Below are 46,520 nucleotides of genomic sequence, written 5' to 3'. Positions count from 1 at the left end.
CGACCATTTACGTCTGAGGAGTAAGCAGACTTTGGCAAACAGGGCCCCAGTGCGGACAAGTTTAGGTGCTGGACGCGACAGCCTGCGTCTACGGGTACAACGCTTCTGGGCAAAGGTGCCGCTGTAGACGGCCACTGGCGCATTGCGCTCAATCTCGCGGCTGACGGTAGAGGGCGAACGGTGCAGCAAGCGGGCAATGGCGCGGATACCAAAGCCTTGCTCTCGGTACTGCCCCAGCGCGATGCGTTCGTCTGACTGGAGTTGCTGGTAATGGAGGACTTTTGTCATTTCTGCACCTTAGTTGAATAAGGTGTTGCACTTCAGATTTGAGTCCGCCCAGCGCTAAGGTGTGGTTTTGCATAAAAAAAGACCTGGTACCGGTAGGGCCAGCTACCGGTACCAGGTCTTCACATGGCGACCGTGGATTCCCTTTCAGGACAGCAAAATTTGCTGGTGAATGGATAGGGCGCTTGGCCTACTCCATCATCTCCAGGTACTGCGCAGTTTTATTGCAAAGGTGGGAGCCGAGAAATCAGCCCGCACAGCTTTTGAGCGTGGCGGCGGGGCTAGCCCACGCAGACTTGTAGCACCGCTTCGCCATAGGCTTCGAGCTTCTTGGTGCCGATACCGCTCACGCCTTCCAGGTCGCGCAGCGACTGCGGTGCCAGCGCGGCGATGGCCGCCAAAGTCGCGTCGTGGAAGATCACATAGGCTGGCAGATTGTGTTCGCGTGCCACTTCGGCGCGCCAGGTTTTCAGCGCGGCGAAGCGGGTTTGCGCGCTGTCGTCCAGCGCGGCCACCACCGCGGATTTGGCCGCGGATTTCTCGCGCTTGGGCTTGCGCTCGGCCGGGCCGGAGAGAGACGCGCGCAGCATCAGCGGCACCTCGCCTTTGAGCACGGCGCGCGAGCCTTCCGTCAGGCATAGCGTGCTGTATTCGCCCTCGACCGCTACCCCGCCAATCGCAATCAGCTGGCGCAGCACGCCGCGCAGCTGCTGTTCGCTGTACTCCGCGCCCAGGCCGAAGGTGCTGAGCGTGCTGTGGTTGAACTGGTTCACTTTGTCGGTGGTCTTGCCGCGCAAGATGTCCATGATGTGGCCGGTGCCGAAGCTGATGCCGCTCATCTGCTGGATGCGGTAAATCGTGGACAGCAGCTTGCGCGCGGCCTCGGTGCCGTCCCACACCTGCGGCGGCTCCAGGCAGTTGTCGCAGTTGCCACAGGGCGCAGACTTTTCGCCGAAGTAGGCCAGCAGCCGCACGCGGCGGCAGTCGGTGGCCTCGGCCAGGCCCAGCAATGCGTCCAGCTTGCCGCGCATCACCTGCTTGAATTCCTCGCCGGCCGGGCTTTCGTCGATCATGCGGCGCTGGTTCACCACGTCCTGCAGGCCGTAGACCATCCAGGCATCGGCGGGTAGTCCGTCGCGGCCCGCGCGGCCGGTTTCCTGGTAGTAGCCCTCGATGTTCTTCGGCATGTCCAGATGCGCGACAAAGCGCACGTCGGGCTTGTCAATGCCCATGCCGAAGGCGATGGTCGCCACCATCACGATGCCTTCTTCGCGCAGAAAGCGGTCCTGGTGGGTTTGGCGCAGCTTGGCGTCCAGCCCGGCGTGGTAGGGCAGGGCGTTGATGCCGTGCTCGCACAGCGTCTGCGCCACTTCTTCGACCCGCTTGCGCGACTGGCAATAGACCACGCCCGCGTCCTCGTCGTGCTCGCGCTCGATGAAGCGCAGCAGCTGCGTGGTGGCGTCCTTCTTCTCGACGATGGTGTAGCGGATGTTCGGCCGGTCAAAGCTGCTGACGAAATGCTGTGCCTCTTCCAGCTGCAGCCGCTCCACGATGTCGGCCCGGGTCAGCGCGTCGGCCGTGGCCGTCAGCGCAATCCGCGGCACGCTGGCGTAGCGTTGGTGCAGCACCGTCAGCGCGCGGTATTCGGGGCGGAAGTCGTGGCCCCACTGGCTCACGCAATGCACTTCGTCAATCGCAAACAGGCTCAGCTGCCGGCGCGCCAGCAGGTCGTCCAGCAGGTCCAAGAAGCGCGGCGTGGTGATGCGCTCGGGCGCCGCGTACAGCATGGTGATGTCGCCGCGCATCAGGCGCCGCTCCACGTCCAGCGCCTCGTCGAACGACAGCGTGGAGTTCAAAAACGCCGCCTTGACACCCGCCTCGTGCAGCGCCCCCACTTGGTCGTGCATCAGCGCGATCAGGGGCGAGATGACGATGGTGATGCCGTGCCCGTCCAGCTGCCGCGCAATCGCCGGGATCTGGTAACACAGCGACTTGCCGCCGCCGGTAGGCATCAGCACCAGCGCGTCGCCGCCCGCGACTACATGCTCAACGATGGCCTGCTGCGGCCCCCGAAACTGCTCATAGCCAAAGGTTTCATGCAGGATGGCGAGAGGGGACGAGGACAATGCGATGCTCTGGAATGTATAGCTGCTGGCACAGGTGGTGATTGCGCTAGAGGCTGATTTCGTATGTAAACCAGCGCGGGGCTGGTGGGAAGACGCTATTGTGCCCGGGCCTGAGTGACGCTTTTTGCCCATGTTCTGGCGACAAATTGAGCGCCTGCGTGGCTACTTGGTAGACTTTAATCATGGCTCTTACACAAATGCAGATCATTCAATCGCTTGGTGAAGCTATGTCCTGGTTTGAACGCGAACTTAGCTGGGGTGTTCCTCCGACCGAACTACGTCATCTATGTGGGCGGATTGGTGAGCTGTACGCTGCGTTAATTACTAATGGCCAAATGGCGACTGAGGTTAATCAGAAGGGCTATGACGTCGTAAGCGAAACGGGTGAGCGCATATCGGTCAAAACAACTGCAATGATGGGCATGACCGGGCATGTTGCATTTAATTCAAGATCGCTTGAGTTTGTGGACAGAGTGATCGTTCTGCGTATGAATACAGAGGAGATGCAGGTTGAAACCTTGCTCAACGCTCCGATTTCAGACGTACTTCCCCTGCTATCCGGGCCTTCAGAGGGAAAGCGAATCCTGACTCTAGGTCGCATTGTCGATAGGCGAAAAGTGAGGAGCGATATTGCTCCTGTCAACGAAGTATCTATTGATCGCTACACCCTTCGTGAACTAGAAACCGGAACGATTGAAGTGCAGCAGGATGGAGTTTTGCTCACTCCCGTGAAGCCGGTGCTGCGGGAGCTTGCAATTCGTTTCAATGTGAGCCTCATTAACGGAAAGGGAAACGAGTTCAATACTCGCCAACTCGGCACGCAAGTGATTCGGGCTGTAGCAGCGCTGACCGGAGAAAGGATAGTTCCAGACTACGCTGCCGGGTTAGATAGCGAAGACGAGTCCTAATACTGGCTGGAAGCCGTTAAAACTCCCCGTCTGTCGTCACTGACAAGGCTTGCCAAGCCTCCAACTCCCCCCGCAGCGCCTCAATCTTCGCCCCAATGATCTCCACCGCATCGCTACCCGCAGCAAAGCGCAGCGGCGGCTTCGGGTGCGCCGCCAGCTGCAGCAGCACGGCAGCCAGCCGTGCCGGGTCGCCGGGCTGCATGTGGTTGCGGGCACCAAAGCCTGCGTTGATCTGGGCCGACTGCGCGGCGTAGTCGGCGATGGGCTGGCTGCCAAAGCGCATCGACTGGCCGTCCAGAAAGTCGGTGCGGAACGCGCCGGGCTCCACGATGGTGACGCGGATGCCGAACGGGGCCAGCTCCTGCGCCAGTCCTTCGGAAAAGCCCTCCACCGCAAACTTGCTGGCACTGTAGAGCGCAGTGCCCGCGCGGCCACGTATGCCGGCCATGGACGAGATGTTCAGCACATGGCCGGCGCGTTGCTGGCGCATCACCGGCAGTACGGCCCGGGTGACGTGGAACAGGCCGAACACATTGGTGGCGAACTGCGCTTGCGCATCGGCCACCGTGCTTTCCTCGAACAGGCCGAGCTGGCCATAGCCGGCGTTGTTGACCAGTACGTCGATGCGGCCAAAGTGGGCCACGGCGGATTGCACGGCGGCCTGGGCCTGGGCCGCGTCGGTGACGTCTAGGTCCAGCGCCAGCAGGCGGTCGTCGGTCAGGGTGATGTTCTCGCGCTTGCGGGCCGTGGCGACCACGTTGTGGCCTGCGGCCAGCGCGGCCTGCACGGTGTGTGCGCCGATGCCGCGCGCTGCGCCGGTGATGAACCAGGTGTGGGGTTGGAAAGACATGGCGTGGCTCCTGAATGGTGAAGAGCTTGACTATCCGCGTGTCGGCCTGTGCAGCGGTAGCCTGATACTGCGCAGCTCTTGCATAATCCTCGCATGCTGCCATCGCCTACGCCAGAATCGCTCAAAGAGCTGTGTGCCTTGATTGCACAACACTGCCATGAGCGCCGCACCGCCACCGCCATCCCCGGCGTTGGCCTGGTGCGTTCCGACACGCCAACCCTGCCCATGGGCGTGGTCTACCAGCCCATGCTGTACATCGTGGCGCAAGGGGCCAAGCGCACACTGCTGGGTGACAGCATCGTGGAATACGCTGCCGGCCAGTATTTGGTGGTGTCGGTGGACCTGCCCATCACCGGCTCCGTGATCCAGGCCAGCCCGGAGGCGCCGTATCTGGCGTTGTCGCTGGAACTGGACCCGGCCGTGCTGGCCGACATGCTGCTGACCTTACCCGGTGCAGCCAAGGACGCCCCCTTGCCCGGCCTGGCGGTCAGCCCGGTGACGCCCGACCTGTTGGACGCCGCCGTGCGTCTGCTGCGGCTGCTGGACCGGCCGGCCGACATCCCCATGCTGGCGCCGCTGGCCGAGCGCGAAATCCTGTACCGCCTGCTGACCGGCGCCCAGGCGCCCATGCTGCGCCAGATCGCGCTGGCCCACAGCCGCATGGCCCAGGTGGGCCAGGCCATAGGCTGGATACGCAGCCACTTTGCCGAGCCGCTGCGGATTGACGCGGTGGCGCAGCGGGCGAACATGAGCGCCTCCACCTTCCACCGGCATTTCAAGGCCGTCACCGCGATGAGCCCGCTGCAGTACCAGAAGCAGATCCGCCTGCAGGAAGCCCGGCGCCTGCTGCTGGCCGGTCAGGCGGACGCGGCCAGCATCGGCTTCACCGTGGGCTATGAAAGCCCGTCGCAGTTCAGCCGCGAATACGCCCGCATGTACGGCCAGCCTCCGCTGCGCGACGCCGTACGCCTACGCGGACTGGGGCCACTGGTGGCGGTGTAGCGGACGCCGCGCCGGGGTTTCCTACAATCGAGCCCTCATGAAAACGCCCACCTACACCCGCGCCCAGCAACTCCCCGCCATCCTGGCGCAACGCATTGCCATCCTCGACGGCGCGATGGGCACCATGATCCAGCGCTTCAAGCTGACCGAGGAGCAATACCGCGGCGAGCGCTTCAAGGACTTCCACAAGGATGTGAAGGGCAACAACGAGCTGTTGAGCCTGACCCGGCCCGACGTGATCCGCGACATCCACGAAGGCTATCTGGCCGCCGGTGCCGACCTGATCGAGACCAACACCTTCGGCGCCACCACCGTGGCCCAGGAGGACTACGACATGGCCGACCTGGCGATCGAGATGAACTTCGAGTCCGCCCGCATCGCCCGCGCTGCTTGCGACAAATACAGTACGCCAGACAAGCCGCGCTTCGTCGCTGGCGCCCTCGGCCCCACGCCCAAGACCGCCAGCATCAGCCCTGACGTGAACGACCCCGGCGCGCGCAACGTCAACTTCGAGCAGCTGCGCAAAGCCTATTACGAGCAAACCAAGGCCCTGGTCGAAGGCGGTGCGGACGTGATCCTGGTCGAGACGATTTTCGACACGCTGAACGCCAAGGCCGCGCTGTTCGCGGTGGACGAGTATTTCGAAGACTCGGGCCAGCGCCTGCCGCTGATCATCAGCGGCACGGTGACCGATGCCTCGGGCCGCATCCTCAGCGGCCAGACCGTTACCGCCTTCTGGCACAGCGTGCGCCACGCCCAGCCGCTGGCCGTGGGCCTGAACTGCGCACTCGGCGCCGCGCTGATGCGCCCCTACATCCAGGAGCTGCACAAGGTGGCGCCCGATACCTTCATCAGCTGCTATCCGAATGCCGGCCTGCCCAACCCGATGAGCGACACCGGCTTTGACGAAACCCCGGACGTCACCTCGGCCCTGGTGCGCGAGTTCGCCGCCGAAGGCCTGGTCAACATCGTGGGCGGCTGCTGCGGCACCACGCCCGACCACATTGCCGCCATCCACAACGCAGTGAACCCGCTGCCCGGCCGCGTGCTGCGCCCGTTCTTCTACAAAGAGGCTGCCTGATATGCAAAAAGTGCGCTGGGGTGTGTTGAGTACCGCCAAGATTGGCATGGAAAAGGTCACCCCGGCGCTGCTGCGCAGCCAGTGGTGCGATGTGCAGGCGATTGCTTCGCGGTCCTTGCCGTCGGCCCGTGCGGCGGCCGACAAGCTGGGCATTCCCACCGCCTACGGCTCCTACGAAGAGCTGCTGGCCGACCCGAGCATCGAGGCCATCTACAACCCGCTGCCCAACGACTTGCATGTGCCGCTGACCCTGGCCGCGGCGCGCGCCGGCAAGCATGTGCTGTGTGAAAAGCCGATCGCGCTGAACGCGAATGAAGCGGCCCAGCTGCGTGAAGTGGCTGGCAAGGTCCACATCATGGAAGCCTTCATGGTGCGCTTCCACCCGCAGTGGCTGCGCACGCGCGAGCTGGTGCAGAGCGGCGCCCTGGGCGAGCTGCGCACGGTGCAGGCCTGGTTCTCGTACTTCAACCGCAACCCGGACAACATCCGTAACGATGCGAGCAAGGGCGGCGGCGCGCTGTTCGACATCGGCTGCTACCCCATCGTGGCCGGGCGTTTCCTGTTCGGCGCCGAGCCGCTGCGTGTGATGGCGTTGGCCGATATCGACCCCGAATTCAATGTCGACCGCACTTTCAGCGCGCTGCTGGACTTTGGCGGCGGCCGGCACCTGGACTTCACCGTGTCCACCCAGTCCACGCCCTACCAGCGCGTGCAGGTGGTAGGCACGCAGCAGCGGGTGGAAATCGAGATCCCGTTCAACGCGCCGCCGTTTGATCCCACGCGCATCTTCATCGACAACGGCAAGCAGCTGGGCGGCGCCAGCGCCACGGTGGAGAGCTTTGCGCCCTGCGACCAGTACAGCCTGGAAGGCGATGCGTTCTCGCTGGCGATCCGTGGCGAAGCCCCGCTGCAGTACGGCGTGGAAGATGCAATCCAGAACATGCGCATCATCGACGCGCTGTTTGCCTCGCAGCGCAGCGGGCGCTGGGAAACGCTGGCTGCTATTTAATTGCTAGCTGCTTGCGCAGTTAATATCTGCGCTAGAGGCCAATTTCTTATGAATCCTTGGCGGCCGTCGCCAGCAGCTTGCCGGCCTCGCGGCTGGCGCTGACCAGGGCGATGAAGCGCCGCGCCGCCAGGCCCAGCGGCCGCTCTTTGGACCAGACCACGTCCACCCACAGCTCCATGCGGTTGGTCAGGTTGTCGAAAGGTATCTCCACCAGGCTTCCGGCGGCGATCTGGCTGCGCACAAACGACAGCGGCAGCCAGCCCCAGCCTATGCCGGCCTCGATCAGGCCCAGCGCGGCAATGTGGTTGTCGGTGCGCCAGCAGTGCCGGGCGTAGGCGAAGCGCCGGTCTATGGTGGCCAGGTCGCGGCTGGCCACCACGATCTGGCGGGTGTTGGTTAAATGTTCTTCGCGCAGGCCTGTCGCGCTGGGCAGGGTGCGCGCCAGCAGCGCGGGCGCCATCACCGCCACCAGGGTTTCACAGCTGACCTCTTGAAAGCCCTCGCGGCCGTCCAGGCTGGGCCGCTCGAACACCAGGGCCAGATTGGCCCGGCCCGCGTGCAGCATGCTGAGTGCATCGGCCTGGGGCGCGGCCAGCACTTCCACCTCCAGCAGCGGGTATTCCTGCGCCAAGGTCGCCAGCGGGCTGCGCCACTGGGCTGCGAGTAGTTCGGGGGCGATGGCCAGGGTCAGGCGGCTCTCCAAGCCCTGGGTCAGACCCAGGGCCTGGGCTTTCAGCTGCTGCAGCTGGCTGGCCAGCAGCCGGGCCTGCGGCTCCAGCGACAGGGCGGCGGCGGTGGGCCGGGGTTCGCGGCCGCTGCGGTCGAACAGCGGCAGGTCCAACTCGGCCTCTAGCTGCGCCACCGCCATGCTGACCGCCGACGGCACCCGCCCCAGCGCCCGCGCGGCGGCCGAGAACGAGCCGCGGTCCAGCACGGCTAGAAACACCTGCACGCTCTCCGAAGTGAATGCCATGGCTGCAACCTATCAATAAAATTGAAATAACCTGACTTTATGTATCAGAGTCTAAGACATACAGTTGCGGCATTCTTATTCAATAGCTGCCCAGCCCAGAGATCCGACATGCAAGGTATCAAGCGCAAATTGGTTTATGTAAGCCTGTTCGAAGGCATCGCCATCCTGGCGACCACCCTCGGTTTGTCCGGCATGACGGGCCACGGCATGCAGGATTCGAGCGTGGTGGCGGTCGCGGCTTCGAGCATCGCCATCGCCTGGAACCTGCTGTTCAACACCTTGTTCGAGCGCTGGGAGGCGCGCCAGGCGGTGCGCGGCCGCAGTGTGGGCCGGCGCATTGCGCACGCCATCGGTTTCGAGGGCGGGCTGACGGTGTTTCTGGTGCCGCTGATGGCCTGGTGGTTTGACGCCTCGCTGCTGCAGGCGCTGGCGATGGACTTTGGCCTGCTGCTGTTCTTTCTGGTCTATGCCTTCATCTTCAACTGGATTTTTGACCGGGTGTTTGGCCTGCCCGCGTCGGCACTGCGGGTGCAGCCGGCCTGAGCTGTTTGCTATTGAATATATAGCTGTCTGCGCAGGCAAGACATGCGCTGGAGGCCTCTTTCTTTTGAATTCCGGCCGGCCCTTAAAATAATCGCCTCCCAAGGAGCGTTGCAGCGGGCTTGCCCCCGTCAGGCTTGGGAACCTCGCCATCCTGAGATTGCAACGACGCTCACCTGAACCATGCCCCTCCACAGGTGAGTCGAATGTCCGAATCCGTTGCAAATTCCGTCCCCCCCATGCTGTTGTCCGGCCTGGAGCCCGTGCTCATCGGCCCCGGCACGCTGTTCGTCAACATTGGCGAACGCACCAACGTCACAGGCTCCAAGGCCTTCGCCCGCATGATCCTGAACGGCGAGTTCGACCAGGCCTTGTCGGTGGCGCGCCAGCAGGTGGAAAACGGCGCCCAGGTGATCGACATCAACATGGACGAAGCCATGCTGGACAGCAAGGCGGCCATGGTGCGCTTCCTGAACCTGATCGCCAGTGAGCCCGACATTGCCCGCGTGCCGATCATGATCGATAGCAGCAAGTGGGAGGTGATCGAAGCCGGCCTGCGCTGCATCCAGGGCAAGGGCATCGTCAACTCGATCAGCATGAAGGAAGGCGTGGAGCAGTTCAAGCACCACGCCAAGCTGCTGCGGCGCTACGGTGCGGCCGCGGTGGTGATGGCCTTTGACGAAAAAGGCCAGGCCGATACTTACGAGCGCAAGGTCGAAATCTGCGAACGCGCCTACCGCATCCTGGTGGACGAGGTGGGCTACCCGCCCGAAGACATCATCTTCGACCCGAACATCTTCGCCGTGGCCACGGGTATCGAGGAACACAACAACTACGCGGTGGACTTCATTGAAGCCACGCGCTGGATCAAGCAAAACCTGCCGGGCGCCAAGGTGTCGGGCGGGGTGTCGAACGTATCTTTCAGCTTCCGCGGCAACGACCCGGTGCGCGAGGCCATCCACACCGTGTTTCTGTACCACGCGATCCAGGCGGGTATGGACATGGGCATCGTCAACGCCGGCATGGTCGGCGTGTACGACGACCTGGAGCCCATCCTGCGCGAGCGCGTGGAAGACGTGGTGCTGAACCGCCGGCCCGACGCCGGTGAGCGCCTGGTGGAGATCGCCGAAACTGCCAAGAGCGGCGCCAAGGACGAGAGCAAGCGCCTGGACTGGCGCGGCACGCCCGACCACCCGGTGACGGTGGAGCAGCGCCTGTCGCACGCTATGGTGCATGGCATCACCGACTTCATCGTGCCCGATACCGAAGAGGCCTACCAGGCCGTGCTGGCCAAGGGCGGCCGGCCGCTGCACGTGATTGAAGGCCCGCTGATGGCCGGCATGAACATCGTCGGCGACCTGTTCGGCCAGGGCAAGATGTTCCTGCCCCAGGTGGTGAAGTCGGCGCGGGTGATGAAGTCCGCGGTGGCGCACCTGATTCCCTACATCGAAGAAGAAAAGCGCCTCGACGAAGCCGCTGGCCGCGACGTGCGTACCAAGGGCAAGATCATCATCGCTACGGTGAAGGGCGATGTGCACGACATCGGCAAGAACATCGTCACCGTGGTCTTGCAGTGCAATAACTTCGAGGTGGTGAACATGGGTGTGATGGTGCCCTGCCACGAAATCCTGGCGCGCGCCAAGGTCGAGGGCGCCGACATCGTCGGCCTGTCCGGCCTGATCACCCCGAGCCTGGAAGAGATGCAGTACGTGGCCGGCGAGATGCAGAAGGATGACCACTTCCGCATCAAGAAGATCCCGCTGATGATCGGCGGCGCCACCACCAGCCGTGTGCATACCGCCGTGAAGATCGCCCACCACTACGACGGCCCCGTGGTCTACGTGCCCGATGCATCGCGCAGCGTGGGTGTAGCGCAGAGTCTGCTTGGGGATGGCGCTGCAAATTTCATAGCGGAGCTGAATGCGGACTACGACAAGGTGCGCCAGCAGCACGCGAATAAGAAGCAGACCCCGCTGTGGCCGCTGGCCAAATGCCGGGCCAACAAGACGCCGATCGACTGGACCGGTTACACACCGAAAACCCCCAAGTTCATCGGCCGCCGTGTGTTCAAGAATTTTGACCTGGGCGAGCTGGCCAAGTACATCGACTGGGGCCCGTTCTTCCAGACCTGGGACCTGGCCGGACCCTACCCGGCGATCCTGACCGACGAAGTGGTCGGCATTGAGGCCACCCGGGTCCACAAGGACGCGCAGGCCATGCTGAAGCGCGTGGTCGAGGGCCGCTGGCTCACCGCCAACGGCGTGATCGCCCTGTACCCGGCGAACACGGTGAACGACGACGACATCGCCTTCTACACCGACGATTCGCGGACTGAAGTCGCCATGACCTGGTACGGCCTGCGCCAGCAGACCGAGAAGCAGGCCATCGACGGGGTCATGCGCCCCAGCCGCTGCCTGGCCGACTTCGTGGCGCCCAAGAGCAGCGGCGTGGCCGATTACGCGGGCATGTTCGCCGTCACCGCCGGCCTAGGCGCCGAGAAGAAGGAAGCCCAGTTCATGGCCGCGCTGGACGACTATTCCAGCATCATGTTCAAGGCCATCGCCGACCGTCTGGCCGAAGCCTTTGCCGAATGCCTGCACCAGCGCGTGCGTACCGACCTCTGGGGCACGGCGCCGCAGGAGGCGCTGAGCGTCGAGGACATGATCGGAGAAAAGTACACCGGCATCCGCCCCGCGCCCGGCTACCCCGCCTGCCCCGACCACAGCGCCAAACAGGACATGTTTGCCCTGCTGCAATGCCATGAGATCGGCATGGAACTGACCGAGAGCCTGGCCATGCTGCCGGCGGCCAGCGTTAGCGGCTTCTACCTGGGGCATCCGGACAGCGTGTACTTCAACGTCGGCAAGATAGCCGAAGACCAGCTGAAAGACCTGGCCCAGCGCCGGGGCCTGAACGAGAAAGACTTGCAGCGTCTGCTGGCCCCGAACTTATAAGCGTTGTAGCGACCCTATTAAGGGCTATTGCGGGCTTGTTACATCCTGGGGTTTGTAAGAAACTTAGGTTCTACAGGACTTACGCAAGGCCCTCTGTGCGCCCAGAGGGCGACACAGAGGGCCTTGCGTAAGTCCTATTCTATTTATTGAGGTGCGCTTGTCGCTGGACCACTGATGGATGAAGATCTTCTAGAGTTCCTGGACGCCGCACCGGCCGCCGTGCCTGGCGCCGCTGCGCCCGAGCCGTGGCGCATTCTGATCGTCGACGACGATCCCGATGTGCATGAGAGCACGGCCTATGGTTTGCGGGGGCTGGAAATCGAAGGCCGCGGCTTGCTGCTGCTGCATGCACATACCGCAACCCAGGCCCTGGACACCCTGCGCCGCGAACCCGACATCGCGGTGATCCTGCTGGATGTGGTGATGGAGACCGACGACGCTGGCCTGGCCACGGTCGGCGCGATCCGCGACACCCTGGGCCTGGCGAATGTGCGCATCATCCTGCGCACCGGCCAGCCTGGCCAGGCGCCCGAGATGGACACCATCCGCCGCTACGACATCAACGACTACAAGACCAAGAGCGAGCTCACCCGCACCAAGCTGTATACCGCGCTGACCACCGCCATCCGCTCCTATGACCAGCTGCGCCGACTGGACGCCAGCCGCCGCGGGCTGCAGAAGATAGTTGCCGCCAGCAACCAGTTCATTGCCGAGCAAGGCTTGCAGACCTTTGCCGAAGGCGTGATCACCCAAATGGCCGGCCTGGTGGGCATTGCGCCCGAGGGCCTGGTCTGCGCCTGCACCGGCAGCCGCACCGCGGGCGACGGCCTGCAGTGCCGGGTGATTGCCGCCGCCGGGCAATTCGCCCACCTGATCCAGCATGCGATTGGCGAGATCGGCAATCCGCACATCGTGGCCAGCCTGCGCCAGTGCCTGACCGAGCGCCGCAACCTGCTGGGCGAGCGCAGCGTGACCCTGTTCTTCCAGGGCCGCGAGGGCGGCGACTTTGCGGCCTTTGTCTACAGTGCAGCGCCGCTGCGCGAGGTGGATATGCACTTGCTGCAGGTGTTCTGCACCAATATCGCCTTGTGCGCCGCCAATGTGGAGCTGGTGGCGCGGCTGCGCGACCACGCGTTTGTGGACCGCCTGCTGGGCCTGCCGAACCGCACGGCCTTTGTCCAGCACCTGGACGATGCGGCCCGCAGCGGCAGCCTGGGCGGCTGTGCAATTGGCCTGATGGATGTGGACCAGTTCGCCGAGACCAACGACATGTTCGGCCATGTGTATGGCGACCTGCTGCTGGCCGCGATTGCCCGGCGCCTGGGCGAGGTGCACGGCGGCGACGGCCTGCTGGCGCGGGTAGCCGGCGATACCTTTGGCCTGTTTGGCCTGGAGTCGGTGGTTAACCCCGAGGTGCTGCGGGCGGTGTTCGTCCAGCCCTTCGAGATCGAGGGCGTGCAGCGGCCAGTGTCCATCTGCATGGGCTTTGCGCGCTGCGGCGAGGCCAGCAGCAACGGCCTGGAGCTGCTGAAAGACGCGTCGATCGCACTCAAGCGTGCCAAGGAACTCGGCCAGGGCCGCAGCGCCTATTACTCGGCCGAAGTCGGCGTGGTCACGCGCGAGCGCACCCGCTTGCTGCACGGCTTGCAGCGTGCCTTCGACCACGAGCGCCTGTTCGTGGTCTACCAGCCGCAGATCAGCCTGCTGACCGGCCAGACGATCGGGGTCGAGGCCTTGCTGCGCTGGCGCACCGAAGAAGGCCAATTCGTGCCGCCCGACCGTTTCATTCCTGTGGCCGAGCAGTCGGGGCTGATCGTGGCGATTGGCGCCTGGGTGCTGCGCACCGCCTTGCATGCGCTGGGGCGGCTGCGGGCCGCGGGCGCGGGCGATCTGCGCATGGCGGTCAACGTCTCGTCGGTGCAGCTGGCGCAGCCGCAGTTCCTGCAGATCGTCGACCAGGCTCTGCGGGACACCGGCATGCCGGCTGACTGCCTGGAGCTGGAGATCACCGAATCGGTGGCGGTGATGGGCATGGAGCGCGTGGCCACGCTGCTGCGCGATATCAAGTCGCGCGGGATTGCGGTGGCGATCGACGATTTCGGCACCGGCTTCTCATCGCTGTCCTACCTGGACCGCCTGCCCGCCGACCGGCTGAAGATCGACCGCGCGTTCGTGATGTCGCTGGACTCGGGCCGGTTGGGCGCGCGCATCGCCGAAATGATCGTGCCGCTGGGCCACCAGCTGGGCATGAAGGTGTTGGCCGAGGGCGTGGAAAACGAAACCCAGGCCAGCCTGCTGCGCAGCCTGGGCTGCGACGAAGCCCAGGGCTATCTATATGCCAAACCCATGCCGCTGGAAGAGCTCGGCCCCTGGCTGGCGCAGCGCCGCGGACGGGCGCCATGAGCTTGAGGCCCTGGCTGGCGGGGCTGGCCTTGCTGTTGCTGCTGGGCTGCAGTCCCGACAAGCCGATCCGCATTGGCCTGCTGACCGGCCTGTCGGACCGGGTGTCGGACACCGGAGAGGCCGGGCGCAACGGCACCATCCTGGCGGTGGAGCAGCGCAACCAGGCCGGCGGCATCCATGGCCGCAACATCGAGATCGTGGTGCAGGACGACGGCCAGGACCCGGCCAAGGCGGTGGTGGCGGTCCAGGCGCTGGTGGATGCGCGGGTCGATGCCGTGATCGGCCCGTTTACCAGTGCCATGGCCGAGGTCACGGTGCCGGTGGCCAACCAGGCGCGTTTGCTGATGATCAGCCCCACGGTCACCTCCAGGGACTTTTTTGGCCTGGACGACTACTTCATCCGCATCAACCGCACCACCAGCGAGAACGCGCGGGAATACGCGCAGCGTCTCTACCAGCGTGGCCAGCGGCGGGTGGCGGTGGCTTACGACACGCGCAACAGCAACTTCACCCTGTCGTGGCTGAAGGAGTTCAAGGCTGCCTATGCGGCACTGGGCGGCCAGCTCGGCGTCGCCGTGCCGTTTGCCTCGCAGGCCGAAATCGGCTTGGGCGACGTGGTGCGCAAGATGCTGGCCGCGCAGCCCGACGGCTTGCTGCTGATCGCCAGCGCCATCGATGCCGCGCGGTTGGCCCAGCAGGCCGAAAAGCTCGCGCCCCAGCTGCCCAAGACCGCAGCCGAATGGGCGGCCAGCGAGACCCTGCTGGAGCTGGGCGGGCAGGGCGTCGAAGGCCTGCTGATTGCCCAGGCCTACGACCGGGACGACCGTTCCGAGCGCTTCCGCCAGTTTGTCGACGCCTATGTGGCCCGCTTCGCCCGCGAGCCGGGCTTTGCCTCGGTGCTGGCCTACGACGCGACCACGGTGCTGCTGCAGGCGCTGGAGCGCCAGCAGCGCGGCGAATCCGCCAAGGACGCGGTGCTGAAGTACGGCCCGTTCGAGGGCTTGCAGCAAAGCATCCAGTTCGACCGCAATGGGGACACGCTGCACAAGGTGTATTTCACCGAGGTGCGCGGCGGCCGTTTCGTGCTGGTCAAGTGATATGGTGAATTTGCGGGTCTGGCGCTTGCGCAGCTATATGACGGCCTTGCTGCTGATCACCATGCTGGTGACCTTCGGCATCGTTGGCAGCGCGATTTTGCTGATCAGCATTCCGTATATCGAGCAGAACAACAAGGAAGAGGTGGCGCGCGAGACCGAGGAGCTGCAGGAGCGGGTCGAGGTGCTGCTGCGTTCGCTGGAAGCGCGCATGGAGCTGCTCAGCGAAGCCCTGGAGCACATGGACCCGGCGCTGGCCAGCGGCATGCTGGAGCGCGCCGCCTGGGATGGCGAGTCGATCCGGGCCATCTACCTGGCCTCCAACGAGGGCACGGTGCTGGCTGCCGGCGTGGTACCGGCGCTGCGGGTGCGGCGTACCGACCTGCTGGGCAGCGACCTGTCGACCACCCCCTTGTTCCGCCGGGTGGTGGATTCGCGCCAGATGGTCTGGGGCGATAAATACCTGTCCTCGCTGTCGGGTGCGGTCACGGTGGGCCTGGCCTATCCGGTGGGCCGCCAGCACATCCTGCTGGCCGAGGTGCCGATGCGCTATCTGCTGGACACCTTCCAGATCGCCGCCGGCAAGCGCACCTCGTCCATCTGGCTGGTCGACCGCAGCGGCGAGATCGTGGCCGACACCAATGGCGGGCGGCAGGTGGGCACGGCCAATGTGCTGAACTGGCCGCTGATGCAGGCGGTGAAAAATTACCAGTTGCTGCCGGAGGTGTTTGCCTTCGACGGGCACCGCTTCCACCCGGCGGTATCGCATTCCAACGACCTGGACTGGTATTTCATAGGCGGCATGCCGGCCGGCCTGGAGAACGAGAGCATTCGTGCCACCGTGCTGTTTGTGCTGGCCGGCTTCACCGGCTCCTTGCTGGTCGGCCTGCTGATGGCGCCGTTCTGGGCCTCCTGGCTGACCCGGCCCTTGCGCGGCATTGTGGCGCGGGCCGCGCAGATCACCCAGGGCGCGCCCGCCGGGCCCTGGCCGCGGGGCGCGGTGGCCGAGTTCAACAACCTGTCGGCCGACCTGGAAGCCATGGCCTCCGCCTTGCAGGAGCGTGAGCAGAAGTCGCTGGCGGTGTTCAACGCCTCGCCGGTGCCGATGTCGGTCACCGACATGGAGCGCTTTGCGCTGCTGGATGTCAACGACGCCTGGTGCAAGACCTTTATCCGCCGCCGCGAGGATGTGCTGGGTCGCACCTCGGTCGAGCTGAACTTCTGGCGCTCGGATGCCGAACGCGATGCCATGCGCGCCCAGCTGCTGGCCACCGGTTCGGCCGAGGCCTGGATGCTGCGCGGCGACGGCCAGGAGGTGCTGCTGCAATTCAGTCGCCAGCAGGCCCAGATCGGCAACACCCGGCTGCTGGTCTGGGCGGCGGTGGAGGTGACCCAGACCCGGCGCATCGAGCAGCAGCTGCGTGAGCTCAACGCCGAGCTGGAAGAGCGCGTCGACCGCCGCACCCAGGCCCTGGCGCAGGCCAACGAGGAGCTGTCCGGAGCGCTCAGCAACCTGCAGCAAACCCAGGGCGAGCTGGTCCAGTCCGAGAAAATGGCGGCTCTGGGCAGCCTGGTGGCCGGCGTGGCGCACGAGCTCAACACCCCCTTGGGCAACGGCCTGATGGCGGTCAGCGCGCTGAGCGACGATGTGCGCCAGTTCCGCCTGTCCATGCAAGACGGTGTGCGCCGCTCCGCACTCGACGCCTTGCTGGTGAGCGCCGAGCAGGCCACCAGCATCGCGGTGCGCAACCTGCACCGCGCGGCCGACCTGGTCACCAGCTTCAAGCAGGTGGCGGTGGACCAGACCAGCGCCCAGCGGCGCCGCTTTGAGCTGGCCGAGGTGGTGGATGAAATGGTCGCCAGCCTGCGCCCGTCTTTCGCCCGCTCGGCCTACAAGATCGAGGTCGATGTGCCGTCCGGCTTGCCGCTGGACAGCTACCCCGGCGCGCTGGGCCAGGTCATCGCCAACCTGGTGAACAACGCCGTGCTGCACGGCTTCGACGACCGCAGCTGGGGCACGATACGCATCAGCGGCGAACGCGCCGACGACGGCTGCATCGTGCTGCGCGTGGCCGACGATGGGCACGGCGTGCCAGCGGCCCTGCTGGAGCGGATATTCGACCCCTTCGTCACCACCAAGATGGGCCGTGGCGGTACCGGCCTGGGCCTGCACATCGTCTACAACGCGGTCACCAATGTGCTGGGCGGCAGCCTCACGGTGGCCAGCGTGGTGGGCGAGGGCACGGTGTTCGAGCTGCGCCTGCCCGACTCTGCGCCGCGTGCCAGCACCGCCGCGCCTGCGGCGTAATCCCGCGCCAGATTTAGAAGAAATGTGGCCCTGGCGCAGCTTGTATCTGCGCTACCAGCTACTAAATATGTAGCATGGCCTAGGCCGTGGCCCGCAGCGCGCGCCGGTACTGCATGGCCTCGGCCACATGCGCGACCTGGGTGCTGGCCGCGCCGTCCAGGTCGGCAATCGTGCGCGCCACCTTCAGGGCACGGTGGATGCCGCGCGCCGACCAGCCGAGCCGGGCGGCCGTCAGGTTCAGGAACTTGGCGGCAGCGGCGTCCAGCGCCACATGCTGGTCGATGTCCTGCCCTTGCAGCGCCTGGTTGGTCATGCCCTGGCGATCCATGGCGCGCTGGCGGGCCGCACTGCTGCGGCTGCGAATGGCCTGGGTGGATTCACCGGCCGGGGCGTGCAGCAAGTCGGCGGCGGGCAGGGCCGGCACCTCGATGTGCAGGTCGATCCGGTCGATCAGCGGGCCGCTGAGCTTGCTCTGGTAGCGCAGCACCTGGTCGGGGCTGCAGCGGCAGGCCTGCTGGCGCGAGCCCAGGTAGCCGCAAGGGCAGGGGTTCATGGCGGCAATCATCTGGAAGCGCGCCGGAAACTGGGCCCGGCGGGCGGCCCGGGAGATGGTGATGTGGCCGGTTTCCAGCGGTTCGCGCAGGGCTTCCAGGGCGGCCCTGGGAAATTCGGGTATTAGGTGGCATATTTTGTATGTATGTTTACTGTTAGGTAGCTTAAAAATACATTCACTAAGTCCACTTCAATCTTCATAGTGCTTATGTGTGACCTAAAGCATAGATACGTATTAGTTGCACCTCGCCAGAGCTTTCTCTCTGAAGGTGAAGTGTGGGAATGCGCAGGGGTGAGCAACACTGCGAAGCAAAAGCTACATCTGTTCGATACCCATTTGGTTGCAGTCGTTATTTCTCCGGACGGAACGCCGCATGAGTCGGCAAACGGTTACCTGACAGAAATTGCAACACGCAGCCGTAGTGCTACCGGTGACACCGTTCGTAGCTATGCCGAAGCATTGGTAACCTGGTTGGACTTTCTGGCGCGGCAAAGACTGGCTCTCAACGAAGTGACTGAGGAGCAGCTAGCGCACTTTAGAAATTACCTGCAAACAGACACGGCAGGACAGCTAGCTAAGTCCAATAACACTACTCGTCACCGACTTGCCGTAGCGTGTGGATTTTGTAAGTGGGCTCAGCTGCGTGGCCGCTTTGAGTCGCCCTTGGGCCAGTATCTCCTTCTGATTGCTAGGGATGGTTCGGGCCACGGAAACTGGAGGGGCCGAGGTGATCTGCGCAAAGGGGGCATGTCAATTGCTCCGCGCAAGGAAGGGCGGTTACCACGTGTTCTTAATCAAGAAGAAATAGCCCACCTGTTCATGTTATCACCCCCACTTTACGCACTGATTTTCCGATGGTGTATCGCGACTGGTATGCGTCGCTTCGAAGTGTGCAGCTTAAAGGTTAGTGATCTACCTTCTCCAGATGCAATCGATCGGGTACAGGGAGGATTGTTGAGCATTAACGTCCTGCGTAAAGGATCACGTGAGCAAACAGTACAGGTACCGGCAGCGCTTCTCCATGAAACGGCGTGGTATGTACGGACTGAACGTGAGTTGCCGAGTAATGATTTATATGCAGATTTTATTTTCTTAAACAGTCGCGGTCGCCCAGTCAATAGAGCTTCAGTATCAAAGGTCTTTCGGAAATGCGCGAACAGGATTAACAGCGACGCCACGCTCCATCATCTTCGCCACACTTTTTCAGTACATGTTTTATCGCTGCTGGATTCCTTGGAAAGTGATCGGCCAATTAATTCGCTGAAGGTGTTGCAAGTGCTGTTAGGTCATGCAAATGTCCAGTCCACAGAAATTTACTTGCAGGCCATGGAAGTAACAAGTGACGCGGTTATAAAAGCCTTAGACTTTTTGTACGGAGCAACACTATGAAAACTGCTTTGCAGCATGAGATAAAGGGCAAGACGCTCATTATTTGGAGTGTTGGATTTCGTGCATCGAAGATCACTTGCGACTTTATGGCAGCTGGATTTCATCCGCAGGTTTCATACGGCTTGATTCGAGGCGTGGTGGCTCAACAGATGGGAAACAGTATTGCTAGCGTCAGGATTTTATGGCGTAGTTTGAAATTTCTAGCTGTAGCCCTACAGATTCAAGAGCCAGTACCCAGCGCCTGTATCAACGCAAAAGCATTACTCCTTTTGAAAGATTACCTTGAAAAATATGGCATTGGTCACCGTACGTGTCAAGCTTATGTAAATCTCGTTGCTTCCATACTTAAATGGTGCCAACGTAACATAACTGGCAACACATTTCAGAATATTGAATTTCAACTAAGCGACTTTAGAGTCATAAAAGAGGCGCTTACAGGCGCGCCGCCTAATGAAGAAGTTATTAAAAATATTCTCTCGATTTGCTACAAAAAAATAGAGGAAGCAGAAAAACGTATAGCGGATGGTATTCAAATACTAAACGATACCTCTGCAGATGCACCTCCATTAAGCAGCATCTTGCGGAGACTTCTCACTATCGGTGACGGGAGGGTGCCAACTCAGAAGATGCCCGGAGTGCCGGCCATTCTTTCGAAAGAAAATGTTCCAGGAATTAGAAAGCTTCGGGCGATGCTGGATCCGATGCAAGAAGACGTATTTTATTTCTATTTGGCTATACTTGTTCAAACCAGCGGAAATCCTCAAAGCATCTTGGAAATGAAGATTGATGCAGTTACTCAACATCCGGTTAGATCGGATATTGAGCGCATTGTGTGGTTCAAACCGCGTTCTGGACGTGACCAGTACGCCGATTTTCCAGCATCTAAAGAGTGGAGTGCTCCGAATTTAGTTCGACGTTTATTGCGCTTGAATTTAAACTGCCGATCTTGTGCTTCGGAGCATTTACGAAATCACTTGTTTTTGAGCGCCAATCAAAGTCCGACTGTTTCCGTTGTCTCTTGGCAGGGTCTTCATGACCTATTCGATGCATTTTTGAAAGAGCATGGACTACCAGAATTCAATTTGAAAGACTTGAGAGCAGCAGGAGCTGTTCTTCACCACCATGCTGCGAAAAATCAAATTGCCGCACAACGCCGACTAAATCACGTGGAAATTGGCATAACTGACACTTACTCACCCAGAGAAGGACAGAAACGTCACCACGATGCAACTGTAATGAGATTTCAGGGTGAGCTGGTCAGAATGGGCGAGGAATTTTCCGCATCAAAGCTGGCAAAGCAGCAGTCTGATCAGAAGAATACGGTTTTTGGATTTTCGTGTCGCGACCCATTAAGCGGCGTTGCTGCCAATTCAACTGTCGGGAGCCAGTGTTTGGAGTTCCTTAAGTGTGCGGGTTGTCGCAACGCGCTTATACCTATTGATGACGTTTCTGTTATAGGCCGTTTGCTAGCTACGCTCGATGCTCTAAATGAGGCTAGAACAAGGGCAATCAGTGGTGGTTGGAGTAAGAGGTACGACAGCCTCTATGGACCGGTGCGGGCCATTATCATGAATGACATAATTCCTCGAGTTACTGATGGTGTCAGACTGAAGGCATTAGCGTATGCAAAGCATGAAGTTATTCCATTCTTGGACTGATAATGCAAGTTCAATTAATAAAGAGTAGTGCCTATCAATGGCATTTGGAAACTGGTCAGCTTTATGAAGGCCAGCTGTTGGTTATTAATTGGCTTGTATTTTTGCCTGAGAAAATGGGTACCAAGCATCAGCGTGAGTACCTGCTCAAAAGTGCAAAAGGTTTACTTTCGGCAATGGTTGACCATTCCGTAGGTAGGGCTAGATTTAATTTATCGTCGGGTACTGTACAAAACTGGTGGAGGCAGCTGGGAGCCCTTACGCGTTGGATGGTTCATAACGATATTTGGACGTATGCTGAATTGACGTTAGAGGACTGTAGAACATTTATTAAATGCCGTCGTCCAAAAAAGAGAACATCGGATGTAGTTACCATTAATACGGTGACGCAATATGCATTGCATTTTCGCCGTATGTGGGAGCTTCGCTCAAAGTATGTATCCCCACTGGCGTTTAATCCGGATGCAGTAAACAACTCGATTTTTGATAATAGTTTCAATAAATTGGTTCCATTCAAATCTATCCCTGAGGAGGCTGTAATACCATTGATCGCCGATGCTTTGGATTGGGTGTCGACATACGGTGAGTACCTGGAGAAAACAGTCGAGAAACTTTGGCTGAATCGGTCAAAGCTAGTTGGTTATACGAAACTCGAAAAGATAAAGATTGTTCGTAAGCTGTTTCAGGATCTCGGGCGCGATGAGGTATTTCTCTCAATTACCGCTAAGCTTGACATGAAGGATGCGAACGAGGCAAATATATTTGCCAGAGCCATGACCGTAACTGAAGGAGCTGTCATTATTGCGATACTTTTCCTTGTGGGAATGCGCGCTCAGGAACTGATTAGGCTTGATGTAGGGTGTGTACGGGTTGATCGAGAAAATGACGAAGAGCTGCCATATTTAGATGGAATTGCAGCAAAGGCAGGTGGCCTCGCTCGAAGCTGGATTGCGGGCAAACCGCTACCAGAGGTGGTTGCTTTTTTGGTCCGCCTATTCGCATTACCGCGACGTGCATCCGGATGTATGGCATTGTTTATTGGACGACCTTCCGGATCGGGCATGCCTATTCCTGGACGGAAGGTGGCGCGTATGACTGCTGCGTGCTTGACTTCAAAAATGGTGGCGTTTGCACATGCTCATTTCCGCAAAGACCGACCGGAGATAGGGTCGATACATCCGCACATGGCGCGGAAGACCTTTGCTAAATTTGTTGTTTTGCGCGACAAAACTGCATTGGAAGCATTATCACTCCACTTCGGTCATGCATATAAATACTTCACTGACGGAGCATACATAGGTGCCGATTTTCAATTGGCGCAGCTTATCGACGAGGAAGATCGAAAGGAGCTTGCGCGCGGGCTAGAGGATATGCTGACTAGTAAGTGGAGCGCTGGTAAAGCTCGAAACAAGATTGCGGATGCCATCGCAATCGCAAATGATGAAAAGTTCAAGGGCCGGTTAACGTTGAAAACGAAAATTGACGCACTAATCGCTCGTGGTGTGCAGTTGGGGCCATGCGATTGGGGGTACTGTATTTATAGTGAGTCACTATCTGCCTGTCACGGTGATGCTTCTGGTCCAAATCCTATCGAACGTGCGCCCGATGTTTGTGCTAATTGTGCTAACTTGCTTATTACTGAGAAACATGCATTTTGGTGGAATCAAAGGTTGGCCCGGGAGGAGAAATTTTTGAAGCGCGAAGACTTACCATTTCAGACGCGTCTTGTGGTTGAGAAGCGCATTTCGATAACACGTAAACTACTGGCTACCGCAATTTCAACTTCAGCACAAATTTAGACGGGATTTTCCGATGTCGCTTGTGAGCTTAAGCATTGCTGAACGACTCGATGCCGCATTGAAATTTTACGACCAGGAAAATCCTGGTGGATGCCCTTCTCTAAGCAAAATATGTAAGCTGGCAGGCGTGAATAGGTCGAATATTTATACCTCGCATCCCGAGTTTTTATCTCGGTTGCGTAATAGAAAAATATTGCCGGATAAAAAAGCTACCCTCGTTGAAAAAGTATTAAAAAATAACAATATTGAGTTATTGGCGTCGTACGAACGACGTAACAAAGCGCTATTGCTTTTGGTTATAGAGTTGCAGGAGGAAGTCTTGCGGTTAGAACAGCGGCTCATTGAGGCGAAGAGACACGCAGAAAATCGGAGAAGGTGAGAAGCATTATGCAGTCGGGTACGTTGAAAACTTCGTCTACTAAAGTCCCGGATCCTCTAGGGAGGGATTAGTCGGCTGCGCAAATGCCTCATCCGGCATGAGCACGGGGTTCTACCCATCTTTGCGTGGTGTCAGACCTTCCGAGAATCGCATCCGAGTGCCGCAAGAGGGTCAATTTCTATCGCCCACGTCTGGCCGAGACGATAGATTTTTTGCCACTCATGGTTGCCTTGGGCGCAGATTGAGGCGGCGCCGGCACCGAGCCGACTAGGTGCGGGAGGGGTGTACGGTTGCGCAAGGTGACCTGTTCGGCCCGTCCGTACAGATGGCCGCTTTCGAGCGGCTATCGACGAGGCCGGAGTAGAGGACCTGCTCATGAGCACCATTAACAGCGCGGTGGTCTCTTATGCGATCAAGTCGGCCCAATTTGAGCACTTGATCGCGGGCACCACGGTGCAAGATTCCATTGGTCATCTGGTGGCAACCGTCACGCATGCGGGCATTGCGCCGAAGCAGACCTTTGTCAAAGACGGCAAGAGGCGGCGGCGCAAGGCTGGCGGCTACCTACTTTGGTTTAGCCGAAGTTCGGCGACTTTTCCTCCGAATGGAATCTTCGACTCGGCTTACTATGGCCCCACTGTCGCTACCGAGTGCCGAAGAAATTTTCAGCACGACAAACAGAGTCGGCTGACTTTCCCCACGTTCGATGCGACCGAAATACGAGCGCTCGACGTTCGCCATGTGCGCCAACGTCTCCTGCGATAGGCCTGCAGCGACACGACCTTCTCGCACAATTGCGCCGAAAGCAAGAGCTACATCGGCATCGAAACTCTTAGCTCCGGGCGGCCGCCCGCGGGCAGGAGGAGAATTAGGACGGGAAGGCATCCGCCCAAGGGTCTCGTTTCTGTCCCTTTAAGGCCACGTTATTTAAAACGCAGAATTGCCTTTCGCCGAGTGCCAAAAGGCGGAAATCGGAACATTTTCTAGCGGTCCGTGTTCCGCCTTTTCCTGTGCGTTACGGGTGCAATCCGATGGCTGCCCGCTCTGAACCTCGCCTCCGGCACGGCGTGCAGTTTCAGTCGTTGGTCTAGCTCCCGGACAAACTCGACGAAGTCTATGTCCATGGCGTTCAGCCATGCCCACAGCTCCACCACGTCCAGCCGACGTGCGCCACGCTCCACCTTGCTGACGGTCGCCTGGCCTCGACCAAGGCGGGTCGCCAGATCCAACTGGCGCAGACGTAGCAATTCACGTCTGCTTCGCAGCAGGCCCAGGAAAACGTCGTTGTGTCGACTGTGTAGAGACTTAAGCATTGGGCACCATGGGCAGACACCGTAGCGCAGATTGGCCCGTATTCCGAAAGCGAATCTATCCACAGGCCTCGGGGTCGTGTATCCCCAATCTCGGAGCACTTATGAGGATGCGCTTGCATAATTTACGCGTTTTATATAACGCAGCCATATTCTTTGCATCGAAGCCCATTTTTGCGAGTCCGATCCCATGTTTGAAACCGTTCCCGAGCTCGCATTTCCATTTCCGAAAGCCCTAGTGACGCCCGGTGCCCAACATTGGCTCGCCTTCCGTTTGACCTATTCCCATCCCTGGTTCGTGGCGACTTTCCTCGTTGGATCCGGCGATGCCGCACGACACACAACCTGGGGCGTATCGTCAGATCGTGATCTTGTAGATCGGCTCGAACACGCTGAGGGCGAAACACTGGTTGGATTACTTTGTATCGTGCCGCCGTGGAGTTCCGCCACGGGCAGGTGGTCAAGCCGCGAGGTCGGTTCGATCTGGCGGGTGCGGGATCCGATCGATGGAACGGAGGGGCTGGTGTTCCAAGATCTCGATGGTGCCGACTTCGTTGCAGGATTACACAGTGCGGAAGTTCTGGACTTTGGCGATCGGCAACTCATCATGAAGATCGCGATGAAGAGCACGCTTCAAGCGATCGCAGCTGGTACACATACCAACGATCGAAGGGGCCAGGCGCACACATGACACTGTTTTTGGATTTCGACGGCGTGTTGCACCCCGATGCGGCATATTTGATTAATGGTCGCCCCAAGCTAAAGGGGGACGGTGAGTTGTTCATGTGGGCGCCGTTGCTGACTGAAGTCCTGGCTGACTTCCCCGAGGTGAAGATCGTTCTCAGCACGAGTTGGACGCGAGAGCTGTCGTACAGCCGCGCCCGTGACTGGTTGCCGCTTGCGCTGCGCGCGCGCGTCGTCGGTGCGACTTGGCCCAGCGCCATGGCCGCACCGCTGGCAGGATTCCGTATGCCGCTCACCTGGTGGGATCAGGCAATGCGCTACCAGCAGATCAAGCGATACGTCGGGCGCGCAGGTTTGACGCGTTGGGTCGCTGTGGACGATCAGCCCGAAGGCTGGACTGTCGAAGACCAGGACAAGCTGGTACACACAGACGGCAATTTAGGACTGTCGGACCCTGCCGCACTGGCGCTGCTGGTCTCGAAGCTGGAAAACCTAAGGATATTCGACGCATGCTGATTTTTTTGGACACCGAATTCACGCGGCTAACGTATCCCGACCTCATCAGCCTCGGGATGGTGACCGAGGACGGCCGCGAGTTCTATTGCGAGCGAAACGATTTCCACGCAAAGGACTGCAGCCCTTTTGTGCAAGAAACGGTATTACCCCTTCTGGGCAGAGTCCCTGGGGCACCCTGCAGCCGCATGGATCTGACCCATCGGGTGCGAGAGTGGCTGACGCAGTTTCCTGAGCCACCGACATTCGTCTTCGATTCGCACCACGACTGGCATTTGTTGGCCGTAGCTATGCTGGGGCGGCCCAAGAAAGACCCACCTGGCGCTTTCGGGAAGCAACTGTCTGTGGACAGTTCGGTTTTCGCACATCCGGCCTTTGAGGCGGCTGCGTATGCGGCCTATACGGCAGAACTTCCGATTCACCATGCCCTGGCCGATGCCCGTGCGTTGAAGGCCGGCTATCGCGCCTGGAGCGACTTAACTGGCGTGACACACGCTTGAACAAATGAGACCGTCAGAAGTAGTGAAAATTTACCGTGGCCACATTCACCGCATTGTGAGGTTGCACCACGCCTCCAATCCTCGCGTGTTTGGTTGTGTTCTTCTCGGCGAAGATGGCGAGGAATCTGATCTGGAAATCTTGATAGATCCGACGGCGAAGACAACATTGTTTAGCATATTTGCGATCCGCCATGAGCTGCGAAAACTCCTGGGTTTGCGCGTCCACGTGCTGACACCACGAACGTTGCCGGCAAGGTTTCCCGCTTCAGTCTTGACGGAAGCAAGGCCCATATGAGTCCAGAGAACAAGATTCCGGTCGATCTGACTACATATACCCCACCACATCCAGCCAACATGAAAAAGACATATGGCTTAGTTCTTAAAGAACAACGGGAACGGGTACGCCCCGTGCAGATGGACCTGACCGGCAAATAGGAATCCAGGGTGGTAATGGCCGCCGCGAAGCGCGTGATGGCAACGCATGCCAAAGTCATCAAAGCACTGGCAAATCGGTAGCCACCGTTTACATGGCATCTTTAGGTCTAAATATGCGCCGACGTCAAAAACCACATCTTTAGAATTTTTGCCATCCGCCATGAGCTTCGACAAACCTTCGCACCGGTCATTCAATCTGGAAGTTCCCCCAGTTGCCTATTGGATAGGAGCTTCAGATTTTGAAAATTGAGGGTCGCAACTAATTAGTAAGCTATTGTGGCGAGAAGTTTTTGGATTTTATTTACTTGAATGCTGCAACCAACTGCGCAACTAGTGCCACAGTAGAGCCAGTTGCACCAAAAAGAGTTGCAAATGGAGGTTTTTCTGATTCAATAAATCTCGCTAATATTAAAGAAAATGGTTTTCGAAAGATCCACCTGAAGAGAAGGGATAGAAAGAAAGTACTAATGATGAACAACCTAAAGATATGACCAGAGTAGAACAAGGTCTGGTCTGCTGCTTCTATGCAACCGCTACCATGAGACCAAGTATTGCCACATTCATGGTAAAAACTTTGTAGCATCAGAAAAGGGTAAAGCGGATTCCAATATTCGGAATTGGAAATATCATCAATTATATGATGAAAAGTGGCTTGGACTGGATATATATAACCTTCAATCCTGCTAATCCATCCGGACTGGATTTGAATCATAATGGTATCTGATATTAGGTAAATAATATTAAAAATCACCTTTGTGGTTAATGTGGAGGTTGCCAACGTAATGAAAAATACGGAAATAAACGAAAAAATATTTCCCAAAAAACTAATGCCTATTATTTTCTTGAGTTTGCTAGAAGCCCATCTCGTAAAAGAAATAGAAAGAGCAAAAGCCGCACAGTAGGAAAGCATGGTTACGCTAATTTTCAACCATCTATAGTGGCCAATTTCTATAAAATCGCCAACAAAATCAGAGAAATAGAATTTTAAGAGAGGAATCAGTGTGGTAATGACAAGCACAGTCAATACTGAAAAAAATCTGCGTTTCGAAAATAATTTAATGCCAAAAAGCCTGTCACTAAGATTTATATATCCTTCGATCTCTCTCTTGGAGAAATTGTGCCAATCTATATTTTCAAACCGATACCAGCTCTCTTCGAGCCACGAATTAATTTTTTTTTGCTTAGATTTTCCAATGAGGAAATCGATGGCCCCACCAACTACGGTGGATGTCATGATCACGCCCATGGCGTGAAAGAACCCCTCTGTTGCTGCCGCGGCATCCATTGAATTCCCTCTTTGTATTGGCGGTATTCTTGCCCAGATGAAGCAGCTTGTGTTTTTAATCTGGGGAATTAATCAAGGGTCAAGGAAGTCTCAATTTTTTGTGAGGGTCGTAGGCTCATGAGCCCGGATCAATGAAAAAGATTGGCAGGGGCAATCAAGTCGGCATTGGCGATAACGAGGAGCATTGATCGACACGAAAGTCTGGCAACCAAGGGTAGTTACGTTTCAGGTGGTGTTCAACAACAACATGGAAGACCAGGGGCCGCGGAACGCACGGACCTTGATGCGGATATTGGGAGCGCTCGCTGGGCATTCGGAAAGCCCACCGCCATCGTTCCTCGATTGAAATCTGCGGATCAGAAAGTGGCCGCCACTAACGGAGAGCGGCCCCCGGCAGCCATTCCATGCCCGTGCGCTGCTCCAGCTCGCCATAAGTGATAGGTGGCCCCGGACGGGCTTCTGCGGAGTTCTGCTGCCAATGTGCCCAGGCTCTCTTTGTGGTGGCGTCGTAGACGAGCTTGAATAAATGCGTGGGCACGCGTACCTGGTTGGCACCTATGACAGGACTTCCCGGGGCGAACACGGGGCCTGTGATGACATACACATCACCTTGGGCGCGCATGACATAGGCACGTGTGTCTTCTTCGATCTTTGCCCAGGCGCCGGCATTCTGTTGTGGGTTCTGCGGAACGACGTTGGCTAGGCTGAACGACTGTTCCATAGCCGTCGTATTGAACATATCGGCTGCCGGCGCCATGTGCCCTCGGGAATAGCCCGAGCCCTTGTAATCGCTGAGTTCGGCGCGCTCGGCCTGGGGCAGGCGTGCATCCGCAAAGAACTTGTCAGTCCGCTTCTGCGTGCGGGCTTGCAGCACGAGCTGGCGGTTCAAGCGCTCTGCAACAAAGGCAGGAGTTCGTGTGCTGCCGTTGTGCAGCACCGCGAAACCCTCGTAGCACAGCTCGCGCTGCTGAGGGATACCGGGAACCATGGGCGCGATCCCGTTGGTGAAGAACTGCGGACAGGCAGCAAACCGAGAGGATGCTGTGGTTTTTCCGAGTTCAGTGCGGGAACCCGAGACGGTGGGCTGCAAGCCGCAGCTGGTGGTCTGTATGGCCACGATTCCGGCGGTGATCAGCGCGATGCCGAAGCGGCGTACGGTGGCGGAAGGGAGATGCTGGCTGTGGCGAGGATTGGCGCCGGCGCTGCGACGTTTACGAGACTTCTTCTTGATCATGCGGCGACGAGTTTACGCGCGTGTGCTGGGTACAACTGGTCATTGCGATGCGCCCATTTGATCGATCCGTGGGTAGTGCGAAGTAGGTTAAAGGGCTTGGGTGATCAAAACGGGGGCGCATGCGGCAAAACGCGGAGAAGGGTGGTCTGTGGCGACGGTCGGCCATGTGACTGCTTCAGGCTGATCTGAGACATCGGGTTGCTCCCGTCAGCCGCCGCCCAAGCTATCGAAGCGTAACTGGTTCGGCGTCGGTGTCTTGGGCTGGTGAGCCAAATGGTTATTCAGCGCGGGGGCAGACTTGTCGATCTTTAGGTTGTCTGTAAAGAAGGTCTTGCCGGATGGCGCCTTGAGGTCCTCGAGGAGCTTCGCCTTGTCCGCCTCCGACCGGACCGACCCGGTGAGCACCACTTGACCTGGATTTTTCCAGTCCGGATCCGCTGTTACATCAGAGAGCGTGGCTGCGAACTTCTCGCGTAACTGCTTTACCCTGGCGTAATTACGGTCTGCGGCCTGCACACCGGCGTACACGTCGAGGTTGACGGCCTGAATGGCTCGAAGCGTCTCCGCTTTGCGTTCAGGCGGGAGAGACAACAACGGTTCCAGCTGTGGTGGCGTTACTGCCACGTTTGCAACGCTGTTCTTCACCGTCGCGTCCGCCAACGCTTTGTAGTAGTTGCTATTGCCCTTCAGGTCCGCAAGCAGAATGTCGATCTGCGGGCTTTTGGATAGGTTGGCGACCAGCTCGCGGGGGTCTGGTCCCCAGCCGGTTTTGGAGAACTTCACCTTTAGATTTAGAGGAGGGGATATGAGCGCATTGATAGCAAGGTTGTACTTGCCGTCCGCGTTGGTTGTCGTGCTCGCCGGCGGCTGCGGTGACCGGGGGTCTATCACACTAACGACGACGCCTTCCAGCGGTGCGCCCGTGCCTGCGTCGACGACCCTGCCCGTGATCCGCAGGTCGGTGAAACTGAATTTACCTGTTGTCTGGGCCAGTGCATGTAGGCAAAGGAAGGCGATGCATGCTGCAACAAATTGGCGAATACTCATGCGTTGCCCTCCTTTGCGATGCAGCGCATTTGCGCCGTGCGGGCCAACTCCTTCATCTCTTCGAGCGGCACTCCCTTGAAACTCCACTCTGCCATCGGTGTTGTTCGGCCGGAGAGCTTGGCCCAAGTCCACTTGACCACGACTACTTCCACCCCATAGGCATTGAAGTCAACGGCCTGCGGACGGGCAAGCGACCAATCCATCACCAGTCCCTCGGGTCTGGTGGTTTTGAATGTCGCCGAGCAGACCACGCCGGCCGTAGCGTCGCGGCCAACCTCCACCTGGGACAGAATGATCGGGAACGCCGGTTGCGAGGCGACGCGTAGCGGAAAGGGCTCCGGCTCGTCCGCCCAGGCGCGGAGCGGCGTCGTGGCCTTGAAGAGCGCGCTGCCACTGAACAGTCCGGCCTTTGCGCTCGCCACCACCTCTAGGTTGTAAATGCCGCGGCTGGGAACCTTGCCCACAATAGTGACGGTATGGCTTTTGCCCGCGCCTAGTCCTGCGAGCGGGCTGTCCGGAACGTTAAGTGGAATGGCCGGCCCGCTGGCCGGCCGCAGCGCGGCCTCCACCGTGATGTGCCGATGGTTCACCGAAGAAAGGAAATTTTCCAGCGTCGCCTTTGCGGTGAACTGCTCGCCCTCGACTTCGTGCTGGCCATCCGCTTTCTCCAGGGTCACGGATAATTCAGGGGGAGTGGCGACTTTCTCGTATGTGCTGACGAGCACCTGAACGGCGCCGGCGATGCCGGACAGGGACAACAAGATCTGCAGCGGTGTGTAACGTTTCCACCACGGCTTCTTCGGCGTGGCTAGGGCGCCAAGACCGCCTGAGAATGCCACCGGGGCGCCCAGCTTGTCAGACAGCGCAGCACGGTTCATCTCGAAATGATCCACACTCGACCAATAGGTTATCAGCGTGTCCCCGAGGCTCGGGTGGCGCACCCGCTGTACTGCCTGGAGACCCGGAAACTCGGTGAACGGCGTGTCGGGCACCACAAGGGCTTGCGTGGACGACATGGCGGCCAGGTAAGGCAAGGGCTTGGCCTGCGCGCCAATCTCATCATGCGCCGTCCGCAGCGCTTCCTGGGTGGGTGGCGACGCGTCCATTGTCAGCGCTCCAAGAATTGCTGCGTAAGCACACCGGAGATTTGATGGCTGGACAACAAAGTGTCCCCTCCCTCATCGCTCGTGGGATGTATGTCACGGAAGTCGCTGGCCGGGCGCAATGGCTGGTGTGCGTCGCCATACAAGTGCAGCAGCCAGCACACAGCTATCGCACACCGTCCCCAATGCAAATCGCTACGCTGGAACAAGGACAGCGGCAGCAACCTGTTCGAAATCCAGCACAGGGTTGCTCGGCCGCTGCGCCGGGTAGACAGTGACCATCGGCGAGAGCCCATTTCCGTAGAGAACGGCACGGTGTCAGCCAAGTTCCAAAGCTCGCTCAGTTTGATTCCCATTGGGCGCTCCTGTGATGCGCACTATTTACCATATCGAGGTGACGGACGCATCCTCTTCTTTTAGGACGGCTGCCCCCCGAGGACACGCTTACCATAAGCCGCGGCGGTGATGAGTCCCGTGCAGTTGGCTGAGTGTTGGTGCCACTCCAGAACTGACCAGCTGGTGGTCAGGATTGGATCGGCTCTAACAATCCGCCATTGGGAAGGCCGCGGACGCGCAATCGCAGCAGCTCACCTTCCCAATACGGTTTCATAAGTAGGGCAATCGGCCTGTCGGCGGCGCAACTCGCCAAGGGCGAAGAGACGCGGTGCCCGGTCACGCACCATGATGAGGCGGTGCCGATGCGTGACGCGCGGCTATCAAGGCGGAGGGAGTGTCGGCAGCACTTCAGCCTGCCGTGGCGCTGCGTTAGGCCGCGGAGCCGGGCATGCCCGCGTGGACCACCTCGTAGGCATCGCTGGGGAACAGCGTCACTGAAATCTCGCCCTGGTTGCCCTGGTTTCCGCCGAGCACCACCCAGCCGCTAGCGGTCTTGCCAACAAGAAAGGCCACGTGGTTCTGAGGTGCCGCGTTGGCGCGGACCCGTGTCTCACGGATGAGCACCACGGCACCGTAGCAATTCTGCGATGCGTCGATGTCGACACTGCGGCCCCAGTCGACCCAGTTTTTGGCGCCCTCGGGCGTGTTGGTTGGCGGCGGCGGGCCGACGTCCTGAATCGTCCAGGCGACAAAGCACGCGCACCAGGCCGTGGTGGCCGGGTCGAGTTGGCCGAGGTTCAGCGCGGCGAGGAACTGGCGCACTTTGTCCTTGTCGCGGGTCTCGTCGAGGCCGAGCTGTGAGATGGCGCGCGACATCCACGCGTCTGCGGTGCAGGCGGTGCCATTGCCGGCGTCGATCACGCGCCAGGTCTGCTCACCGACGACGCCGTCGGGCACCAGCCCGGCGCGGCCTTGCAACAGCCGCACGGCGGCGCGCAGGTCCGAGTCGTAGACCTCGCCGCTGCCCTGTGCGCGGGCGGGGATGCCCAGCATTTGCGTCAGTCGCTCGCGCAGGTCCGACACCAGTGGATCGCTGGCGCCCGGGTTGAGCACCGGCCGCGGCTTCACCGACGGCGAGCGGCGCTCGACGATCGCCTCGTAGAGCGTGCCGTCGAGCTCGGCGCCGGGCGGCATGTCGAGCTTCGCGCGCCGCGCCGCGATGGCCGTGCGGGTCGCGTCGTCGAAGACACCGGTGGCGGGAGTTTGCAGCTTGCGCTGGACATTACGAATCTCCTCCTCGCTGAGCGAAGCCTCGATCTTGGACGTGGTGTCGGTCGTGCCAGTCGAGGGTAAGGTCCCTGAAGGCGGTGGCGGCGGTGGTGCGTTGCCGCCTGGCAGCGGGTCACCCTTGCCGCCGGAGCGCTTGTCGTCGTCCTTGTCCGACGTCGGCGTGCCGGATGCCCGCAGCTTGACCAGCCGACCCAGCGTGTCGAACCAAAACGGCGCACCAAGGCTTAGTGCGACCGCGGTCATCAACCAGCCGAGGATGGCGCCGTTGAGCGCGGCGTTCCACAACTGCGCCCAGGTGCCACAGCCGCCTGCTTCGGCCGAGCACTGGCGCAGCTCGGCGTCGCTCATCTGGCGGGCCAGGACCGAGGACTGGAAGCCCAGCGGCAACTGGAAGGGCTGCTCGCCCTGGCGGCGCTGCACGCAGCTGCCCAGCTGGCTGCTGCCCTTGGCAAACTGCAGCGCGCATTCGGCCAGTGCGCGGTCGAAGTCGACCGGCGCGGGTGCAGCGAAGCGGAACAGCTCGCCGCTGCGCGCATGCAGCGTCTGCACGTCCTGGATCAGGCTGTCCATGGTCCGCGAGGCCTTACCCTTCGGATCCGGCGTCTTCAGGCGCACCAGCGCCATGTCCGATCCGATCGCGCCCAGCGAGCGCTGCACCAGGGCGACGCGCTCCTGCAGGTTCGCGTCGAGTGTCAGCTTCGCGCCGCGCGTAGTGGCGGCGGCGCGACCAGTTGCCATCTCCAGGCCGAGGCGATGGATCTGGTCCAGCCACAGCGTCGCGGGCGACAGCGTGGCCGGCTTGGTCTTGCCGGTCGTCGTCGGCTTCGCGACGACCGTGCAGATCGCGACCGCCGGATCTGCCGCGGAGGTCGGCGCCGCGGGCGCCGGCCCGGCACCCCGGCAGTGCTCGCCGACGACGGCGGCCTCCTGGCAGCTCGCGGGCTCGGCCGCCTCGCAGCTCACGGCGAAGAAGCTGTTCTCCTGCAGGAAGGCCTCCTCCTTGAGCCGCGCCAGCAGCGCCTGCAGTCCATCCTCGACCTGCGTGTAGCGCGCCGCCAGAGAGTCCGTGCTGGTGGTCGTCGTGCGCGGCGCCGACGCGCCGGACTCCGCCGCGCGCCGCGCGCCGTCCACCACGACCGCGGCATCGGCTAGTTGCTTGCGCAGCTCGGCATCACCCCACAGCGTGCGGGCGATCATGACCGAGTCGACGTTGAGCCCGACCGCGATCAGTAGCGCGATCGCGAAGGTCCAGCGCTGCGACGAGCGCTTGAACCAGCCGCGCGAGCGTTCGCCGATGTCGCCGAACCAGCGCGCGACGTCGGCCTCGAAGGCCGGCCAGTCGCCGGTACCATTGGCGCCGCCGCGCAGGCCGGCGCTGTCGGTAGTGGCCAGCCGCAGCGAGGCGATGAATTCACTGGCACCGGCCGGCGCGCGGATCGCGGTGCTCGCCGCGGTTTTCGCGGGCAACACCGGCGCCATCAGCGCGCCGGGTCGCAGGCTGGCCATGAAGCCGGCCGGCGTCAGTCCCAGCGTCTTCGGATGGTTGCCATGCCCGAGCACCGCGAGAAAAACCTTCGCGAAGACGTCATCGGGGATGTAGGAGGGCGCGCGTCCGCCCTTGCCATCGGCCAGCGAGACGATCAGCGGGTGCGCGAAGAAGGAATCGGTCAGCGCCCGGTTCTCGCCGAAGGCGGACTGCACCGTCTTACGCATGTGCCGGCTGCGCCAGCGCATGCCGGAGTTGACGACGTACTCCTGGATCGTCGTGACGAACAGGCTCAGCACCGCATAGAGCAGCGCCATGCCCAGCGCGACATCGATCATCGTGTTGTTCAAGATGCGCTCCGCTCGATATCGTTGTAGAAGACGTGCCGGCCCAGCGTGTAGCAGGGAACGTGGCCGCGGGCCCAGCGCGGCAGGACCTCGATTGCGTGGTAATGCAGGGCGCCGTGGGTGAAGTCGGCCAGGCCGCCTCCGGCGGCGTTGCGCGCGATCGCCGTCGCGCGGACGAAGTAGGGATCGGCGCTGGTCACGCGCATCAAGGCGGCGCGCGAGGCAGTTCCCTCGTCCCAGCAACTGAACTGCGACGGCTTACGGCATACCTCGACGATGGTGCGGCCCCACCAGCGCGGTGCGGCGACGCGGTTGAGGATCACGCAGGCGACCGCGGCCATGCCCTCGTCGCCCTCGCCGCGGGCCTCGGCCCAGAGCGTGCGCGCCAGGGTGTCGACAACCTCGTCATCGCTAGGGCGCAGCGATGGCGGCGCGGCGGGCGGCGCAACGACCGCGGGCCGTGCCTGGGCGGCTTTCAGCGCCGGCCGTATGCGCGTGGGCAGCGGTGCGTTGCGGGAGGCCTGCGTCAGGGCGACGATACCGAAGTGGTCGAGGATGGGCCGTATCGGTGAGTACAGGGCATTGCCCACGCTGGCGTCGTCGATGTCGCGGTAGGCGCTGTGGATGCCGATTAACGCGTCATTCGCGTCGCGAACCGAGGCGCCACTGTCTCCATCCTCGGAGCGCTGGTCCAGCCGCGCCGAGCGTAGTTCGTCGATGCGCAGCGTCACCTCGAATCGGCTGCCGTCGGGATTCACCTGCTCGAAGTCGAGCTGGAGGACCGATTCCTCGCGCATTGCATGGCCTGTCAGCGAGCGACCGCCGGGCAGCGCTACGCGTAGCGGCGCGTCCACTGCGGGGGGATCGGCGATGGCGGCGGGCAACAACTCGGGCACGCGGTCGATCAACGCACGCCAGTCACCGGGGCTTAACCGCACCAGGCCCGCGTCAACCGGGAACGGTCCGGCGATGCCAGCTGGCGGCACGCCAAACACGGGAGTCGCGGTCTCGGAAAGGTAGGCCCGGTTGATGATCAGGCGTCCCGAGTCGGCGTCGATGGTCACAGGATCGTCGAAGGCCGCCCGGGTGTCGGTGCTGAGCACATGACCGGCGGTGACTAGGTAGTCCGCGCCCGGCGCGTAAGCATCGTTGGCGAGGAAGCCGGCGGTGCCGAACACTCGTGGGGCGCCGGAGGGCGGGTCAATGTAGAGGCTCGCGCACTGCAGTCGCGGCCTCGGCACCCGGCGTGGCGCGAGCGCGAGCCGGCCATGCGGCGTGTCGAGCCAACTTGGCACCAGCCCGAGCGGGGTACCTGTGGCGACATGAACGACGATGCACGGCTCAATGCCGTCCAGATCCAAACCGAGGCCGTCGATCGTCTCGGGTCGCAGCCATTCGAACGCGCCGATGCCCGGCTCGCCTAGGCGCAATGGAGCGCCTAGGGCTCGGAAGATTCGGCGTGCCCAGTCGTGCGCCGCGCTCACTTCTTGGCTCCTGACTTGCGGATATGGACATCACGAACCTCGATGAGACCCTCGTTGCGGAACACCAGCCGCAGATCCTGATCGGTGAGCTTGGCGTCCGGCGTCACCACTACTCCGATGCTCTGACGGCCGGTGGCGCTGTCTGACTCGATGCGCAGGACATCACTCGTCTTGAGGCTGGTGTTGCCGGTCAGCGCCACCGTTGGCAGGCTGGTGCCGCCCAGCGCGCTCAGCCGTACCGCGCTGCCGGGCTCCACGGTGAGCGTGCCGGCGGGATCGACCACGAGCTTCACGCCCGGCGTTACGAACTGGCAGTTGCCTTCGTCCTGGACGAGCTTGGCGCGCTCAAAGTCGGCGTTGGTGTGCGCCTTGAGATCGTCCATTGCCGCCAGCAGCTTCAGTGATGCGTTGCGCACGGCGTCCGTCTGCGGCGCCAGGGCGGGGGGCTTGAGATCGCGCGCCGCACCGCCGGAGGTGCTCGTCGCCCCGATGCGCGAGGTCGCCTTGAAGGCGGTGTCTGTGGTCGAGCTCCCCGAGGCCGGCGTGGCGGCGGCCTGTGCCAAGACGGCTGACAGCCCCTGTGTGCCTAGCTTCAGATTGCCGACGGTAGCGCGTAACGTCGCCACGTCGGCCTCGGTAGCAAGCACCGCCTTGTTGCCAGCGTCCTCGATGCGCTTAACAGCGTGCAGCAGCTCGAAGGGCGCTTTGTCTATGCGATCGCGCAGGGCGCTGGCGACGAGGAGTTGTAGGCCGACGGCCAAGAGCTGAGCGTCCGCGTCCTTGGCCAGCGCGTTCGCGGCCTTGAGTTCGGCGTTCTCCTCCACGACCACCGGCGCCTTGCCCTGACCTCGCAGTTGGCAGGCCGTCGTGGAGCTGCCGGCGTCGCAGCCGTTCCTGTAGCTGCCCGTGCGCTGCGAGGACGCGGGCTGCTTCTCAATCTCCCTCCGCAGGTCGGAGAGCGCGGTGCGCAGGCCGGTTGCCTTGTCTCGGACCTCGGCCTGGGCATCGGAGAGGCTGAGCGAGCCATCCTTCTGCTTCATAAAAGGTGGCTTGCCACCTGCCGTGCTAGTGCCGACGATCTGGTCGCGCTCGTAGAGGTAGCGGGCGCTGGCGCCATACATGGCGCAGCTAAGGGCCTCAATCGCCGCCTGGCGCGCGGTCTGGCGCGGTCGCGATTCGCGCGCGCTGAGCCAACTGTAGGTGGCGGCGCCAGCCAAGCCGAGCTTCGCGATCTCCCGCCGGGCGCCGTCGCCGAGCCCGAAGATCCCACGGTACAGTGCGTAGGCACCGAGCGGCAGTCCCACGGCGGTCGCCAACCAGGGCGCGCCGGATTCGTTGAGCTCGACCTTGAGCAACCGCAGCCGGGCGGCGTCGGCGTCGTCCAGCGCCGCGGGCATCAAACCGTAGAAGACGGGGCAATCGACGCCGCCTTTGCGGGTGCCGCTGGCGGTCGGGCCCGCGGCACCTTTGCCGCAGAGTTCACCATAGAAGCCGTCGCCATCGACCGAGCTGGCGGCCCGCGAGGTGAAACCATAGGTCGGGCGCTGGTCCGCCACCTGCGGACTGAACTCCGCGCAGCCGCTGCCGGCCAATGTCAGCGACACGGCCAGCAGCCGCGGTGCCCATCCCCTCGCGCGTTTCTGTTGATCTCTCTGGCGCATGTCGTCGTACTCCGCAACGAGTGTCGTCGTGCCGATTCCAATGTAAGGTGAAGCGGCCAGGCTGGCATCCTCCAAATTGATGAGGCGCCCAATTTGTGGAGAGTCAGTCAGGCCGCCATCAGCCCGTCCCGCACCTTGAACCGGGCGATCGCCTTGATCAGCGCGGCCGTGGACCTTTCCTTGACCAACGCAGCGTTCTGCTGCGTGCCGCGGTCGATCGAGGCGACAGCCTAGTTGCCCTGTACGATGTCCTTCGGCCCCGAGTCTCGAGCACCTGCAACCGCTGCAGAGTCGACCCTGCCGACGGCCGCTTCAGGCTGGTTGCTGCCGTTGGCATGTGTTTGGCGAATAGGTACTATCGGCCAAGTGCGGACGTTCACGACGGTCAGGTATCGAACTAGCTCCGCGGTCGAGACGGGTCCAATCACATGAACAATATCGATGTTTCTTCGGAATTCTTGGCCGTTGTCCTTTATCAGCATGACGCGCCTAGGGTGATGAAACTGACCGCGGCTGAGGCGGTTGCACCAAGCATTCGCCTGGGTGAAGCCGACTATCTTGATTCCGGAGCAGGAGATTGGTTGGGCTTTTACGACTGGTTGAGAAATCACCAAGGCGAAGTCATCGGCGTTCAGCAGTGGGTTGACGAAACCTCTACCTTCCCCTTTTCGACCAGATTTGGTGGGGTGGAGGCGAACGTCAAACATGGCGTTCTTCGTATCTTTTTTGGTCAATCGCGCGAAGTCGACGAAGAGAATTCTTGCGACCAAGACTTTGGAAGCAATCGCTTGCTCGTCACTGGCGAATCTGTCGCTCTCACCTTCCATGCGCCACATCTTATCGCCGAGAGGTAGTGCAACGTCAGTCTCTGGGAACCCAATCCATCGCAGCTGACGTCGGCTCGGGCCCCCGAGCCACCTGATACGATGCCAGGATTCGGCCAATACCAGTCAGTGACTGTTTGAGAAAGCGGATGCTCAACGTGCGTTGTTCAGCGGCGCCGTCAGGCGTCCGCCGGAATGGATGGTTGGGCTTGCTTATTCGACCTTTGGAAGGCAGTGAACTGCCTAGTGGCCGGAGCTGCGAGAATTAGCAACAGCAAGCCAAGTAAGGTGAAGGCTATAGCAAGGACAAAAGTTGGGACAGGCGGGAATCCAAATTGAACCAGCGCGATTGCCGCCACGATACAAATAGTGAGGAAGCCATGCGCGAATTTTGAACCGCGCCAAAAAAACCAGCAAGTAACCACGGTAACGATGGTTCCACCAAGCTGACTCCAACGCATGGTTCCGCCCAAGAGCAAGAGGCCTTTTGTACAAAGATCAAAGAGCACGATAATTGCGATGAATGCCGCGACGTAAAAGCGACCACGTTTTTCTTTTGGAGTCATAGCGTTCAATTTTGTTTAGAGAAATTGGCCCAACGTTGGAGATGACTGGCGGACCGTAGGCCGACGAAGCCGGCCGAAAGAACGTCCGTGTCGATCGACCTGTTCGGCCGCGGCGCGTGGCTTCCAACTTTCATTGGGTTTTTCTCTGCCGTGTAGTGCAAGCCCGAACGAACTCTCGCCCGAGCAACGTCGGGTTCACCGATGAAAACGTCTCGCCGCCACCCCAGGTACCTGGCACCTTCACGCACCCAACGCGTACTAGGTTCCCGAGGGCAAGGGCAATCTCATCAGATGGCTGTTGCGTGGCATCTTCCTTCTCGGCCAGAATACGCACGCTATCCGGCAGGGCATCCGTGATGATGCCAGCGTGCCTCGCCTCATCAAAAGGAAGAGAGTAAATCACGTTGAGTATGCGGGCTTCCAAAGGTGTAATTTGACTGAGAATCTCGATGAACGATCGATGAACCTCCACACCTGAAGCTGCATTCGCCGCGTTGACAAGGAGCGCGGCGAACAGATCCTGAAGCGAGTCGTCGTCCTCGATGGTCGCCGCTTGTAGAAGAGGAATAGCAATCTTCAAGGGCACGGCGCGGGACGGAGCTTCAAGTCCGGCCTCACGCAGAAATTGGTCCGCACGCTGCATCAGTCGCACCTGACGTTCCCATCGCACGTACTTCAGCCGATCGCTCAAGATGCCGACCCCTTCCTCGAGGGGACCTGCAACATAGCGGGCAATGAAGCCCCCGGCTTCGCGAACCGCATCTATGCCTTTACCCGTAGCCTTGGCCACTTCCTGAATTGCTTTGGACTCTTCTTCCATCACAGCCCCTTGAACGCGGTCGAACGTAATGTAGACCGCAGAACCTGCGGGATAAGCTGGGCGGTGCGGGATATTCTGGACACGGATTCCTCCTGAGAGTGGCTTGCAGCCTACGTTTTTAACGACCTTGCTGTGCAAACATCCAGGTATAAAAATCCCGTGAGACCCGGCAGGCTTATGCAGGGAAAACTATAGCTTGAAAAGGTGAAATCGGGGCGCTCCAAGGGCAAGGTTATGACCGCGGGAACGCTGGGTAGCGCATCGCAGACCGCTTTGGAGAGTGATGCCCATCGTCGGCTTGGGGTCCGAATGGACCAGCCAGCCTTTCGGCTACAGTCGGCCAATACCAGTCAGTGACTGTTTGAGAAAGCGGGCGCTCAACGTTGGCGCAGAACGGTAGGTAACACCCGCCGCATAGCGGCCTCTTATTGTTGACTGTCCGCTTCGAGCAACGGATTAAACATCACGTTTTACCCCTGCGAGTCGAACCTCTGAAAACCTCATGGCCATTGGGTCACCTTGCACCTCAAGCGCACCGCTGTCTTCCATTGCAATGATGCGGACCGGCATGTAGACATACGGAAGGTGAGGAAATTTCGCGTCGAATTCTTTCAAAGAAGTTCCGACGACCATCGCCACCTTGCGCCAGCGGTCTGTGCAACTTTGCAGGATAAGTGCATCAACCGCTGCAGCGTCAGCAGCTGTCGCTCGCCGCATCTGCGCCAACTCCTCCGGCGTTGGATCGTCGTCATTCTCTTCGTCGTCAGCGTCAAGTGGTTCTAGTTGATCTGACATGGTTTGATAGCGATGGGTGGCGGTAAGGTTTAAAGTAGAAGTGACCGCCGATAGGACGTCCACGTCGACTGCCATGTTAGAACGCTTACCCATTGAGGCCCGAATATATCGCCCAAGCGCTGGCGAGCACCCAGACAGCGCAGAACACCGATCGAGCCCATGCCCAAGCCGAACCACGAGACGAAGGAGTATGAGGTAGAGGCTTTCGAAAGACGAAAGCTGGCATGACCGCCGCGAAAAAGAGCAGCATGAATACGAACAGCACTTTGCCCGGGCCAGGACCGACCTGAAAGAGCCGCTCAAGGACAGCCGGCGCGAAAGCGATCACGATCAGAGCGCCCAGGAACTTCCGGCGATGGCGCTCCGAAAAGGCGCGAATAGCAATCGCGTACTTCGAAAAGAGCATTGGTACCGACATTGCCGGCGGCCTAACGTCGAAGCTGCCCGGTGCGCAGCACACGCCGCAAAACGGCATCCTGCTGCTGCGTGTCCGCACCGAGCGAGATGTTAAACCGCATTGCCCACAAGCCTTTGCAACATTGCGAGGTGTGCAGTATTTCGTCGAGCACCGTAGCAGGGAAGTTCATTCAGCAAGTGTAGCCAACGCTCAAGAAATTCAGGCGACTGCTCAGCGGCGCGTCGCTCAGTTTTCCAGCGCCTGTTTAGATTCATGACCTCACGCTCAAACGCTACGCGAACCACAAAACAGTCCTGACACAGGGTTCGACGCTGACATATATAGGCTTTCTTTACCTCGTAGGTCTCGCGCTGTGCCTCGGCCGAGAATACTGTTGGATGTCCACAGTGATAGCACTTGAAATGGATGTCTTCGTATACGGTAGGTGTCCCAACGTAGGTAAGCTTACGTTGGCTTGCTTCCGACCATTTTTCGACATTAGCGGGGATGGTCGAGGGCACGTGCTTCACCATGATGCGGTCTAACGTAAAAAGGACCGGACCACCAACACTTGCGGCGGAGCCGCCTTCTGCTGTTGTGGGTCCCTGTCGATTGAAAAGTCAAAGCTCACCGCTCACCTGTAAGCCTTTTCACAAGGTCGGTGAACCAAAGATGCTTCTCACCATTCACTTGAGTTGTTCGGGTCCCGAGAGGATAGTCCACGTACCCAGGAAGACGAACCGTCCAAGTCGACCGCTTGGCCTGATCGCTCGTCGCCCCCTCCACTTCCATAGCACCTCGCCAAACGCCCATGATCGTATTGGCAGGCAGCAGTGGCCTGCATGTTGCTCGGAACTCCTCGTCGGATTTGATAGTGGGTGGGGGCGCCTCAAACTCCCCCAAGACTAGTAGGTAAGACGAGCCGATCTTCAAGTACGGGAGATATCCAACTTCCACAACGGCGCCGGGTGACACGTTCTTGACGCCTTCGATGGCACGAGCCTTGTAGCGTGCGCCGCACCATTGCCCGCGTGGGGAGACTACTTTTCCCTCAATGATTTCGAAGACACCAACGATCCTTGCTTCGTCATAAAGCTGGGACAGCTTTATGGACGTGGGCGTGGAGGCGTGCGCCGAAATGCAAAGGGCCGCAAAGATAGCCGTGAGCGTCTTCATTGGCTTTAGCATAAAAGTTCCGTGAAACCCGGCAGGCTTGTACTGGAGAAACTATAGCTTACGAAGGCGTGAAATCGGGGCGCTCACAGGGCAAGGTTACCATCGGCCACAAGCGGACATTCCGTCGAGGTTTGCACACCAAAGTAATTGCGCAATGGACAACACTGAAATTAATCCGTATTGGACAAAACTTGAGCTGGCCATGAAGGCTGAACCTCCGGTCATTGTTCCAAAAGGGTTGGACGACGAGGAATACTTTGAAAGTTTACGCACCAGTATTCGGGAAAATGCCACGCCGCCGATTCGAGTGTTTGCCACGGTTAAGGAGCCAGGCTTCCCAAATCGGGCATTGGGCTCAACGGTCGATGGGTATCTACTCGCGAGAAGTTCGAACGGTGTTGGCTACTGGTTAGTTTATGAGCCTGACGAAGATGAGTACTACTGTTTTTGGGGGCCAGACGAAAGTAACCTTGGTGCCTATGGTGTGTCTGGGAATCCAATTTTCTGCTGGTGGGACTAGGGACGAAGGAGTTTCGGCTCAAAGTCTGACCAGTCTCAACCGGTAGGCAGAATCCGGCCAGAAGCGGACATTCAAGAGAGCTCCGAGCTGTTTAGTTTAGAGACGTAATCGTTGTCCCTATTTCAATATGCAAGGAAGAAATGAGTGGTCCTGCTCCGTTAGAGGTTAGGTTGACTTTCATAGCTTCCATCGTGGTTGCCATTGTCTATTTCTTTGTGGCCCGCATGCCTTCGTTGATGTACTGGAAGGCGCTACTTCATTTAGCACTATTTGGGATGGGGGGATTAGGTTTCATCGCGCTGATGATATGGAATGTCCTTATGCAAAAGAAATCGCTTATTGCGGTGAATATGTTTTTCACCATGTTGCTGATTTTCTTTTTGGTTCTTATGCTTATCGTCAGGACATGACGGCAGCTGATTTTCGGCTTTCGGCCACAACCAGACGTTCCATGATGCCGTCGCTGAAAGTATGAAGGTCCCCACATGAACCAGCTAAAGGCTCGGCTTATCTACCAGGAAGCGATGCGGCGATTACAGGATGCCGAAACGCTTTCTGACTCGGCGTTGCTCTCCGAACAATCTGATTCTTCGTATCTGCTTCGCCTGTTAGGGTTTGAACTTCTGCTGAAATTGGTTTACGAGTTAGATTTGCATGAGCCAGCACCCAATGTTCATTTTTACGAAAAGATTTTCGAAAAACTTTCAAGCGAAACTCAAACCAGACTTCTTACGTTGGCTGGCGGGCGCGTGGGCCCATCGGCGCTGGCCTCGAAGCCTGTAGACGTCTTGAAGGAATGGGGGGGAAATTTCATTGGTTTGCGCTACCCGTGGGAGCGTTACAAAAATATGACGGAAGAAAATTATTCGAAGGTCGGCAAGACATGGGCAGAAAAAGGCGCGCCGTTGAATGAGGCAACCTTTCGCTATTTCCCAGAAGAGTTAGTTGGATTTGTTTACGCCTTGCAGATTGTGGCCGGTGAGTTGGCCGAAGGCTCGACAAACTTGGACCCAAAGGCGTAGTGATGAAACGAGTAGCTCGGATTGAATGCCCGCTTTAGGCAAATCGCTATTTCCGCTGAGGGCCCGAATGGACCAGCCAGCCTTTCGGCTACAGTCGGCCATTACCGGACATACGAAGTCGCCCTCTGATTCCGCATTTCACTTGACAACTTCCATGAGAAAAATCGAGCTACCGCGTATTTCCGAGCGTATTCGCGGCTTCACTCTCCCGACGGACGGCCTGATGCACGTCTTCGATTACGACGAGGTATTTTGCGTGGACCTTGGTCGAGCCTCGGTTGAAGTCCTTACCGACAATCCGTACGCGTTCGATGCGGAGCACCCGGAGTCGCTTGGCGTTTCAGATAACCCACCCTTGCTGCTGACTAACCGAATCTCAGTCGCGTATTCTTTCGACCCTGTGGCGGATTCACAGCCAGTGCAAGTGCTGGTCGACGGCCAGCGCTATGACATATCGTTTCGCACACTATCCGGCGACTGGTTTGTCGCAACCCTGACTGCCGATGAGCGATACCTCATCATTGCCGAACCGTACATGCTGGAGGTTTATGCGTTCGAAGCCGGTACTGCTGCCGCAACCGCGGATACAGTCAACAGCTAGACGGTTTTCGGCCAACAACGGACATTTAAGACTCCCTGCCAGTTGTCCACATTTTTGAGGATGGCGTCACGGTTCCGGTACCGTTTGGCAGTGGCAAGATACGTTCAAGAGCTGTCAGTCAATGAGCAAGTGAATAAGTGCACCAAACCCTGCGCTGAAAGATTTTCGCGCGCATTACCCAACAATATGCACAGAAGAACCGTATCGAGAAATCGAAAGCACCAGTTAGGTTTTTCAAGCCTTGAAATTATTTTCTACACCTGCATTGTTTTTGCTGGCTATGGCTTAGTGGCTGCAGTAGTTGTTGGGAGCTCTTACCTCATGGTGAAGAGGAGCCCATTTGCACTGATACCTGTTGTGTTCTTTTGGCTATGGACGTGGAGCTATACCTCCTTTTGGGGCATTGGTCCACAGAAGTGGGCAATGAAAATTGCCGTACCTGCATGCGAGGAAGAAATAAAGAGCCTACCGAAAAGAGTTGAGGTCGACGGAGTCATGGACGAGGGCGCATTCCTTACTTGGCAGAACGTGACAAACCTATTGGTTCTCCGTGGACTCGGCTTTGTAGAAGTCAGAGTGCGTAGCGACTCAGGGGGGCGGACGCACTATTTACACACTTCCGAGACAAGCCTAAACAGACTGCTTGAAGAAGGTAAAGTCGTAAGATTTGACTTGGGCAAGCAAGGTGATTCGTCATGTATTCAGAAGGTGGAATCCTCGCAGTTCAAGCCAGACACATGCATCCGAATGAATTTGCTCGATGAGTCCAAGGCTCGGTACTCAGTTCGTCATTCTTTCGATAACAGTGCTATTCCATTTGCTGTCGGAAATTGGGTACTCTCTGACAATACGCTAAACACCGAAATTGTGCGCATAAGTACACACGACTCGCCCACTCGTGCACAGCTTGGCAACCCCTCCACAATTCAGAAGGTGGAAACCTTAAAAAATTGTCGTGGTCCCCACGCTCTCCTTTTTTCGACCTTGTACGGAGTGACTCGCGGACCCGAACATGCAAACAACTAGCATTCAATTGAGCTGCCGGAAATACAGCAGAAGACTGCTTTTGTGAAAGCGCAGAGACTGCTTTGGGCCCAAAGCCGTCGATCATCGCGCCAGAATGAGGGAATAAAACCCACCTTTACCGACAGAGGGTGGGAGCTATACCTTAAAAATCTATGTCTTCCGTGTGGTCCAGGACTTGAGCCAGCGCCGTATCATGATCGATGGCAAATTCCGTACAGAAGTCGCGGAAGTTCTTCCGGTGTAACCCGGATCTGCGGCGAAACTGCTCCCCGTCCTCCATCCCAACCAAGGACATCAAGAAATCCCCCTCATCATCGTGACATAAGGAATCCGCGTGAAAAGCACCGTTTGGCAGGGCGCCGCATTTGATCAAGATGGTTTTCATGGACTACTCCTGTTCGTGAAAAACTAGAGTGTGCTGCAGACCAGGCGTCAAAATCCCGGACTGTTAGTGCCGATCCAAAACTGACCAGCTAAACCGCAAAGTGCCGATCCAAAATTGACCAGGGTGTTCCACTGACCTGCTGAAACTTTCAGCAGGGATTCAAGGTGATCACCATGGACATGATTGGCAAGGTCAGGCGCATGAAGTTGCGCGACCAACTCTCCCTCAGCGAGATCGCGAAGCGCACCGGGCTGTCGCGCAACACGGTCAAGAAGTGGCTCAAGGCACCCGGCGAGGCCGTGCCCAAGTACGAACGCACCAGCGTCGAGGGCAAGCTCACCGCCTTCGAGCCGGCCCTTCACCAG

Annotated in this window: 41 protein-coding genes, 2 pseudogenes and 1 riboswitch; of the genes and pseudogenes, 23 read left to right on the top strand and 20 right to left on the bottom strand. The window is 59.7% G+C overall.

Annotation, left to right across the window (positions count from 1 at the left end; translation table 11 throughout):
- Together BLT66_RS26010 and recQ are read right to left on the bottom strand one after the other, a co-directional pair.
- The coding region (locus BLT66_RS26010) for a helix-turn-helix domain-containing protein (RefSeq protein WP_143029298.1) at nucleotides 1-288 on the bottom strand (288 nt) is incomplete at its 3' end.
- 278 nt (nucleotides 289-566) lie between these two features.
- On the bottom strand, nucleotides 567-2,411 hold the full coding sequence (gene recQ, locus BLT66_RS26005) for a DNA helicase RecQ (RefSeq protein WP_255407097.1): 1,845 nt from the start codon (nucleotides 2,409-2,411) through the stop codon (nucleotides 567-569).
- Nucleotides 2,412-2,593: 182 nt separating this feature from the next.
- Between recQ and BLT66_RS26000 the strand changes: the two genes are divergently transcribed.
- Nucleotides 2,594-3,319 (top strand): DUF6998 domain-containing protein, encoded by a 726-nt coding sequence (locus BLT66_RS26000; RefSeq protein ID WP_092762823.1) that lies wholly within the window; start codon nucleotides 2,594-2,596, stop codon nucleotides 3,317-3,319.
- A 16-nt stretch (nucleotides 3,320-3,335) separates the two neighbouring features.
- Here the strand turns inward: BLT66_RS26000 and BLT66_RS25995 are convergent, their stop codons facing one another.
- A complete protein-coding gene (locus BLT66_RS25995) occupies nucleotides 3,336-4,169 on the bottom strand; it encodes an oxidoreductase (protein WP_092762821.1) in 834 nt (277 codons plus the stop codon).
- Nucleotides 4,170-4,262: 93 nt separating this feature from the next.
- On the opposite strand from BLT66_RS25995, the gene BLT66_RS25990 reads away from it, so the two are divergent.
- The 3 genes from BLT66_RS25990 to BLT66_RS25980 are packed head-to-tail and all read left to right on the top strand — an operon-like array spanning nucleotide 4,263 to nucleotide 7,261.
- Nucleotides 4,263-5,171: an AraC family transcriptional regulator gene (locus tag BLT66_RS25990; RefSeq protein ID WP_092762819.1), complete on the top strand. Its 909-nt coding sequence runs from the start codon at nucleotides 4,263-4,265 to the stop codon at nucleotides 5,169-5,171.
- Nucleotides 5,172-5,208: 37 nt separating this feature from the next.
- Nucleotides 5,209-6,252 carry a homocysteine S-methyltransferase family protein gene (locus BLT66_RS25985; RefSeq protein ID WP_092762817.1) on the top strand — a complete coding sequence of 348 codons (1,044 nt, stop codon included), beginning with the start codon at nucleotides 5,209-5,211 and terminating at the stop codon, nucleotides 6,250-6,252.
- A 1-nt stretch (nucleotide 6,253) separates the two neighbouring features.
- Entirely contained in the window at nucleotides 6,254-7,261 is a 1,008-nt protein-coding gene (locus BLT66_RS25980) for a Gfo/Idh/MocA family protein (RefSeq protein WP_092762815.1), read from the top strand.
- A gap of 46 nt (nucleotides 7,262-7,307) precedes the next feature.
- Here the strand turns inward: BLT66_RS25980 and BLT66_RS25975 are convergent, their stop codons facing one another.
- On the bottom strand, nucleotides 7,308-8,234 hold the full coding sequence (locus BLT66_RS25975) for a LysR family transcriptional regulator (RefSeq protein WP_092762812.1): 927 nt from the start codon (nucleotides 8,232-8,234) through the stop codon (nucleotides 7,308-7,310).
- A gap of 108 nt (nucleotides 8,235-8,342) precedes the next feature.
- Between BLT66_RS25975 and BLT66_RS25970 the strand changes: the two genes are divergently transcribed.
- The 5 genes from BLT66_RS25970 (at nucleotide 8,343) to BLT66_RS25950 (ending at nucleotide 17,533) form a co-directional block, all read left to right on the top strand.
- A complete protein-coding gene (locus tag BLT66_RS25970; RefSeq protein WP_092762810.1) occupies nucleotides 8,343-8,777 on the top strand; it encodes a PACE efflux transporter in 435 nt (144 codons plus the stop codon).
- Nucleotides 8,778-8,871: 94 nt separating this feature from the next.
- Nucleotides 8,872-8,955: riboswitch (S-adenosyl-L-homocysteine riboswitch) on the top strand.
- A gap of 25 nt (nucleotides 8,956-8,980) precedes the next feature.
- The gene (gene metH / locus BLT66_RS25965) at nucleotides 8,981-11,728 is read left to right on the top strand and encodes a methionine synthase (protein ID WP_092762808.1); all 2,748 of its coding nucleotides are present in this window, start codon (nucleotides 8,981-8,983) and stop codon (nucleotides 11,726-11,728) included.
- A gap of 174 nt (nucleotides 11,729-11,902) precedes the next feature.
- Complete coding sequence (locus tag BLT66_RS25960; RefSeq protein WP_092762806.1) at nucleotides 11,903-14,131, top strand: EAL domain-containing response regulator; 2,229 nt, start codon at nucleotides 11,903-11,905, stop codon at nucleotides 14,129-14,131.
- Nucleotides 14,128-15,228 (top strand): ABC transporter substrate-binding protein, encoded by a 1,101-nt coding sequence (locus BLT66_RS25955; protein ID WP_092762803.1) that lies wholly within the window; start codon nucleotides 14,128-14,130, stop codon nucleotides 15,226-15,228. The genes BLT66_RS25960 and BLT66_RS25955 overlap by 4 nt, the downstream gene beginning before the upstream one ends.
- Nucleotide 15,229: 1 nt before the next feature.
- On the top strand, nucleotides 15,230-17,533 hold the full coding sequence (locus BLT66_RS25950; RefSeq protein WP_218922666.1) for an ATP-binding protein: 2,304 nt from the start codon (nucleotides 15,230-15,232) through the stop codon (nucleotides 17,531-17,533).
- A gap of 79 nt (nucleotides 17,534-17,612) precedes the next feature.
- Here the strand turns inward: BLT66_RS25950 and BLT66_RS25945 are convergent.
- Nucleotides 17,613-18,209: pseudogene (locus tag BLT66_RS25945) on the bottom strand (ATP-binding protein); the annotation flags it as partial.
- 168 nt (nucleotides 18,210-18,377) lie between these two features.
- Between BLT66_RS25945 and BLT66_RS25940 the strand changes: the two are divergent.
- The 5 genes and pseudogenes from BLT66_RS25940 to BLT66_RS27350 all read left to right on the top strand — a co-directional run.
- Nucleotides 18,378-19,475: a tyrosine-type recombinase/integrase gene (locus BLT66_RS25940; RefSeq protein WP_176955176.1), complete on the top strand. Its 1,098-nt coding sequence runs from the start codon at nucleotides 18,378-18,380 to the stop codon at nucleotides 19,473-19,475.
- Nucleotides 19,472-21,133: a hypothetical protein gene (locus tag BLT66_RS26680; protein WP_143029310.1), complete on the top strand. Its 1,662-nt coding sequence runs from the start codon at nucleotides 19,472-19,474 to the stop codon at nucleotides 21,131-21,133. Before BLT66_RS25940 ends, BLT66_RS26680 begins: the two co-directional genes overlap by 4 nt.
- Before the next feature lie 2 nt (nucleotides 21,134-21,135).
- Nucleotides 21,136-22,929 carry a site-specific integrase gene (locus BLT66_RS26675; RefSeq protein WP_143029309.1) on the top strand — a complete coding sequence of 598 codons (1,794 nt, stop codon included), beginning with the start codon at nucleotides 21,136-21,138 and terminating at the stop codon, nucleotides 22,927-22,929.
- Between the two features lie 13 nt (nucleotides 22,930-22,942).
- Nucleotides 22,943-23,308 (top strand): hypothetical protein, encoded by a 366-nt coding sequence (locus BLT66_RS26670; protein WP_143029308.1) that lies wholly within the window; start codon nucleotides 22,943-22,945, stop codon nucleotides 23,306-23,308.
- A 327-nt stretch (nucleotides 23,309-23,635) separates the two neighbouring features.
- A pseudogene (locus BLT66_RS27350) lies at nucleotides 23,636-23,872 on the top strand (IS5/IS1182 family transposase); the annotation flags it as partial.
- Here the strand turns inward: BLT66_RS27350 and BLT66_RS25935 are convergent.
- Both BLT66_RS25935 and BLT66_RS25930 read right to left on the bottom strand, forming a co-directional pair.
- A complete protein-coding gene (locus BLT66_RS25935) occupies nucleotides 23,873-24,193 on the bottom strand; it encodes a helix-turn-helix domain-containing protein (protein ID WP_092762799.1) in 321 nt (106 codons plus the stop codon).
- Between the two features lie 98 nt (nucleotides 24,194-24,291).
- Nucleotides 24,292-24,621, bottom strand: coding sequence for a helix-turn-helix domain-containing protein (locus tag BLT66_RS25930; protein ID WP_092762797.1), 330 nt, complete (start codon nucleotides 24,619-24,621; stop codon nucleotides 24,292-24,294).
- 187 nt (nucleotides 24,622-24,808) lie between these two features.
- Between BLT66_RS25930 and BLT66_RS25925 the strand changes: the two genes are divergently transcribed.
- Genes BLT66_RS25925 through BLT66_RS25915 form a run of 3 tightly spaced genes read left to right on the top strand, consistent with a single transcriptional unit; the run spans nucleotide 24,809 to nucleotide 26,315 of the window.
- The gene (locus tag BLT66_RS25925; protein ID WP_092762795.1) at nucleotides 24,809-25,309 is read left to right on the top strand and encodes a hypothetical protein; all 501 of its coding nucleotides are present in this window, start codon (nucleotides 24,809-24,811) and stop codon (nucleotides 25,307-25,309) included.
- Entirely contained in the window at nucleotides 25,306-25,818 is a 513-nt protein-coding gene (locus tag BLT66_RS25920) for an HAD domain-containing protein (RefSeq protein WP_092762793.1), read from the top strand. Before BLT66_RS25925 ends, BLT66_RS25920 begins: the two co-directional genes overlap by 4 nt.
- Nucleotides 25,812-26,315 carry a 3'-5' exoribonuclease gene (locus tag BLT66_RS25915; RefSeq protein WP_092762791.1) on the top strand — a complete coding sequence of 168 codons (504 nt, stop codon included), beginning with the start codon at nucleotides 25,812-25,814 and terminating at the stop codon, nucleotides 26,313-26,315. The genes BLT66_RS25920 and BLT66_RS25915 overlap by 7 nt, the downstream gene beginning before the upstream one ends.
- A 13-nt stretch (nucleotides 26,316-26,328) precedes the next feature.
- Here the strand turns inward: BLT66_RS25915 and BLT66_RS27490 are convergent, their stop codons facing one another.
- From BLT66_RS27490 to BLT66_RS25875, 8 genes are all read right to left on the bottom strand, one after another.
- The gene (locus BLT66_RS27490) at nucleotides 26,329-26,541 is read right to left on the bottom strand and encodes a hypothetical protein (protein ID WP_176955175.1); all 213 of its coding nucleotides are present in this window, start codon (nucleotides 26,539-26,541) and stop codon (nucleotides 26,329-26,331) included.
- 510 nt (nucleotides 26,542-27,051) lie between these two features.
- Nucleotides 27,052-28,035 carry a hypothetical protein gene (locus BLT66_RS26665; RefSeq protein ID WP_143029307.1) on the bottom strand — a complete coding sequence of 328 codons (984 nt, stop codon included), beginning with the start codon at nucleotides 28,033-28,035 and terminating at the stop codon, nucleotides 27,052-27,054.
- Nucleotides 28,036-28,408: 373 nt separating this feature from the next.
- Nucleotides 28,409-29,269: a DNA/RNA non-specific endonuclease gene (locus BLT66_RS25905; RefSeq protein ID WP_092762787.1), complete on the bottom strand. Its 861-nt coding sequence runs from the start codon at nucleotides 29,267-29,269 to the stop codon at nucleotides 28,409-28,411.
- Nucleotides 29,270-29,476: 207 nt separating this feature from the next.
- Entirely contained in the window at nucleotides 29,477-30,316 is an 840-nt protein-coding gene (locus BLT66_RS25900) for a carboxypeptidase-like regulatory domain-containing protein (protein WP_092762785.1), read from the bottom strand.
- Entirely contained in the window at nucleotides 30,313-31,422 is a 1,110-nt protein-coding gene (locus tag BLT66_RS25895; protein WP_092762783.1) for a hypothetical protein, read from the bottom strand. The genes BLT66_RS25900 and BLT66_RS25895 overlap by 4 nt, the downstream gene beginning before the upstream one ends.
- A gap of 762 nt (nucleotides 31,423-32,184) precedes the next feature.
- Nucleotides 32,185-34,881, bottom strand: coding sequence for a peptidoglycan-binding protein (locus BLT66_RS25885; protein WP_143029306.1), 2,697 nt, complete (start codon nucleotides 34,879-34,881; stop codon nucleotides 32,185-32,187).
- Nucleotides 34,878-36,362, bottom strand: coding sequence for a cell wall hydrolase (locus tag BLT66_RS27000; protein ID WP_218922665.1), 1,485 nt, complete (start codon nucleotides 36,360-36,362; stop codon nucleotides 34,878-34,880). The genes BLT66_RS25885 and BLT66_RS27000 overlap by 4 nt, the downstream gene beginning before the upstream one ends.
- Complete coding sequence (locus BLT66_RS25875) at nucleotides 36,359-37,966, bottom strand: hypothetical protein (RefSeq protein WP_092762777.1); 1,608 nt, start codon at nucleotides 37,964-37,966, stop codon at nucleotides 36,359-36,361. Before BLT66_RS25875 ends, BLT66_RS27000 begins: the two co-directional genes overlap by 4 nt.
- Nucleotides 37,967-38,451: 485 nt before the next feature.
- Here BLT66_RS25875 and BLT66_RS26655 point away from each other — a divergent pair, with 485 nt between their 5' ends.
- Nucleotides 38,452-38,877, top strand: a complete 426-nt coding sequence (locus BLT66_RS26655) for a hypothetical protein (protein ID WP_143029305.1) — start codon at nucleotides 38,452-38,454, stop codon at nucleotides 38,875-38,877.
- Between the two features lie 149 nt (nucleotides 38,878-39,026).
- Here the strand turns inward: BLT66_RS26655 and BLT66_RS25865 are convergent, their stop codons facing one another.
- The 4 genes from BLT66_RS25865 to BLT66_RS25845 all read right to left on the bottom strand — a co-directional run bounded on the left by BLT66_RS25865 (nucleotide 39,027) and on the right by BLT66_RS25845 (nucleotide 42,601).
- The gene (locus BLT66_RS25865) at nucleotides 39,027-39,413 is read right to left on the bottom strand and encodes a hypothetical protein (RefSeq protein WP_092762773.1); all 387 of its coding nucleotides are present in this window, start codon (nucleotides 39,411-39,413) and stop codon (nucleotides 39,027-39,029) included.
- Nucleotides 39,414-39,543: 130 nt separating this feature from the next.
- Nucleotides 39,544-40,233 (bottom strand): Abi-alpha family protein, encoded by a 690-nt coding sequence (locus tag BLT66_RS25860; protein ID WP_092762771.1) that lies wholly within the window; start codon nucleotides 40,231-40,233, stop codon nucleotides 39,544-39,546.
- A 456-nt stretch (nucleotides 40,234-40,689) separates the two neighbouring features.
- Nucleotides 40,690-41,103, bottom strand: a complete 414-nt coding sequence (locus tag BLT66_RS25855; RefSeq protein ID WP_176955174.1) for a DUF3658 domain-containing protein — start codon at nucleotides 41,101-41,103, stop codon at nucleotides 40,690-40,692.
- 949 nt (nucleotides 41,104-42,052) lie between these two features.
- Nucleotides 42,053-42,601, bottom strand: a complete 549-nt coding sequence (locus tag BLT66_RS25845; protein WP_143029304.1) for a hypothetical protein — start codon at nucleotides 42,599-42,601, stop codon at nucleotides 42,053-42,055.
- Nucleotides 42,602-42,755: 154 nt separating this feature from the next.
- Here BLT66_RS25845 and BLT66_RS26650 point away from each other — a divergent pair, with 154 nt between their 5' ends.
- From BLT66_RS26650 to BLT66_RS25830, 4 genes are all read left to right on the top strand, one after another.
- A complete protein-coding gene (locus tag BLT66_RS26650) occupies nucleotides 42,756-43,121 on the top strand; it encodes a hypothetical protein (RefSeq protein ID WP_143029303.1) in 366 nt (121 codons plus the stop codon).
- Nucleotides 43,122-43,312: 191 nt separating this feature from the next.
- A complete protein-coding gene (locus BLT66_RS25840) occupies nucleotides 43,313-43,531 on the top strand; it encodes a hypothetical protein (protein WP_143029302.1) in 219 nt (72 codons plus the stop codon).
- Nucleotides 43,532-43,606: 75 nt separating this feature from the next.
- Entirely contained in the window at nucleotides 43,607-44,143 is a 537-nt protein-coding gene (locus BLT66_RS25835; protein WP_092762761.1) for a hypothetical protein, read from the top strand.
- Between the two features lie 154 nt (nucleotides 44,144-44,297).
- Nucleotides 44,298-44,744 (top strand): hypothetical protein, encoded by a 447-nt coding sequence (locus BLT66_RS25830; protein WP_143029301.1) that lies wholly within the window; start codon nucleotides 44,298-44,300, stop codon nucleotides 44,742-44,744.
- A gap of 1,168 nt (nucleotides 44,745-45,912) precedes the next feature.
- Here BLT66_RS25830 and BLT66_RS25825 read toward each other — a convergent pair.
- Nucleotides 45,913-46,155 carry a hypothetical protein gene (locus BLT66_RS25825; protein WP_092762757.1) on the bottom strand — a complete coding sequence of 81 codons (243 nt, stop codon included), beginning with the start codon at nucleotides 46,153-46,155 and terminating at the stop codon, nucleotides 45,913-45,915.
- A 173-nt stretch (nucleotides 46,156-46,328) separates the two neighbouring features.
- On the opposite strand from BLT66_RS25825, the gene BLT66_RS27340 reads away from it, so the two are divergent.
- Nucleotides 46,329-46,520: helix-turn-helix domain-containing protein (locus BLT66_RS27340; RefSeq protein WP_255407095.1), on the top strand; the 192-nt coding region annotated here is incomplete at its 3' end.

It is taken from the genome of Rhodoferax sp. OV413 (assembly GCF_900104385.1).
Classification (GTDB): Bacteria; Pseudomonadota; Gammaproteobacteria; order Burkholderiales; family Burkholderiaceae_C; genus Rhodoferax_B.
This window is presented reverse-complemented; position numbering and strand designations above follow the sequence as displayed.

What these genes read in the sequence shown, in the direction of transcription:
- BLT66_RS26000 (WP_092762823.1), top strand. Translation starts at nt 2,594, where the DNA reads ATGGCTCTTACACAAATGCAGATCATTCAATCGCTTGGTGAAGCTATG.
- BLT66_RS25995 (WP_092762821.1), bottom strand. Translation starts at nt 4,169, where the DNA reads ATGTCTTTCCAACCCCACACCTGGTTCATCACCGGCGCAGCGCGCGGC.
- BLT66_RS25990 (WP_092762819.1), top strand. Translation starts at nt 4,263, where the DNA reads ATGCTGCCATCGCCTACGCCAGAATCGCTCAAAGAGCTGTGTGCCTTG.
- BLT66_RS25985 (WP_092762817.1), top strand. Translation starts at nt 5,209, where the DNA reads ATGAAAACGCCCACCTACACCCGCGCCCAGCAACTCCCCGCCATCCTG.
- BLT66_RS25980 (WP_092762815.1), top strand. Translation starts at nt 6,254, where the DNA reads ATGCAAAAAGTGCGCTGGGGTGTGTTGAGTACCGCCAAGATTGGCATG.
- BLT66_RS25975 (WP_092762812.1), bottom strand. Translation starts at nt 8,234, where the DNA reads ATGGCATTCACTTCGGAGAGCGTGCAGGTGTTTCTAGCCGTGCTGGAC.
- BLT66_RS25970 (WP_092762810.1), top strand. Translation starts at nt 8,343, where the DNA reads ATGCAAGGTATCAAGCGCAAATTGGTTTATGTAAGCCTGTTCGAAGGC.
- metH (WP_092762808.1), top strand. Translation starts at nt 8,981, where the DNA reads ATGTCCGAATCCGTTGCAAATTCCGTCCCCCCCATGCTGTTGTCCGGC.
- BLT66_RS25960 (WP_092762806.1), top strand. Translation starts at nt 11,903, where the DNA reads ATGGATGAAGATCTTCTAGAGTTCCTGGACGCCGCACCGGCCGCCGTG.
- BLT66_RS25955 (WP_092762803.1), top strand. Translation starts at nt 14,128, where the DNA reads ATGAGCTTGAGGCCCTGGCTGGCGGGGCTGGCCTTGCTGTTGCTGCTG.
- BLT66_RS25950 (WP_218922666.1), top strand. Translation starts at nt 15,230, where the DNA reads ATGGTGAATTTGCGGGTCTGGCGCTTGCGCAGCTATATGACGGCCTTG.
- BLT66_RS26680 (WP_143029310.1), top strand. Translation starts at nt 19,472, where the DNA reads ATGAAAACTGCTTTGCAGCATGAGATAAAGGGCAAGACGCTCATTATT.
- BLT66_RS26675 (WP_143029309.1), top strand. Translation starts at nt 21,136, where the DNA reads ATGCAAGTTCAATTAATAAAGAGTAGTGCCTATCAATGGCATTTGGAA.
- BLT66_RS26670 (WP_143029308.1), top strand. Translation starts at nt 22,943, where the DNA reads ATGTCGCTTGTGAGCTTAAGCATTGCTGAACGACTCGATGCCGCATTG.
- BLT66_RS25935 (WP_092762799.1), bottom strand. Translation starts at nt 24,193, where the DNA reads ATGCCTTCCCGTCCTAATTCTCCTCCTGCCCGCGGGCGGCCGCCCGGA.
- BLT66_RS25930 (WP_092762797.1), bottom strand. Translation starts at nt 24,621, where the DNA reads ATGCTTAAGTCTCTACACAGTCGACACAACGACGTTTTCCTGGGCCTG.
- BLT66_RS25925 (WP_092762795.1), top strand. Translation starts at nt 24,809, where the DNA reads ATGTTTGAAACCGTTCCCGAGCTCGCATTTCCATTTCCGAAAGCCCTA.
- BLT66_RS25920 (WP_092762793.1), top strand. Translation starts at nt 25,306, where the DNA reads ATGACACTGTTTTTGGATTTCGACGGCGTGTTGCACCCCGATGCGGCA.
- BLT66_RS25915 (WP_092762791.1), top strand. Translation starts at nt 25,812, where the DNA reads ATGCTGATTTTTTTGGACACCGAATTCACGCGGCTAACGTATCCCGAC.
- BLT66_RS26665 (WP_143029307.1), bottom strand. Translation starts at nt 28,035, where the DNA reads ATGGATGCCGCGGCAGCAACAGAGGGGTTCTTTCACGCCATGGGCGTG.
- BLT66_RS25905 (WP_092762787.1), bottom strand. Translation starts at nt 29,269, where the DNA reads ATGATCAAGAAGAAGTCTCGTAAACGTCGCAGCGCCGGCGCCAATCCT.
- BLT66_RS25900 (WP_092762785.1), bottom strand. Translation starts at nt 30,316, where the DNA reads ATGAGTATTCGCCAATTTGTTGCAGCATGCATCGCCTTCCTTTGCCTA.
- BLT66_RS25895 (WP_092762783.1), bottom strand. Translation starts at nt 31,422, where the DNA reads ATGGACGCGTCGCCACCCACCCAGGAAGCGCTGCGGACGGCGCATGAT.
- BLT66_RS26655 (WP_143029305.1), top strand. Translation starts at nt 38,452, where the DNA reads ATGAACAATATCGATGTTTCTTCGGAATTCTTGGCCGTTGTCCTTTAT.
- BLT66_RS25865 (WP_092762773.1), bottom strand. Translation starts at nt 39,413, where the DNA reads ATGACTCCAAAAGAAAAACGTGGTCGCTTTTACGTCGCGGCATTCATC.
- BLT66_RS25860 (WP_092762771.1), bottom strand. Translation starts at nt 40,233, where the DNA reads ATGGAAGAAGAGTCCAAAGCAATTCAGGAAGTGGCCAAGGCTACGGGT.
- BLT66_RS25855 (WP_176955174.1), bottom strand. Translation starts at nt 41,103, where the DNA reads ATGGCAGTCGACGTGGACGTCCTATCGGCGGTCACTTCTACTTTAAAC.
- BLT66_RS25845 (WP_143029304.1), bottom strand. Translation starts at nt 42,601, where the DNA reads ATGAAGACGCTCACGGCTATCTTTGCGGCCCTTTGCATTTCGGCGCAC.
- BLT66_RS26650 (WP_143029303.1), top strand. Translation starts at nt 42,756, where the DNA reads ATGGACAACACTGAAATTAATCCGTATTGGACAAAACTTGAGCTGGCC.
- BLT66_RS25835 (WP_092762761.1), top strand. Translation starts at nt 43,607, where the DNA reads ATGAACCAGCTAAAGGCTCGGCTTATCTACCAGGAAGCGATGCGGCGA.
- BLT66_RS25830 (WP_143029301.1), top strand. Translation starts at nt 44,298, where the DNA reads ATGAGAAAAATCGAGCTACCGCGTATTTCCGAGCGTATTCGCGGCTTC.
- BLT66_RS25825 (WP_092762757.1), bottom strand. Translation starts at nt 46,155, where the DNA reads ATGAAAACCATCTTGATCAAATGCGGCGCCCTGCCAAACGGTGCTTTT.